This is a genomic window from Lelliottia jeotgali (assembly GCF_977070485.1).
This window is the reverse complement of record NZ_CDRVFO010000006.1, coordinates 1-56,678: the sequence shown is the minus strand read 5'-3', so window position 1 is coordinate 56,678 and position 56,678 is coordinate 1. Positions and strand designations below refer to the sequence as shown.

Annotated in this window: 51 protein-coding genes (1 of these 51 running past the window's edge); 25 read left to right on the top strand and 26 right to left on the bottom strand. The window is 62.2% G+C overall.

The window, feature by feature from the left end:
- From ACW4TB_RS10640 to ACW4TB_RS10620, 5 genes are all read right to left on the bottom strand, one after another.
- On the bottom strand, positions 1-721 hold the 5' portion of the coding sequence (locus ACW4TB_RS10640) for a hypothetical protein (protein WP_279930203.1). The gene continues 2 nt to the left of window position 1, outside the view; only the first 721 of its 723 coding nucleotides appear in the window; the start codon lies at positions 719-721; its stop codon straddles the left edge of the window (only 1 of its three bases is visible, at position 1).
- Between the two features lie 55 nt (positions 722-776).
- Positions 777-1,157: a RidA family protein gene (locus tag ACW4TB_RS10635; RefSeq protein ID WP_012312121.1), complete on the bottom strand. Its 381-nt coding sequence runs from the start codon at positions 1,155-1,157 to the stop codon at positions 777-779.
- 23 nt (positions 1,158-1,180) lie between these two features.
- Positions 1,181-3,289, bottom strand: coding sequence for a bifunctional GTP diphosphokinase/guanosine-3',5'-bis pyrophosphate 3'-pyrophosphohydrolase (gene spoT / locus ACW4TB_RS10630; RefSeq protein ID WP_012312122.1), 2,109 nt, complete (start codon positions 3,287-3,289; stop codon positions 1,181-1,183).
- A gap of 59 nt (positions 3,290-3,348) precedes the next feature.
- Complete coding sequence (gene rpoZ / locus ACW4TB_RS10625; RefSeq protein WP_012312123.1) at positions 3,349-3,612, bottom strand: DNA-directed RNA polymerase subunit omega; 264 nt, start codon at positions 3,610-3,612, stop codon at positions 3,349-3,351.
- Between the two features lie 203 nt (positions 3,613-3,815).
- Positions 3,816-4,688: a LysR family transcriptional regulator gene (locus ACW4TB_RS10620; protein ID WP_254466933.1), complete on the bottom strand. Its 873-nt coding sequence runs from the start codon at positions 4,686-4,688 to the stop codon at positions 3,816-3,818.
- 205 nt (positions 4,689-4,893) lie between these two features.
- Here ACW4TB_RS10620 and ACW4TB_RS10615 point away from each other — a divergent pair, with 205 nt between their 5' ends.
- From ACW4TB_RS10615 to ACW4TB_RS10605, 3 genes are all read left to right on the top strand, one after another.
- Positions 4,894-6,276: a glutamine synthetase family protein gene (locus tag ACW4TB_RS10615; RefSeq protein ID WP_012312125.1), complete on the top strand. Its 1,383-nt coding sequence runs from the start codon at positions 4,894-4,896 to the stop codon at positions 6,274-6,276.
- 4 nt (positions 6,277-6,280) lie between these two features.
- Positions 6,281-7,030, top strand: coding sequence for a gamma-glutamyl-gamma-aminobutyrate hydrolase family protein (locus ACW4TB_RS10610; RefSeq protein ID WP_012312126.1), 750 nt, complete (start codon positions 6,281-6,283; stop codon positions 7,028-7,030).
- Positions 7,031-7,144: 114 nt separating this feature from the next.
- Positions 7,145-8,683, top strand: coding sequence for an APC family permease (locus ACW4TB_RS10605; RefSeq protein ID WP_279930202.1), 1,539 nt, complete (start codon positions 7,145-7,147; stop codon positions 8,681-8,683).
- Positions 8,684-8,770: 87 nt separating this feature from the next.
- Here the strand turns inward: ACW4TB_RS10605 and gmk are convergent, their stop codons facing one another.
- Together gmk and ACW4TB_RS10595 are read right to left on the bottom strand one after the other, a co-directional pair.
- Positions 8,771-9,391 carry a guanylate kinase gene (gene gmk / locus ACW4TB_RS10600; protein WP_254466935.1) on the bottom strand — a complete coding sequence of 207 codons (621 nt, stop codon included), beginning with the start codon at positions 9,389-9,391 and terminating at the stop codon, positions 8,771-8,773.
- A gap of 13 nt (positions 9,392-9,404) precedes the next feature.
- Positions 9,405-10,256, bottom strand: coding sequence for a YicC/YloC family endoribonuclease (locus tag ACW4TB_RS10595; protein ID WP_455842969.1), 852 nt, complete (start codon positions 10,254-10,256; stop codon positions 9,405-9,407).
- Between the two features lie 239 nt (positions 10,257-10,495).
- On the opposite strand from ACW4TB_RS10595, the gene rph reads away from it, so the two are divergent.
- On the top strand, positions 10,496-11,218 hold the full coding sequence (rph, locus tag ACW4TB_RS10590; RefSeq protein ID WP_012312130.1) for a ribonuclease PH: 723 nt from the start codon (positions 10,496-10,498) through the stop codon (positions 11,216-11,218).
- 61 nt (positions 11,219-11,279) lie between these two features.
- On the opposite strand, the gene ACW4TB_RS10585 is transcribed toward rph, so the two are convergent.
- Positions 11,280-12,059 carry an exodeoxyribonuclease III gene (locus ACW4TB_RS10585; RefSeq protein ID WP_012312131.1) on the bottom strand — a complete coding sequence of 260 codons (780 nt, stop codon included), beginning with the start codon at positions 12,057-12,059 and terminating at the stop codon, positions 11,280-11,282.
- Positions 12,060-12,139: 80 nt separating this feature from the next.
- Here ACW4TB_RS10585 and pyrE point away from each other — a divergent pair, with 80 nt between their 5' ends.
- Positions 12,140-12,781, top strand: a complete 642-nt coding sequence (gene pyrE, locus ACW4TB_RS10580) for an orotate phosphoribosyltransferase (protein WP_455828337.1) — start codon at positions 12,140-12,142, stop codon at positions 12,779-12,781.
- 80 nt (positions 12,782-12,861) lie between these two features.
- On the opposite strand, the gene argB is transcribed toward pyrE, so the two are convergent.
- The 4 genes from argB to coaBC form a co-directional block, all read right to left on the bottom strand.
- On the bottom strand, positions 12,862-13,767 hold the full coding sequence (gene argB / locus ACW4TB_RS10575; RefSeq protein ID WP_012312132.1) for an acetylglutamate kinase: 906 nt from the start codon (positions 13,765-13,767) through the stop codon (positions 12,862-12,864).
- A 30-nt stretch (positions 13,768-13,797) separates the two neighbouring features.
- The gene (locus ACW4TB_RS10570; RefSeq protein ID WP_455842976.1) at positions 13,798-15,186 is read right to left on the bottom strand and encodes a phosphomannomutase/phosphoglucomutase; all 1,389 of its coding nucleotides are present in this window, start codon (positions 15,184-15,186) and stop codon (positions 13,798-13,800) included.
- A gap of 120 nt (positions 15,187-15,306) precedes the next feature.
- On the bottom strand, positions 15,307-15,762 hold the full coding sequence (gene dut / locus ACW4TB_RS10565; protein WP_012312134.1) for a dUTP diphosphatase: 456 nt from the start codon (positions 15,760-15,762) through the stop codon (positions 15,307-15,309).
- A gap of 5 nt (positions 15,763-15,767) precedes the next feature.
- Positions 15,768-16,979 carry a bifunctional phosphopantothenoylcysteine decarboxylase/phosphopantothenate--cysteine ligase CoaBC gene (coaBC, locus tag ACW4TB_RS10560; RefSeq protein WP_012312135.1) on the bottom strand — a complete coding sequence of 404 codons (1,212 nt, stop codon included), beginning with the start codon at positions 16,977-16,979 and terminating at the stop codon, positions 15,768-15,770.
- Positions 16,980-17,109: 130 nt separating this feature from the next.
- Here coaBC and radC point away from each other — a divergent pair, with 130 nt between their 5' ends.
- A complete protein-coding gene (gene radC, locus ACW4TB_RS10555) occupies positions 17,110-17,790 on the top strand; it encodes a RadC family protein (RefSeq protein WP_012312136.1) in 681 nt (226 codons plus the stop codon).
- Between the two features lie 70 nt (positions 17,791-17,860).
- On the opposite strand, the gene ACW4TB_RS10550 is transcribed toward radC, so the two are convergent.
- On the bottom strand, positions 17,861-19,450 hold the full coding sequence (locus tag ACW4TB_RS10550; protein ID WP_279930194.1) for an ABC transporter substrate-binding protein: 1,590 nt from the start codon (positions 19,448-19,450) through the stop codon (positions 17,861-17,863).
- A 360-nt stretch (positions 19,451-19,810) separates the two neighbouring features.
- Here ACW4TB_RS10550 and rpmB point away from each other — a divergent pair, with 360 nt between their 5' ends.
- Both rpmB and rpmG read left to right on the top strand, forming a co-directional pair.
- Positions 19,811-20,047 carry a 50S ribosomal protein L28 gene (gene rpmB, locus ACW4TB_RS10545; RefSeq protein ID WP_012312138.1) on the top strand — a complete coding sequence of 79 codons (237 nt, stop codon included), beginning with the start codon at positions 19,811-19,813 and terminating at the stop codon, positions 20,045-20,047.
- A gap of 10 nt (positions 20,048-20,057) precedes the next feature.
- Positions 20,058-20,213 (top strand): 50S ribosomal protein L33, encoded by a 156-nt coding sequence (rpmG, locus tag ACW4TB_RS10540; RefSeq protein WP_003253507.1) that lies wholly within the window; start codon positions 20,058-20,060, stop codon positions 20,211-20,213.
- 120 nt (positions 20,214-20,333) lie between these two features.
- Here rpmG and ACW4TB_RS10535 read toward each other — a convergent pair whose 3' ends face one another.
- Entirely contained in the window at positions 20,334-20,534 is a 201-nt protein-coding gene (locus ACW4TB_RS10535) for a hypothetical protein (RefSeq protein WP_254466958.1), read from the bottom strand.
- A gap of 96 nt (positions 20,535-20,630) precedes the next feature.
- A complete protein-coding gene (locus ACW4TB_RS10530) occupies positions 20,631-20,990 on the bottom strand; it encodes a cupin domain-containing protein (RefSeq protein WP_012312140.1) in 360 nt (119 codons plus the stop codon).
- A 196-nt stretch (positions 20,991-21,186) separates the two neighbouring features.
- On the opposite strand from ACW4TB_RS10530, the gene ACW4TB_RS10525 reads away from it, so the two are divergent.
- Together ACW4TB_RS10525 and ACW4TB_RS10520 are read left to right on the top strand one after the other, a co-directional pair.
- Complete coding sequence (locus tag ACW4TB_RS10525; RefSeq protein ID WP_012312141.1) at positions 21,187-22,680, top strand: aldehyde dehydrogenase; 1,494 nt, start codon at positions 21,187-21,189, stop codon at positions 22,678-22,680.
- Between the two features lie 102 nt (positions 22,681-22,782).
- Complete coding sequence (locus tag ACW4TB_RS10520) at positions 22,783-23,922, top strand: MFS transporter (RefSeq protein ID WP_012312142.1); 1,140 nt, start codon at positions 22,783-22,785, stop codon at positions 23,920-23,922.
- 9 nt (positions 23,923-23,931) lie between these two features.
- Here the strand turns inward: ACW4TB_RS10520 and ACW4TB_RS10515 are convergent, their stop codons facing one another.
- On the bottom strand, positions 23,932-25,488 hold the full coding sequence (locus ACW4TB_RS10515) for a phospholipase D family protein (protein ID WP_279930147.1): 1,557 nt from the start codon (positions 25,486-25,488) through the stop codon (positions 23,932-23,934).
- 60 nt (positions 25,489-25,548) lie between these two features.
- On the bottom strand, positions 25,549-26,979 hold the full coding sequence (locus ACW4TB_RS10510) for an aminotransferase-like domain-containing protein (RefSeq protein ID WP_012312144.1): 1,431 nt from the start codon (positions 26,977-26,979) through the stop codon (positions 25,549-25,551).
- 187 nt (positions 26,980-27,166) lie between these two features.
- On the opposite strand from ACW4TB_RS10510, the gene ACW4TB_RS10505 reads away from it, so the two are divergent.
- Positions 27,167-27,388: a DUF1127 domain-containing protein gene (locus ACW4TB_RS10505; protein ID WP_455842968.1), complete on the top strand. Its 222-nt coding sequence runs from the start codon at positions 27,167-27,169 to the stop codon at positions 27,386-27,388.
- 41 nt (positions 27,389-27,429) lie between these two features.
- On the opposite strand, the gene ACW4TB_RS10500 is transcribed toward ACW4TB_RS10505, so the two are convergent.
- Complete coding sequence (locus tag ACW4TB_RS10500; protein WP_254466960.1) at positions 27,430-28,722, bottom strand: NAD(P)/FAD-dependent oxidoreductase; 1,293 nt, start codon at positions 28,720-28,722, stop codon at positions 27,430-27,432.
- A 132-nt stretch (positions 28,723-28,854) separates the two neighbouring features.
- Between ACW4TB_RS10500 and ACW4TB_RS10495 the strand changes: the two genes are divergently transcribed.
- A complete protein-coding gene (locus tag ACW4TB_RS10495) occupies positions 28,855-29,208 on the top strand; it encodes a YkgJ family cysteine cluster protein (protein ID WP_279930140.1) in 354 nt (117 codons plus the stop codon).
- A gap of 2 nt (positions 29,209-29,210) precedes the next feature.
- On the opposite strand, the gene dadR is transcribed toward ACW4TB_RS10495, so the two are convergent.
- Positions 29,211-29,699 carry a transcriptional regulator DadR gene (gene dadR, locus ACW4TB_RS10490; RefSeq protein ID WP_003258963.1) on the bottom strand — a complete coding sequence of 163 codons (489 nt, stop codon included), beginning with the start codon at positions 29,697-29,699 and terminating at the stop codon, positions 29,211-29,213.
- Positions 29,700-29,852: 153 nt separating this feature from the next.
- Between dadR and dadA the strand changes: the two genes are divergently transcribed.
- The 5 genes from dadA to ACW4TB_RS10465 all read left to right on the top strand — a co-directional run bounded on the left by dadA (position 29,853) and on the right by ACW4TB_RS10465 (position 35,545).
- A complete protein-coding gene (gene dadA / locus ACW4TB_RS10485) occupies positions 29,853-31,154 on the top strand; it encodes a D-amino acid dehydrogenase (RefSeq protein WP_012312148.1) in 1,302 nt (433 codons plus the stop codon).
- A gap of 121 nt (positions 31,155-31,275) precedes the next feature.
- The gene (alr, locus tag ACW4TB_RS10480; RefSeq protein WP_012312149.1) at positions 31,276-32,349 is read left to right on the top strand and encodes an alanine racemase; all 1,074 of its coding nucleotides are present in this window, start codon (positions 31,276-31,278) and stop codon (positions 32,347-32,349) included.
- Positions 32,350-32,459: 110 nt separating this feature from the next.
- Positions 32,460-33,008 carry a cupin domain-containing protein gene (locus ACW4TB_RS10475; RefSeq protein ID WP_012312150.1) on the top strand — a complete coding sequence of 183 codons (549 nt, stop codon included), beginning with the start codon at positions 32,460-32,462 and terminating at the stop codon, positions 33,006-33,008.
- 136 nt (positions 33,009-33,144) lie between these two features.
- Positions 33,145-33,567 carry a c-type cytochrome gene (locus ACW4TB_RS10470; RefSeq protein ID WP_012312151.1) on the top strand — a complete coding sequence of 141 codons (423 nt, stop codon included), beginning with the start codon at positions 33,145-33,147 and terminating at the stop codon, positions 33,565-33,567.
- 118 nt (positions 33,568-33,685) lie between these two features.
- On the top strand, positions 33,686-35,545 hold the full coding sequence (locus tag ACW4TB_RS10465) for an acetyl-CoA hydrolase/transferase C-terminal domain-containing protein (RefSeq protein WP_279930133.1): 1,860 nt from the start codon (positions 33,686-33,688) through the stop codon (positions 35,543-35,545).
- A gap of 114 nt (positions 35,546-35,659) precedes the next feature.
- Here the strand turns inward: ACW4TB_RS10465 and ACW4TB_RS10460 are convergent, their stop codons facing one another.
- Both ACW4TB_RS10460 and rep read right to left on the bottom strand, forming a co-directional pair.
- The gene (locus ACW4TB_RS10460; RefSeq protein ID WP_012312153.1) at positions 35,660-36,232 is read right to left on the bottom strand and encodes a xanthine phosphoribosyltransferase; all 573 of its coding nucleotides are present in this window, start codon (positions 36,230-36,232) and stop codon (positions 35,660-35,662) included.
- Between the two features lie 63 nt (positions 36,233-36,295).
- Positions 36,296-38,305, bottom strand: a complete 2,010-nt coding sequence (rep, locus tag ACW4TB_RS10455; protein WP_012312154.1) for a DNA helicase Rep — start codon at positions 38,303-38,305, stop codon at positions 36,296-36,298.
- 297 nt (positions 38,306-38,602) lie between these two features.
- On the opposite strand from rep, the gene ACW4TB_RS10450 reads away from it, so the two are divergent.
- Complete coding sequence (locus ACW4TB_RS10450) at positions 38,603-40,267, top strand: putative bifunctional diguanylate cyclase/phosphodiesterase (RefSeq protein ID WP_012312155.1); 1,665 nt, start codon at positions 38,603-38,605, stop codon at positions 40,265-40,267.
- A gap of 76 nt (positions 40,268-40,343) precedes the next feature.
- Here the strand turns inward: ACW4TB_RS10450 and ACW4TB_RS10445 are convergent, their stop codons facing one another.
- Positions 40,344-41,732, bottom strand: coding sequence for a NorM family multidrug efflux MATE transporter (locus ACW4TB_RS10445; protein WP_455828339.1), 1,389 nt, complete (start codon positions 41,730-41,732; stop codon positions 40,344-40,346).
- 150 nt (positions 41,733-41,882) lie between these two features.
- Between ACW4TB_RS10445 and ACW4TB_RS10440 the strand changes: the two genes are divergently transcribed.
- Positions 41,883-42,809 (top strand): LysR substrate-binding domain-containing protein, encoded by a 927-nt coding sequence (locus ACW4TB_RS10440; RefSeq protein ID WP_012312157.1) that lies wholly within the window; start codon positions 41,883-41,885, stop codon positions 42,807-42,809.
- A 218-nt stretch (positions 42,810-43,027) separates the two neighbouring features.
- On the top strand, positions 43,028-44,926 hold the full coding sequence (locus tag ACW4TB_RS10435; protein ID WP_012312158.1) for a methyl-accepting chemotaxis protein: 1,899 nt from the start codon (positions 43,028-43,030) through the stop codon (positions 44,924-44,926).
- An 88-nt stretch (positions 44,927-45,014) separates the two neighbouring features.
- On the opposite strand, the gene hglS is transcribed toward ACW4TB_RS10435, so the two are convergent.
- Positions 45,015-46,409: a 2-oxoadipate dioxygenase/decarboxylase HglS gene (gene hglS / locus ACW4TB_RS10430; protein ID WP_279930126.1), complete on the bottom strand. Its 1,395-nt coding sequence runs from the start codon at positions 46,407-46,409 to the stop codon at positions 45,015-45,017.
- Between the two features lie 191 nt (positions 46,410-46,600).
- Entirely contained in the window at positions 46,601-47,491 is an 891-nt protein-coding gene (locus ACW4TB_RS10425; RefSeq protein ID WP_279930125.1) for a LysR family transcriptional regulator, read from the bottom strand.
- A 135-nt stretch (positions 47,492-47,626) separates the two neighbouring features.
- On the opposite strand from ACW4TB_RS10425, the gene amaB reads away from it, so the two are divergent.
- Positions 47,627-49,117, top strand: coding sequence for an L-piperidine-6-carboxylate dehydrogenase (amaB, locus tag ACW4TB_RS10420; protein ID WP_279930124.1), 1,491 nt, complete (start codon positions 47,627-47,629; stop codon positions 49,115-49,117).
- Between the two features lie 141 nt (positions 49,118-49,258).
- A complete protein-coding gene (gene amaA / locus ACW4TB_RS10415; RefSeq protein ID WP_279930122.1) occupies positions 49,259-50,545 on the top strand; it encodes an L-pipecolate oxidase in 1,287 nt (428 codons plus the stop codon).
- Positions 50,546-50,706: 161 nt separating this feature from the next.
- On the opposite strand, the gene ACW4TB_RS10410 is transcribed toward amaA, so the two are convergent.
- Together ACW4TB_RS10410 and ACW4TB_RS10405 are read right to left on the bottom strand one after the other, a co-directional pair.
- On the bottom strand, positions 50,707-52,134 hold the full coding sequence (locus ACW4TB_RS10410) for a mechanosensitive ion channel family protein (protein WP_174141065.1): 1,428 nt from the start codon (positions 52,132-52,134) through the stop codon (positions 50,707-50,709).
- A 525-nt stretch (positions 52,135-52,659) separates the two neighbouring features.
- Entirely contained in the window at positions 52,660-54,057 is a 1,398-nt protein-coding gene (locus ACW4TB_RS10405; protein ID WP_279930118.1) for a PAAR domain-containing protein, read from the bottom strand.
- A 304-nt stretch (positions 54,058-54,361) separates the two neighbouring features.
- Between ACW4TB_RS10405 and ycaC the strand changes: the two genes are divergently transcribed.
- The 3 genes from ycaC (at position 54,362) to ACW4TB_RS10390 (ending at position 56,530) form a co-directional block, all read left to right on the top strand.
- Entirely contained in the window at positions 54,362-54,991 is a 630-nt protein-coding gene (gene ycaC / locus ACW4TB_RS10400; protein WP_012312166.1) for an isochorismate family cysteine hydrolase YcaC, read from the top strand.
- 115 nt (positions 54,992-55,106) lie between these two features.
- Positions 55,107-55,673, top strand: a complete 567-nt coding sequence (locus ACW4TB_RS10395; RefSeq protein WP_012312167.1) for an antibiotic biosynthesis monooxygenase — start codon at positions 55,107-55,109, stop codon at positions 55,671-55,673.
- Positions 55,674-55,711: 38 nt separating this feature from the next.
- Positions 55,712-56,530, top strand: coding sequence for an alpha/beta fold hydrolase (locus tag ACW4TB_RS10390; RefSeq protein WP_279930112.1), 819 nt, complete (start codon positions 55,712-55,714; stop codon positions 56,528-56,530).
- Positions 56,531-56,678 lie beyond the last annotated feature (148 nt).

Sequence of the window (56,678 nt, the reverse complement as noted above, 5' to 3'; positions counted from 1 at the left end):
AGTCCTTCTCCAGCACCCACTGGCGAGTACCGGCTGCCAGTTGAGGGATTTCATCGGGCTGGGCACGGTTGAGCGCCTGGAAGATCTCCAGCTTGTCGCCATCGCGCTTGAAGATGAATGGCGCGCCACGTTGGTTGCGCTCAAGCCAAAGGCTGTCGTTGCTGCCCCCCATGCTGGCGCAATCGCCGGCCAGGCACAGCGCATAGCGGTCCGGGCCGGGCAGGCCGGTTACGCCGCCGTTATCAGCGAAACGGACGACGCCACCTTTGCCCTGGCCTTCGACAATCTTCCAGTCCCCGCCCAGATATGCCTGGTACAGTGCTTTCTCGAAGCTGCTACCCAAGGGTGCACCGGGCTGTGTGGCGCGGACGAAACTGCGTTCGGCACCGGATGTGTCCGTGGCTTTCAGCTCGGCGCCGTCCAGCGCCAGCTGTTCGGTCTGGCCGCCCGGGAAGTTGGCTTGCCATTGCTTGTCGGTGGCGCTCAATTGACCGTCGGCGGCCTCGAAACCATTGCTGTAGCTGGCCTGCTGGCTGGCTACATCGAGTTTCCACTCGAAGATGGGGCCGTGTTCATTGAGGGCCTGACGCAGGCTGCCACCTTTGACGGCGGCGTTGATGGCGTCCTGGTTGATCCAGGTACCATTGAAGTCTTCGGGTTTGTGGCTGGCGCAGCCGCTCAGAAGCAGGGCTGCCAGCGCGAGGGGCAGTGCTTGACGCATGGTAGGTTAACCTTGAACTGAAAGGTGACGGGCAAGGCGCCCGTCACCTGCGGCATCAATCGATGACCAGGATGGCGTCCATTTCTACCTGGGCGCCTTTTGGCAGCGCGGCAACGCCAATGGCTGCACGGGCTGGATACGGCTGCTCGAAGTAGCGGCCCATGACTTCGTTGACCTTGGCGAAGTGGCTCAGGTCGGTGAGGAAGATGTTCAGCTTGACGATGTCCTTGAACGAACCGCCCGCGGCTTCGGCAACGGCCTTGAGGTTCTCGAAGACCTGTACGGTCTGGGCTTCGAAGCCCTCAACCAGTTCCATGGTGTTCGGGTCCAGCGGGATCTGGCCCGACATGTAAACGGTGTTGCCGGCCTTGATCGCTTGCGAGTAGGTACCGATGGCGGCAGGGGCCTTGTCGCTGTTGATGACGGTCTTGCTCATGATGACTCCTTGCGGTTGGCGGACTACGCACGCATGCGGGTGATGCGGACCACGCCGGTCAGCGTACGCAGCTTCTTGATCACACGAGCCAGGTGCACGCGGTCGTGCACGCTGACCACCAGTTGGACAACGCTGATGCGGCCGTCGCGTTCGTCCATGCTGATCTTCTCGATGTTGCCGTCTGCGGCATTGACGCTGCTGGCCAGCAGGGCAATCAGGCCGCGCTGGTGTTCCAGCTCGACACGCAACTCGACATTGAATTCGCCGGTGATGTCCTTGGCCCAGGAAAGCTGTACGCACTTCTCCGGGTTATGGCGGATTTCACTGATGTTGCGGCAGTTCTCCAGGTGCACGACCATGCCCTTGCCTGCCGACAGGTGGCCGACAATCGGGTCGCCCGGAATGGGCGTGCAGCACTTGGCGTAGCTCAATACCAGGCCTTCGGTGCCGCGGATCGCCAGTGGGCCCTCCGGTGCTGGCAGCGGTTCGCCTTCGGCTGACAGCAGGCGGCGGGCCACCACATAGGCCATGCGGTTGCCCAGGCCAATGTCTTCGAGCAGGTCCTCGATCAGCTCCAGGCGGTACTCGGCGAGAATTGCGTTGATACGCTCCTGAGGGATTTGCTCCAGGCTGCTGTCGAAACCGGTCAGCACCTTGTTCAGCAGGCGCTCGCCAAGGTTGATCGACTCGGAACGTCGCTGCTGCTTGAGTGCGTGGCGGATGTGCGTACGGGCCTTGCCGGTGACCACGAAGTTGAGCCAGGCCGGGTTGGGCCGCGCGCCCGGGGCGCTGACGATCTCGACCGTCGAACCGCTCTGCAGCGGCTCGGACAGTGGCGCCAGGCGCCGGTTGATGCGGCAGGCGATGCAGCTATTGCCCACATCGGTATGCACTGCATAGGCGAAATCGACGGCGGTGGAGCCTTTGGGCAGCTCCATGATCCTGCCTTTGGGCGTGAAGACATAGACCTCGTCAGGGAACAGGTCGATCTTCACGCTCTCGATGAATTCCAGCGAGTTGCCGGCACGCTGCTGCAGTTCGAGGATGCCCTTGACCCACTGGCGAGCGCGCGCATGGTTGCCTTTGGGCTGCTCGTCGTCGTTGGACTTGTACAGCCAGTGTGCGGCGATGCCATTGTTGGCCATCTCTTCCATTTCGCGGGTGCGGATCTGGATTTCGATGGGCACGCCGTGCATGCCGAACAGCGTGGTGTGCAACGACTGATAGCCGTTGGCCTTGGGGATCGCAATGTAGTCCTTGAAGCGCCCGGGCAGCGGCTTGTACAGGTTGTGCACGGCGCCGAGCACGCGGTAGCAGGTGTCGACCTTGTCGACGATGATGCGGAAGGCGTACACGTCCATGATCTCGGTGAAGGCGCGGCGCTTGCCGCGCATCTTCTTGTAGATGCCATAGAGGTGTTTCTGCCGGCCGCTGACCTCGCCTTGAATACCATCGGCAGCCAGGCAGTTGGCCAGCGAGTGTTCGATCTTGGCGACGATCTCTTTGCGGTTGCCGCGTGCGCTCTTGACCGCCCGGTGGATCAGCGACGAGCGCATCGGGTGCATGGCCTTGAAGCCGAGGTCTTCAAACTCTACGCGCACAGTGTGCATGCCCAGCCGGTTGGCGATGGGCGCGTAGATTTCCAGGGTTTCCTTGGCGATGCGTCGGCGTTTTTCGCCAGACAGCACTTCCAGGGTGCGCATGTTGTGCAGGCGGTCAGCCAGCTTGACCAGGATCACGCGGATATCGCGGGCCATGGCCATGGCCATCTTCTGGAAGTTTTCAGCCTGCGCTTCGGCCTTGGTCTCGAAGTTCATCTGGGTCAGTTTGCTGACCCCATCGACCAGCTCGGCAACCGTTTCGCCAAACTGCTGGCTGAGGGCTTCCTTGGCGATGCCGGTGTCTTCGATCACATCGTGCAGCATGGCCGCCATCAGGCTCTGATGGTCCATGTGCATGTCGGCGAGGATGCTGGCCACGGCCAACGGATGGGTCACATAGGGCTCGCCGCTGCGGCGGCGTTGCCCATCGTGTGCCTGTTCGGCGTAGAAATAGGCCCGGCGAACCAGGTTGACCTGTTCGGGGCCCAGGTAGGTCGACAGCCGTTCGGCTAAGGCTTCTATGCCCGGCATGGTTTCACCTCTTGCCGAGGAAGAGGGCCTTGTGCCGCGCGACGTCGACCAGGCATGGATCAGACAGCCTCGTTGGACTCGTCCTCGAACGCGGCGAAGACCGGATCCTCGGTGACGATCTCTTCAGCGGCAATGAATTCGTTGGTGACGATGCCTTCTGCGATTTCACGCAGGGCAACGACGGTTGGCTTGTCGTTTTCCCACGCTACGCGTGGCTCTTTGCCGCCGGTAGCCAGCTGACGGGCGCGCTTGGTCGAGAGCATGACCAGCTCAAAACGGTTATCCACGTGTTCCAGGCAGTCTTCAACAGTTACGCGGGCCATGGTCTTCCTCAGTAGCAAATGCGATGGGCGTGCAGCCCAATATGGGCAGGCGGACTCGATAGTTTAAAAAATCACCAGCCAATAGGGAAGCGCTGTTTTGCCGTATACCCCATCAGGCCTGCATCCCTCACCCTGTGGACGCGGGCTTGCCGGGGTGCCGAACCGCTGCGAAAGGGCCGCGACAGACGCCTTCATCTTGTATCTCACAACATCGCGCCGCGCAACCTTGGGGTCAGCTCTTCGAACAATGTCTGCACCGAGCGCAAGGCCCGGCAATCGGGCCGGGTCAGCAGCCACAGTTGGGTGTCGCAACCGGCCAGCGGTCCGCTCAGCGCCTCGACGCCAGGTAGCGCATGGACCATGTAGTCGGGCAGCGCCGCAACACCCAGCCCCGTGCTTACCAGCTGTGCAATGGTCGACATGCTGCTGCACTGGTAGCGCGGGCTCAGCCCGGGGTACTGCTGATTACGCCAGACCACCGTGGGGTGGTCCTGCATGGAGTCGTCCGGTGCTATCCATGGCACGCTGTTGTGGGACTCGCTCAGGCGCTCGCGCCATTGCGGCTGGCCGCAGATCACATAGGACGTCGAACCCAGGCAACGGCCGACCAGATGCTCGGGCGGGGTATTGGTCAGGCGCAGGGCGATGTCGGCATCGCGCCTGCTGAGGTTGGCGAAGGTGTTGGACGTGCCCATCTCCAGCGACAGTGCCGGGTAATTGGGCATGAACTCGGCCAGTGCCGGCAGTAGCAGGCTGTGCATCACCGCCTCTGTGCACGTCAGACGAACGGTACCGCTCACCACTTGCTCGCCACTGGTCATGGCGATGCGCGCAGCATCCAGAGCCTGCTCGGCACGTTCGGCCTGCTCGGCCAGGGCCTGGGCGGTGTCGGTCGGCAGGTAGCCTTTGCGGCTCTTGACGAACAGTGCGGTGCCCAGTGCCGACTCAAGCCGGCGAATCGAACGGAACACGGTCGAAACATCGACCTTGAGCAGTTCGGCGGCCTTGGCCAGTGAGCGCCCGCGCTCCAGGGCCAGCACCAGGGAGAGGTCGGCGTGGGTGATCTGATATTGCATTGGTGCACGCTCTACTTGCCGAAATGCCAATGTCTGTTGCGTTGAGGCCATTTTATAGTGGAACTGCCCCCGGGAATCAATGCGCCCGGTCGGGTAACCAATCCCCACGATGGGAAAGTTAAAAAAACAACAGCTGCAACCATCGTCGCCCGTGAGGCGCCAGCCGTATCCCCACATCGCCGCAGCACATCAAAGGATGTACACCATGACGTCGGTCACCCCGTGCGCCAGTTCTTCCAGCGAGATGAAAGACTTCCTCCAGGCCCATCCGGACACTCAGTACGTCGATCTGCTGATCTCCGACATGAATGGCGTGGTACGCGGCAAGCGCATCGAGCGGTCCAGCCTGCACAAGGTGTACGAAAAGGGGATCAACCTGCCGGCATCGTTGTTCGCCCTGGATATCAATGGCTCGACCGTTGAAAGCACAGGGCTTGGGCTGGACATCGGCGATGCCGACCGGATCTGCTACCCGATCCCCGGCACGCTCTGCAACGAACCCTGGCAGAAGCGCCCGACTGCCCAGTTGCTGATGACCATGCACGAGCTCGAGGGCGAGCCGTTCTTCGCCGACCCGCGCGAAGTGCTGCGCCAGGTGGTGAGCAAGTTCGATGACCTGGGCCTGGACATCTGTGCCGCGTTCGAGCTGGAGTTCTACCTGATCGACCAGGACAACCTCAACGGTCGTCCGCAGCCGCCGCGCTCACCCACTTCGGGTAAGCGTCCGCAGTCGACACAGGTCTACCTCATCGACGATCTCGACGAATATGTCGACTGCCTGCAGGACATGCTGGAAGCAGCCAAGGAGCAGGGCCTGCCGGCCGATGCCATCGTCAAGGAAAGCGCGCCGGCGCAGTTCGAAGTCAACCTGCACCACGTTGCCGATCCACTGAAGGCATGCGACTACGCGATCCTGCTCAAGCGCCTGGTCAAGAACGTCGCCTACGACCATGAAATGGACACCACGTTCATGGCCAAGCCTTACCCGGGCCAGGCGGGCAACGGTCTGCACGTGCACATTTCGCTGCTCGACAAGAAAACCGGCAAGAACATCTTTGCCCATGAAGACCCATTGCACAGCGACGCTCTGCGCCATGCCATTGGTGGCGTGCTTGAGACCATGCCGGCGTCGATGGCCTTCCTGTGCCCGAACGTCAACTCCTACCGCCGGTTCGGCGCGCAGTTCTACGTGCCGAACGCGCCGAGCTGGGGCCTGGACAACCGTACCGTGGCTGTCCGCGTACCGACTGACAGCAGCGAAAACGTGCGCATCGAACACCGCGTGGCCGGTGCCGATGCCAACCCCTACCTGATGCTCGCGGCGATCCTCGCTGGTATCCACCACGGCTTGACCAGCAAGGTTGAGCCTGGTGCGCCGATCGAGGGCAATTCGTACGAGCAGCTGGAGCAAAGCCTGCCGAACAACCTGCGTGATGCCCTGCGCGCGCTGGATGACAGCGAAGTCCTCAACCAATACATAAGCCCGGACTACATCGATATCTTCGTGGCCTGCAAGGAAAGTGAGCTGGCCGAGTTCGAAGTATCGATCTCCGACCTCGAGTACAACTGGTACCTGCACACGGTGTAAGCCCATGAGCGCATTTGCGGTCCCCTTGATCGGTGTCAGCGCCTGCCGTCAGCAGGTAGGGAAGAACTCGTCGCACACGGTGGGCGACAAGTATGTCGAGGCGGCCGGCTTTGCCGGGCTCCCGCTGATCCTGCCGGCCCGCGACGGAGGCAGCGACACGCAGGCGTTACTGGCACGGCTCGATGGCATTCTTTTTACCGGTTCGCCTTCAAATGTCGAGCCGCATCATTACAATGGCGCCCCCAGCGCGGAAGGTACCCGGCACGATCTTGCACGTGACCGCCTGACCTTGCCGCTGTTGCAGGCGGCCATTGCCGCCGGCGTGCCGGTGTTCTGTATCTGTCGTGGTTTCCAGGAATTGAACGTGGCCCTCGGCGGCAGCTTGCACCAGCGCGTGCACGAGCTGCCGGGCTACCTGGACCACCGTGAACCTGAGGACGCACCCCTGGAGGTGCAATACGGCCCTCGTCATCCTGTCGGCATTACGCCTGGCGGGGTATTCGAGCGCCTGGGCCTGGCCGCGCAGTTCGAGGTCAACTCGCTGCACAGTCAGGGCATCGACCGCCTGGCCCCGGGCCTGCGCGTCGAGGCACAGGCCCCGGATGGCCTGATCGAAGCGGTGTCGATGCCTGACGCGCCTGGCTTTGTGCTTGGCGTGCAGTGGCACCCGGAATGGCGTTTTGCCGAAAACCCGGTCTCCAGGCGCCTGTTCCAGGCGTTCCGCGAGGCCTGCATTGCCCATGCTGCACGGTAGGGTCGTTACCCGAAGGTCTTGGATGACTGATACCGATACGCAAGCTTTCAATGAGTGAAAGCGCCTTGTTCGCAGGGCCTGTGACAACAATTCCAATAGTTACGGCAAATACTCATGAGCAATTACACAGAAGCTGGCCGCCCACCCGATGTTGCCGATTCAGGCAGCACTCAGCGCAGCAAAGGCTTGGCAAAAGGCCGTCTTGGCCTGTTGGCCAGCGTGGTGCTGGGCATTTCCACAATCGCCCCGGTCTATACCCTGACTGGGGCACTTGGCCCCACCGTGCGGGAGGTCGGCGAGCACCTTCCGGCCGTCTTCATCGTCGGCTTCCTGCCCATGCTGCTGGTCGCCCTTGGCTACCGTGAGCTGAACGCGGCGGAGCCCGACAGCGGTACTTCCTTTACCTGGTCGGCCCGTGCCTTCGGCCCGATGATCGGCTGGATCGGTGGCTGGGGGCTGGTCGTTGCCACCACCATCGTGTTGTCCAACCTGGCCGGGGTGGCCGTTGATTTCTTTTATCTGTTCCTGGCTCAGGTCACCGGTAACCAGGCGTTGGCTGCCTTGGCGGATAACCTGCTGATCAACATCACTACCTGTTGCGTGTTCATCGCCATGGCGGTGTGGATCTGTTGTCGCGGCATGGCCACCACCATGACCGTGCAATATGGTTTGGTGGCCTTGCAACTGCTGGTGCTGATCGGCTTTGCCTTCGCCGCCTTCAGTGAGACCACCGCGCCAGCGCCGCTGGAGTTCGACCTGGCCTGGTTCAACCCCTTCGGCGTGGAGTCGTTCTCGGCCTTTGCTGCTGGCCTGTCGTTGTCGATCTTCATCTTTTGGGGGTGGGACGTGTGCCTGACCGTAAGTGAAGAATCGATCGGCAGCGACGAGGTGCCGGGCAAAGCGGCGACCTGGACCGTGCTGCTGATTCTTGGTCTGTACCTGCTCACCGCCATCGCCACCCTGCAATTCGCGGGTATCAGCGAGCAAGGACTGGGGCTGAACAACCCGCGTATCCAGGAGAACGTCTTTGCCCACCTGGCTGGGCCAGTCATGGGGCCGCTGGCTATCCTGATGTCCATCGCCGTGCTGGCCAGCACCGCCGCTTCGCTGCAGTCGACCTTCGTCTCGCCGGCGCGCACGCTGCTTGCCATGGGTTACTACGGTGCGGTGCCAGAGCGCTTCGCCAAGGTTTGCCCGCGTTCGCAGACGCCACGTTACGCAACCATCTGTGCCGGCGTTGCCGCGGGCCTGTTCTATGTGACCATGCGTACCCTAAGCGAAAACGTGCTGGCGGACACCATCACCGCCCTGGGCATGATGATCTGCTTCTACTATTCGCTGACCGCGTTTGCCTGCGTGTGGTATTTCCGCCACAGCCTGTTCGACAGCCTGCGCCACTTCTGCATGCGTGGCCTGTGCCCCCTGCTGGGTGGTGTGATCCTGTCGGTGATCTTCGTGCGCACCGCCATCGACAGCGCGTCGCCGGATTTCGGCAGTGGCTCGCATGTGGCTGGCGTGGGGTTGGTGTTCGTGATTGCGGCGATCATTTCGGCACTGGGGATAGTGCTGATGATGCTGTCGCGGATGCGCGCGCCGGCTTACTTCCTGGGCGCTACCCTGCGACAGCAGGCGACCCTGCAGCTGCAGGAATAATGCTGGGGGGGCGCTTTGCGCCCCAACCCCGCCGGAGCGGCCTTGTGTCGCGAAAGGGCCGCAAAGCGGCCCCAACTATCTCTATCTTCAGCCGATCAACTGCTTGAGCAATACCCCGTGCCGCTCCTGCTGCTTGCTCAGCAGCAAACGGTTCGAGCGGAACACGGCCTTCAACTCCTCCAGCGCCACATCGAAGTCATCGTTGATGATGACGTACTCGTACTCGTCGTAATGCTGCATCTCGCTGACGGCCTCTTTCATGCGGCCGGCAATGATCTCATCGCTGTCCTGCCCGCGCCCGTCCAGGCGCTGGCGCAGCGCCTCCAGGTTCGGCGGCAGGATGAAGATCGAACGGGCTTCGGGCATCAGCTCGCGCACCTGACGGGCGCCTTGCCAGTCGATTTCCAGAATCAGGTCATCGCCCCGGTCCAGCACTTGCTGCAGCGTGCTACGCGAGGTGCCGTAGAAGTTGCCGAACACTTCGGCGTGTTCAAGGAAGTCGTTCTTGTCGATCAGCGCCTTGAATTCGTCATGGCTGACGAAGTGGTAGTTGACGCCGTGCTCCTCGCCCGGGCGCTTGCCGCGCGTGGTGTGCGAGACAGAAACGCTGACGCGTTGGTCGTCCTTGATCAGGGCGTTGACCAGGCTGGTCTTGCCGGCACCTGACGGGGCCGAGACGATATATAGGGTGCCGCTGCTGTGGTTCATGGTAGGGGTGGCCTTACTCGATGTTCTGTACTTGTTCACGCATCTGTTCGATCAGTACCTTCAAGTTGACCGCCGCTTGCGTGCTACGCGGGTCGAAGGCCTTGGAGCCCAGGGTATTGGCCTCGCGGTTGAGCTCCTGCATGAGGAAGTCCAGGCGCCGGCCGGCGGCCCCCCCGGACTTGAGCACCCGGCGTACTTCAGTAACGTGTGTGCTGAGGCGGTCCAGCTCCTCTGCAACGTCGCTCTTTTGTGCCAGCAACACCATCTCCTGCTCAAGCCGTTGCGGGTCTAGCTCAGCCTTGAGGTCGCCGAAGCGGTCGATGATCTTTTGCCTTTGTGCTGCCAGCATCTGCGGTACAAGGGCACGCAGGGTGGTGACCTCGGTAGCCATGCTGTCCAGCCGCTCGTTGATCAGGCGTGCCAGCTCCTGGCCTTCGCGCAGGCGCCCGGCCTTCAGTTCGGCCAGGGCCTCATCGAACAGTGCCACGGCTTCGGCATTGAGCGCCTGAGGATCGCTGGCGTCGGCCACCAGCACACCCGGCCAGGACAACACTTCCAGCGGGTTGAGCGGTGCCGGCTGTTTGATCAGGCCGGCCACTTCTTCGGCGGCCGCAACCAGTTGCGCCGCACGCTCGCGGTCGACCTTCAGTGGTTTGCCGTTGCTGTCTTCGTGCAGGCGCAAGGTGCATTCTACCTTGCCGCGTGACAGCCCTTGGCGCAGCCCCTCACGCACAGCCCCTTCCAGGTCGCGCAGAGCGTCGGGCAGGCGCAGGTGAGGTTCAAGGTAGCGGTGGTTGACCGAGCGCAGTTCCCAGACCAGGGTGCCTTGGCTGCCTGCGCGCTCGACACGAGCAAAAGCGGTCATGCTGTGCACCATGGGGAGTACCTCGCGTAGATGATGTGAACGGGAAAGCCTTTCGGCTGCAAGGCGCAGGATTGTAGCGCAGTGCGCCCTTGGCGCCCAATCCGCCCATGTTACAGAGCCCTCATCGGCCGGTGGGAAAAGGCGACAGGCTGTGCGCGGCGCGACGATAAGCATGTCCTCACTGGGCTACGGGCTTTATAATGCCGGGCAGATTCAAAGTCCCAGTACAGGTATCCCAGATGAAACGTCCAAGTGGTCGCGCCGCCGATCAGCTCCGCTCGATCCGCATCACCCGCAACTACACCAAGCACGCCGAAGGGTCGGTACTGGTCGAGTTCGGTGACACCAAGGTCATCTGCACGGTCAGCGTTGAAAACGGTGTGCCGCGCTTCCTCAAAGGCCAGGGCCAAGGCTGGCTGACCGCCGAGTACGGCATGCTGCCGCGCTCCACCGGTGAGCGTAACCAGCGTGAAGCCAGCCGTGGCAAGCAGGGTGGTCGCACCCTGGAAATCCAGCGCCTGATCGGCCGCTCGCTGCGCGCAGCGCTGGACATGAGCAAGCTGGGTGACATCACTTTGTACGTCGACTGCGATGTGATCCAGGCCGATGGCGGCACCCGCACCGCGTCGATCACCGGCGCCATGGTCGCCTTGGTCGATGCCTTGGCAGTGATCAAGAAACGTGGTGGCCTGAAGGCCGGCAATCCGCTCAAGCACATGATCGCCGCCGTGTCGGTTGGTATGTACCAGGGCGAAGCCGTACTCGACCTGGACTATCTGGAAGACTCCGCTGCCGAGACCGACCTGAACGTGGTCATGACCAGTGCCGGTGGTTTCATCGAAGTGCAGGGCACTGCAGAGGGTGCGCCGTTCCAGCCCGAAGACTTCAACGCCATGCTGGCGCTGGCGCAAAAGGGCATGAACGAGATCTTCGAACTGCAGCAGGTCGCTCTGGCCGACTGATTGATCCTGCAGGTACGAAAAAGCCGACATCGATGTCGGCTTTTTCGTATCTGAACAGTGCTCAGATGGTCAACGTCCAGTCATAGTCGACGATCAGCGGCGCATGCTGCGAGAAGCGCGGCTGACGCGGCAGGCGGGCATTGCGCACGAAGCGGCGCAGGCCCGGGGTGAGGATCTGGTAGTCGAACCGGTAGCCCAGGTTGAGCATCTCGGCCTGCTCGTTGTCCGGCCACCAGCTGTACTGGTCACCTTCACGGCTGACTTCGCGCAGGGCATCCACGTAGCCCATGTCGCCAGTGATCGCATCCATCCAGGCACGCTCAGGCGGCAGGAAGCCTGGCGACTGCTGGCTGTCACGCCAGTTCTTGATGTCGAGCTTCTGCTGCGCCACGTAGAACGAGCCGCAATAGATGTACTCACGACGCTTGCGCCGCTGCTTGTCCAGGTACTTGGCGAAGTCGTCCATCAACTTGAACTTCTGGTTCAAGTCGTCGTCGCCGTTCATGCCCGAAGGCAAGAGCAGGCTGGCAATACTGACTTTGTCGAAATCTGCTTGCAGATAACGCCCGTAGCGGTCGGCTGTCTCGAAGCCCAGGCCGGTGATGACTGCCTTGGGCTGCATGCGCGAGTACAGTGCCACGCCACCTTGGGCGGGTACCTCCGCGTCGCAGGCATAAAGGAAATAGCCATCGAGCTGGAAAGCTGGGTCGTCGAGTTCAAAGGCCGAGGCGCGGGTATCCTGAAGGCAGATGACGTCGGCATTCTGGGCTTGCAACCAGCTGAGCAATCCACGCTCGGCTGCAGCCTGAATGCCATTTACGTTCACACTGATGATCCGCATAAATGGCCCCAAAAATCTCGTGCGTGTATGATACCCGAGCTCAACCCATTTAGCTAAATCCGTGGTGTCCGGGACTTTCCATGCAGCCGTATCAGCGCGACTTCATCCGTTTTGCCATCGATCGCGGCGTTCTGCGCTTCGGTGAATTCACCCTGAAATCGAGGCGTACCAGCCCGTATTTCTTCAATGCCGGCCTGTTCAACACAGGTTCTGCCCTGGCTCAGTTGGGGCGTTGCTATGCGGCGGCCATCGTCGACAGCAAGATCCCGTTCGACGTACTGTTCGGCCCGGCCTACAAGGGTATCCCCCTGGCAGCGGCCACCGCCGTGGCCCTGGCCGAGCAACATCAGCTGGACGTGCCGTGGTGCTTCAACCGCAAGGAAGCCAAGGATCACGGCGAAGGCGGCAGCCTGGTCGGCGCGCCACTGGCCGGTGACGTCCTGATCATCGATGACGTGATCACCGCTGGCACTGCCATCCGCGAGGTCATGCAGATCATCAATGCCCAGCAGGCCAAGGCCGCTGGCGTGCTGATCGCGCTCAACCGCGAAGAGCGCGGCAATGGCGAACTGTCGGCGATCCAGGAAGTGGAGCGTGACTTCGGTATCCCAGTAGTCAGCATCGTTTCGCTGACCCAGGTGCTGGAGTTCCTGGCCGATGATCCGCAGCTCAAGCAGCATCTGCCGGCGGTCGAAGCCTATCGGGCGCAGTACGGGATCTGATTGCGGGTCGGTAATGAAAAAGGCGACCTTTGCGGGTCGCCTTTTTTATCTGCTGCCTTTTACGGCCCTATCGCCAGCGATCAGCGTGGCTTGCGGTTGGTGATCAAGGTGCCCACGCCGCTGTCGGTGAAGATCTCCAGCAGCACCGCATTCGGCACGCGGCCATCGATGATGTGCGAGCTGTTCACGCCACCCTGGACGGCTTCCAGCGCGCACTTGATCTTCGGCAGCATGCCGCCGTAGATGGTGCCGTCGGCGATCAGTTCGTTCACCTGCTCGGTAGTCAGGCCGGTCAGGACCTGGCCTTGCTTGTCCATCAGGCCAGCGATGTTGGTCAGCAGCATCAGCTTCTCGGCTTTCAGTGCTTCGGCCACCTTGCCGGCCACCAGGTCGGCGTTGATGTTGTACGACTCACCGTTGGCGCCCACGCCGATTGGCGCGATCACCGGAATGAAGTCGCCTTTGACCAGCATGTTCAACAGGTCGGTGTTGACGCTGACCACTTCGCCGACGTGGCCGATGTCGATGATTTCCGGTTGGGTCATCTCCGGCGTCTGGCGGCTCACGGTGAGCTTCTTGGCGCGGATCAGCTCTGCGTCCTTGCCGGTCAGGCCGATGGCGCTGCCGCCGTGGCGGTTGATCAGGTTGACGATGTCCTTGTTGACCTGGCCGCCAAGTACCATTTCAACCACGTCCATGGTGGCCGCGTCGGTGACGCGCATGCCGTCGATGAAGTGGCTTTCGATCGACAGGCGCTTGAGCAGGTCGCCGATCTGAGGGCCGCCGCCGTGCACGACCACCGGGTTGATGCCCACGGCCTTCATCAGCACGATGTCACGGGCAAACCCGGTCTTGAGCTCTTCGCTCTCCATCGCGTTGCCGCCGTACTTGATCACCAGGGTCTTGCCGACAAAACGGCGAATGTAAGGCAGTGCTTCGGACAAAACCTCGGCTACATGGGAAGCGGCATCGCGATCGAGGGTCATGCAGGGCTCCTGTAAGGAACAGATAGTCGGTCAGAACGGCAGTTGCAGCTCAGGGGCAACCCGCAGCAACTGGGCGCGGAAAACATCCTTGATACGTTGCAACTCGGCGTCGCTTTCGGCCTCGAAGCGCAGCACCAGCACCGGAGTGGTGTTGGAGGCGCGAACCAGGCCCCAGCCCTGGGCATAGTCGACCCGCACACCGTCGATGGTGGTCAGGCAGGCTTGGCCCCAGTCGGCGTCGCGTTGCAGTGCATCAATGATGCTGAATTTACCCTCGTCGGTCACATCAATATTGATTTCAGGCGTGGAAATATCGTTCGGGAATGCGGCAAACAGGCTTTCGGCGTCCTGGTCGGCCTTGCTGAGGATCTCCAGCAGGCGTGCCGCGCTGTAGATACCGTCGTCGAAACCGTACCAGCGCTCCTTGATGAAGATGTGCCCGCTCATTTCGCCGGCCAGCAAAGAGCCAGTCTGCTTCATCTTCTTCTTGATCAAAGAGTGACCAGTCTTCCACATCAGGGCGCGGCCGCCGTGTTGCTCGATCAGCGGTGTCAGGCGGCGGGTGCATTTTACGTCGAAGATGATCTCAGCCCCCGGGTTACGCGCCAACACGTCCTGAGCGAACAGCATCAGCAGGCGGTCGGGGTAAACGATGCTGCCGGTGTTGGTAACTACCCCAACGCGGTCACCGTCGCCGTCGAAGGCCAGGCCGATATCGGCACCGGTTTCCTTGACCTTGGCGATCAGGTCTTCCAGGTTTTCAGGCTTGCCCGGGTCCGGGTGGTGGTTGGGGAAGTTGCCATCCACCTCGCAGAACAGCGGGATGACTTCGCAGCCCAAGGCTTCGATCAGCTGCGGCGCGATAACGCCGGCAGCGCCGTTGCCGCAGTCCACCACCACCTTGAGCTTTTTCGCCAGCTTCACGTCAGCGACGATCTGCTGGAAGTAGCGCTCGAGGATCCCGACTTTCTCCACACTGCCTTCGCCACGGGTCAGGTCGTTGGTTTTCAGGCGAGTCAGCAGGGCTTGGATCTGTTCGTTGGCCAAGGTATCGCCAGCGATGACGATCTTGAAACCGTTGTAATCCGAAGGGTTGTGGCTGCCGGTGAGCATCACGCCGGACTTGCCGGCAAGGACGTTGGCGGCAAAATACAGTGCTGGGGTCGGCACCAGGCCAACATCGCTGACCTGGCAACCGGCATCGGCCAGGCCTTTGATCAGCTGCTCGACCAGCATCGGGCCGGACAGGCGGCCGTCGCGGCCAACAGAAATCTGCGGCTCGCCTTGGGCGAGCGTCTGCGCGCCAATGGCGCGGCCGATCCAGTAAGCGGTTTCGGCGTGCAGGGTCTTGCCGACCACCCCGCGGATGTCATAGGCGCGGAAAATGCTGTCGGGCAGTGCGGGGACCAGGTGGGCCATGTCGTTCATCTCTGGAAGCTCCATTAGTCAAAGGCTTTCTGGGCAGGCGCAAACTGAACGCTTGGACGGTGGTTTCATCAGAGAGTTCGCCATCCATGGCCTGAACGGTCGCCGGTCTGCTCAGTGGCTGCCGGAATGGCCGAAACCGCCGGTGCCGCGCTGGCTTTCATCGAAGGCCTCGACGACTTCAAAATGCGCTTGCACCACCGGTACCAGCACCAGCTGGGCGATGCGCTCGCCAACGGCGATGGTGAATGGCGTGTTACCACGGTTCCAGCACGACACCATCAGCTCGCCCTGGTAATCCGAGTCGATCAGGCCGACCAGGTTACCCAGCACGATGCCGTGCTTATGGCCCAGGCCCGAGCGTGGCAGGATCATCGCGGCCAGGCCCGGGTCGCCGATGTAGATCGACAGGCCGGTAGGAATCAGCAGGGTCTGGCCCGGCTCCAGGACGGTGTCCTCTTTGAGCAGGGCGCGCAGGTCCAGGCCGGCGGAGCCAGGGGTGGCGTATTGCGGCAGCGGAAATTCACTGCCCAGGCGTGGGTCGAGGATCTTGGCTTGAAGAGCGTGCATGTAACTTATTGAACCTGGTTGAGCCGTTCGGCGATGAAGGCGACCAGTTGCCGGGCAATCTTGCCTTTGCTGGTCTGCGCGAAGAGGGTTTGATGCTGCTGGCGGTCGATCACGGTCAGGGCATTTTCCTCGCTGTTGAAGCCGATGCTGGGGTTGGCCACATCATTGGCGACGATCAGATCGAGGTTCTTGTCCTTGAGCTTGCGCGTGGCGTAATCGAGCAAATGTTCGGTCTCGGCGGCGAAGCCGACGCTGAACGGGCGGTCGGTGCGGCCAGCGATGGTGGCAAGGATATCGGGATTGCGCACCATCTGCAGCAGCATGCCGTCGCCGGTCGTAGGATCTTTCTTGAGTTTCTGTGTGGCAACGACCTCCGGGCGGTAGTCCGCGACCGCTGCCGAGGCGATGAAAAGGTCGCACGGCATGGCCGCCTCGCAGGCTGCGAGCATGTCCCGCGCGCTGACCACGTCGATACGGTTGACCCGATCGGGAGTCTGCAGGTGCACAGGTCCCGTGACGAGGGTCACCCGGGCACCGGCTTCTGCGGCGGCCTCGGCCAGCGCGAAGCCCATCTTCCCGGAGCTATGATTGGTGATGTAACGCACCGGGTCGATGTTTTCCTGGGTGGGGCCGGCGGTGATCAGCACATGCTTACCGGTGAGCGCCTGGCGCTTGAAGCTCTCGGCGGCGCACCAGGCCAGGTCGGTAGCTTCGAGCATGCGGCCGAGGCCCACGTCGCCGCAGGCCTGGCTGCCGGAAGCCGGCCCGAACACCTGGATGCCACGGGTCTTGAGCAGGTCGAGATTGGCCTGGGTCGCCGGGTCGCGCCACATGGCCTGGTTCATGGCCGGAGCCACGGCCACGGTGGCGTCGGTGGCCAGTACCAGGGTGGTCAGCAAGTCGTCGGCCATGCCTTGGGCCATGCGCGCCATGAGGTCGGCTGTGGCGGGGGCGATCAGTACCAGGTCGGCCCATTTGGCCAGTTCGATGTGGCCCATGGCCGCTTCGGCTGCAGGGTCGAGCAGATCCATGTGTACCGGGTGGCCGGAAAGCGCCTGCAGGGTCAGCGGGGTGATGAATTCAGCACCACCACGGGTCATGACGACGCGCACTTGCGCGCCGTGCTCCAGGAGTCGGCGAATCAGCTCGGCGCTCTTGTAGGCGGCAATGCCGCCCCCGACGCCGAGAACGATGCGCTTGCGATACAGCCGCTGCATAGGCTTGCCTTTTTCCAGAGAGAGCGGGCAGCGACGAACAGGATTGCCTGCGGCAGAACGTCGCATGTACGAGGCGAAATAGATTAACACAGGGCCTAAACGTGTCGCAGCAGAGCGCAAAGGAGATGCAATGAAGATAAGCGAGTGGCCAGCCGAGGAGCGGCCCAGGGAAAAGTTGATGCAGCGAGGGGTGGGCAGCCTTTCGGATGCCGAATTGCTGGCTGTGTTTCTCGGCTCTGGCGTGCGCGGCCGCAACGTCGTGGAGCTGGCGCGAGGGCTGCTCGTCAAGTTCGGCGGCTTGCGCCAGTTGCTTGAAGCTGACAGGGACGCATTCGTGGGTGAGCTCGGGCTTGGGCCGGTGCGGTATGGCCAATTGCAGGCACTGCTGGAGATCGGGCGGCGCAACCTTGCCACCTCGATCGAGCGCGACTGCGCCCTGGAGAGCCCCTCTGCGGTGCGCAGATACCTGAAAGCCATGCTGCGTCATGAGCCTAGCGAAGTATTTGGCTGTCTGTTTCTGGATAGCAAACACCGGCCGTTGGCTTTCGAAATCCTGTTCAGAGGGACGATCGACAGGGCCAGCATCTATCCGCGGGAAGTGGTGCGCCGTTCGTTGATGCATAACGCTGCGGCATTGATTCTCTGCCACAACCATCCTTCGGGTAATAGTGAGCCGAGCCAGGACGATGTGCACATGACGCTTGCATTGAAGCGGGGGTTGGCGCTGATCGATGTGCGGGTGCTCGATCACATTATCGTGGGTGATGGGGAGCCGCTGTCGATGGTGGAGCAGGGGTGGATTGTCGCTTAGTGGCTGGCTGTTTGCAGGCTCGACCAGTCGCCGGCAAGCCGGCGATTGGTCGAGCCTGCAAAGCCAGGGTTCAGCGCTTCACCGAAACCTTGCTGAAATCCAACCGCCCGAACGGGCTTACCTGGTAACCCTCGACTCCCTCGCGCAACAGCGCTGCCGCCATCGGGTGCGCCAGCGGCACCCACAGCGCCTGCTGCTGAATCAGCGTCTGCGCCTGCTGGTACAACCGGCTGCGCACGCTCTGGTCGTTGGTGGTACGCCCTGCACTGATCAACTGGTCCAGCCGGCTGTCGCAGAACCGCGCGAAGTTGGTCCCCGACTTGACCGCCGCACAAGAAAACTGCGGGCTTAGGAAGTTGTCCGGGTCGCCGTTGTCGCCGGCCCAGCCCATGAACAGCAGGTCATGCTCGCCAGCCTTGGCTCGACGGATCAGCTCACCCCATTCGATGACGCGGATTTCGGCCTTGATGCCGATCTTGGCCAGGTCTGCCTGCAGCATCTGCGCGCCCAGGCTTGGGTTGGGGTTGAGCAGGCTGCCCGACGGGCGGGTCCAGATCGTGGTGCTGAACCCCTCTGGGTAACCGGCCTTGCTCAGCAGCGCTTTGGCTCGCTTGAGATCCAGCGGGTAGCCGGGCAGGTCCTTGGCATAGCTCCAGGTGTTGGGCGGGTAAGGGCCGTTGGCGGCAGTGGCGGTGCCTTCGAAAACGGCCTTGAGGTAGGCCTGCTTGTCGAAGGCCAGGTTGATCGCTTGGCGTACCTCGGGTTTGTCCAGCGGCGGGTGCTCGCTGTTGATGACAACGAAGGCCGTCATGAAGGCCGGCGTCGTGGCGACCTTGAGGTTACCGTCCTTGCCCGCTTCGGTAACGTCCAGGGGCTTGGGCGACAGGGCCACCTGGCATTCACCACGCTTGAGCTTCTGCAGGCGTACGTTGGCATCGGTGGTGATGGCGAAGATCAGCGGATCGACTGCAGGCTTGCCATCGAAGTAGTCAGGGTTGGCGCGGTAGCGCACCACGGCGTCCTTCTGGTAGCGCTGGAAGACGAACGGGCCGGTGCCGATCGGCTGGCTATTGAGCTTCTGCGGGGTGCCTGCCTTGAGCAGTTTGTCGGCGTACTCGGCGGAGTAGATCGAAGCAAAGCCCATGCTCAAGGTGGCCAGGAAAGTGGCGTCGGCGTGGGTCAGGGTGAAGCGTACGCTGTTCGGCTCCGGCGCCTCGATCGACTTGATCAGGCTGCCCAGTTGCAGTGATTGGGCGTGCGGGTAGCCACCCGGTGCGGTCTTGTGCCAGGCGTGGGCGGGGTAGAGCATACGCTGGAAGCTGAACAGCACATCGTCGGCATCGAGCGCGCGGGTTGGCTTGAAATAAGGCGTGGAGTGGAATTTGACCCCTTCACGCAGCTTGAAGTCGTACACCAGGCCGTCAGCCGACACTGTCCAGCTCTGCGCCAGGCTGGGGATGACCTTGCCTTGGCCTGCGTCGAACTCGACCAGGCGGTTCATCAGTACGTCGGCCGAGGCGTTGGTGGTGGTCAGCGAGTTGTACTGGACCACGTCGAAGCCCTCGGGGCTGGCTTCGCTGCAGACACTCAGTGGTGCGGCCTGGGCGATGCCGGCAGCAAACAGGGAGGTGAGCATTAAGGAAAGGGCGGCGGCACGCATCGTGACTCCTTGGCTGTCAGTGGCCCATCTGCCAGTGCAGTCTGGAAACGTTCTACCCTAGTGCGCGCATCAGGAAATGACCACCCTCTTTTTCTACCGGCTGGCGACGAGTGGTCGACAGTTCGCCGGGCTAGCCGCTATGCTGCTCGCGCACGATTTGTCTCCGGCAGATGCTCATCAGCAGTTGTTGCAATGCAGTCTTTCTGGTATAAAGCAGCGCTCTTTTCTAGGGGCTCGGCCTGTCGCATCAGCGGATCCGGTCGGTAAGACCTCCAGAATCACGGCGCCTGGCGCCAAAGACTGAGAGATTAAGCGGCCAACCCATGCCGGGTTGGGCATGTGGTTTTAGAGGGCTGAGTCATGTCGAGAGTCTGTCAAGTTACTGGTAAGGGTCCAGTAACCGGGAACAACATTTCCCACGCAAACAACAAAACCCGTCGTCGTTTCCTGCCGAACCTGCAGCACCACCGTTTCTGGGTTGAATCCGAGAACCGTTTCGTGCGTCTGCGCGTATCTGCCAAAGGCATGCGCGTCATTGACAAGCGTGGTATCGACGTAGTGCTGGCCGAGCTGCGTGCTCGCGGCGAAAAGTTCTAAGGAGAACGTCATGCGTGAATTGATCCGTCTGGTTTCGAGTGCTGGCACTGGCCACTTCTACACCACCGACAAGAACAAGCGCACCACCCCGGACAAAATCGAGATCAAGAAATACGATCCCGTTGTTCGCAAGCACGTGGTGTACAAGGAAGCCAAGATCAAGTAATTGATCGGCGACCTGAAAAAACCCGCATCCGGAAGGACGCGGGTTTTTTTTTGACGTGAATGCCAAAAAGAAAGGGGGCTCCGTCGGAGCCCCCTTTCTTTTAGCGATCAGCAGTGGATATCAGCTGATGCGCAGGCCGTCGATGGTGCCGGCGTTATCGACGTTGATCAGCACCCTGTCGGAGCGTATATCCATGGTGGTGATGTCGCGTGGGCCGGCGGCGGTCATCAGGCCAGTGAGCTCGAGGATGTAGGGCTTGACGCTTTCTACATACTGCGAGCCAATCACGTGACGAGCAGGGCTTAGGATATCGGTAGTCATGATGATTTTCCTTGAGTTGTCCCGGATTGGACCCATCAAGGATTACGCTTTTGGCTTGCCGGGCTGTGGTACTTAATCACCACGCTGGCGTCGCAATCATTTCTGCTCGAACATTACATAAATCTTGCGGCACGGCTCCAGCACTTCCCAGGTGCCCTTGAAGCCAGCCGGGATGACAAACCGATCACCGGCACGCAGGGTCTTGGCGCCGCCATCCGAGTCGCGCAGTACCGAAACGCCCTGCACGATCTCGCAGTATTCATGCTCGGTGTAGTTCACTGTCCACTGCCCGACCTCACCTTCCCAGACTCCTGCGGCGAACTGTCCGCACGGGCTGGAATAATGGTTGTAGACAGCCTGGTCCGGCTCGCCCTTGAGGATTTTTTCTGCAGCCGGGCGATAGCGTTCAGCTTCGGTGAGGACCTGAGCGAAGTCGATGATGCTGGCGATGTTCATGGTACAGCTCCTATTTTTGTTTAATAAAATGCACATCAGTAGGCTTTTAGGCCTCATGTGTCAAATATATTGATAGTTTGCACTGGCTGGTTTAGGGTATCGCTTGCCAGTGTGCGCTTGTCGCCCGGCCAGAATTCTGACAACGCCTGTGAGTCCTCAGTGCGGCGTTGCACCTAAACAAGAGGAGGAGTTTCGTATGACCACCCTGACTCGTGCAGACTGGGAGCAACGTGCCCAGCAACTGAAGATCGAAGGACGTGCCTTCATCAACGGCGAATACACCGACGCCGCATCCGGTGAAACCTTCGACTGCCTGAGCCCGGTCGACGGACGCTTCCTGGCAAAGGTTGCCAGCTGCGACCTGGCCGATGCCAACCGCGCGGTGGAAAACGCCCGCGCAACGTTCAATTCCGGCGTCTGGTCGCAGCTGGCCCCCGCCAAGCGCAAGGCCAAGCTGATCCGCTTCGCCGACTTGCTGCGCAAGAACGTCGAAGAGCTGGCGCTGCTGGAAACCCTGGACATGGGCAAGCCGATCGGCGACTCCTCCAGCATCGATGTGCCGGGCGCAGCGAATGCCATCCACTGGACCGCCGAAGCCATTGATAAGGTCTACGACGAAGTCGCGCCCACCCCTAATGATCAGCTGGGCCTGGTCACCCGCGAAGCAGTGGGCGTGGTCGGTGCAATCGTACCGTGGAACTTCCCGCTGCTGATGGCCTGCTGGAAGATCGCACCAGCCCTGGCCACCGGTAACTCGCTGGTACTCAAGCCATCCGAGAAGTCACCGCTGACCGCCATCCGCATCGCCCAGCTGGCCATCGAAGCCGGCATCCCGGCCGGTGTGCTGAACGTGCTGCCAGGCTATGGCCATACCGTCGGCAAGGCCCTGGCCCTGCACATGGACGTAGACACCCTGGTGTTCACCGGCTCGACCAAGATCGCCAAGCAGTTGATGGTTTATGCGGGCGAGTCGAACATGAAGCGTATCTGGCTGGAAGCCGGTGGCAAGAGCCCGAACATCGTCTTTGCCGACGCTCCGGACCTGCAAGCCGCCGCCGAAGCCGCTGCCAGCGCCATCGCCTTCAACCAGGGCGAAGTTTGCACTGCAGGTTCGCGCCTGCTGGTCGAGCGTTCGATCAAGGACAAGTTCCTGCCTATGGTGGTTGAAGCGCTCAAGGGCTGGAAGCCAGGTAATCCGTTGGATCCGCAGACTACCGTCGGTGCGCTGGTCGACACCCAGCAGATGAATACCGTGCTGTCGTACATCGACGCCGGCCACAAGGACGGCGCCAAGTTGCTGGCCGGTGGCAAGCGCACCCTGGAAGAAACGGGCGGCACCTATGTCGAGCCGACCATCTTCGACGGCGTGACCAACGCCATGAAGATCGCCCAGGAAGAAATCTTCGGCCCGGTGCTGTCGGTCATCGCCTTCGATACCGCCGAAGAAGCCATCGCCATTGCCAACGACACACCATATGGCCTGGCCGCTGGCATTTGGACCTCGGATATTTCCAAGGCCCACAAGACTGCCCGTGCCGTGCGTGCCGGCAGCGTCTGGGTCAACCAGTACGATGGCGGCGACATGACCGCTCCGTTCGGTGGTTTCAAGCAGTCGGGCAACGGCCGTGACAAGTCGCTGCATGCGCTGGAGAAGTACACCGAGCTGAAAGCGACCTGGATCAAGCTGTAAATCCAGAGGGGCTGCACTGGAGCCCCAACAACAGCCGGGCCGGTTCTTACCGTCCCGGCTGTGTCGTTTCTGCCATTCAAGAATTCTGCCTGGGAGGCTGCTATGCGCTGGGGAAGCTACTTTGCCGTGCTGGCATCGGTGCTGAGCGTCGGGCTCGCGCTCGGCGTGAGCATGCCGCTGGTGTCCCTGCGCCTGGAGGCCTGGGGCTACGGCAGCTTCGCCATCGGCGTGATGGCTGCGATGCCGGCGCTGGGTGTGCTGCTCGGTGCAAGCTTGGCCAGCCGTCTGGCCGGTTGGGTCGGCGTGCCTGCGGCCATGCGCTTGTGCCTGTGGGGCGGGGCGTTGTCGATTGGCCTGCTGGCGGTGTTGCCGAGCTACCCGCTGTGGCTGGCGCTGCGCTTGCTGATCGGCATGTCGCTGACCGTGGTGTTCATCCTTGGCGAGAGCTGGATCAACCAGTTGGTGGTCGAGCAGTGGCGTGGGCGCCTGGTGGCGCTGTATGGCAGCAGCTATGCGTTGAGCCAGCTGGCCGGGCCGCTGGTGCTGGGTTTTCTCGGCTCCGACGATGACTTTGGCTTCTGGGCTGCGACCGGCCTGCTGCTGCTATCGCCCTTGCTGCTGTTGGGCCGTGGCGGCGCGCCGAGTACCGAGGCCTGCAGCGTTACCTTCAGCGACCTGTTCGCCTTCTGTCGCCGGCTGCCGGTGATCGCCTGGGCCATCGCGCTGTTCGCTTCCTTCGAGGCGATGATCCTCACCCTGTTGCCGGTGTATTGCCTGCAGCAGGGCTTCTCCACCGAGCTGGCGCTGTTCATGGTCAGTACTGTGGTGGTTGGCGACGCGGTGCTGCAGTTGCCGATCGGCGCCTTGGCCGACCACATGTCGCGGCGCGCACTGTTCACCGCTTGTGCCGTGACCTTGCTGTGTTCCAGCCTGGCGATTCCGTTGCTTCTGCACACGCCGATGATCTGGCCATTGTGGGTGCTGTTCGGGGCCAGTGCCGGTGGCCTGTTCACTTTGTCGCTGATACTGATCGGCGAGCGTTATCGGGATGATGCGCTTGTGCGGGCCAATGCCCATGTGGCGCAGCTGTGGGGTATCGGCTGCCTGCTTGGGCCGTTGCTGGCCGGTGCGGGTAGCCAGTGGCTCAGTGGTCATGCGTTGCCGCTGCTGATGGCAGTTGGGGCGGCCGGGTTGGTGGTGTTGACCCGGCGGCGCGGTGCCTTCGAGCCTGCCGCCGCCTGAGGCCCTGCACTACAGCATTTTCTCCAGCCCGACGGCTTTGCTGATCCACGCATTGAACCGCCGCCAGAGCCCACCGGGCTCTGCCGTCAAGGTGTGCAGTTGGCCGTTGTCCTCGGTCACCCAGGCTAGCTTGTCATTCTCTAGCCTGACCTGATAACTCAGCGCAGGCGCCATACCCTGAACGGCCAGCTCGCGGGTGTATTCGGCCAGCTCCGGGCTGTCCACCAGCACCCCGACCTCGGTATTCCACAACACCGAACGCGGGTCGAAATTGAACGAGCCGATGAAAGTCTTGCGCCGGTCGAACACGATCGCCTTGCTGTGCAGGCTGGAATCCGAACCGCCATGGAAACTCAGACGCCCGGCACTGGGGTCGCCCGGCTGGCGGCGTAACTCGAACAGCTGCACGCCGTGTTCGAGCAGCGCCCGGCGGTAGGGCGCATACCCACCATGCACGGCCGGTACATCGGTGGCCTCCAGCGAGTTGGTCAACAGCTTGACCGACGTTCCGGCGTCCGCACGGCCGGTCAGGTACAGCAGCCCCGGCTCGCCAGGGACGAAATAGGCCGAAACCAGGATCAACTCGTGGTGCACGTTTGCCAGGTCAGGGGCCAACTGCTGGCTCATCAGCAGGTGCGGGTCTGGCTCGTCGTCTGCCAGCACCTTGCTCGGAGCATCCCACAAGGCCTGGCTGTGGGCCCAGATCAGCTCATTACGCCAAACATCCAGACGTGGCTCTGACTGATAGGCCATCAGGCGGTCATACAGCGCCTTGCGCTGCACCCGCGCCTCGGCCAGGGATACCTCCAGGCGGTGGCGGCTGGCGCGCAGGTCGGCGGCATCCGGCAGTTGCCAGAGGAAGTCAGTAACGGGCCGGCTCAGGGCACTGTTCCAGTACTGGTCGAAGCTGTGCCCGAGCTGCTCGGCCACCGGGCCCACGCCGAGCATGTCGATGTCAGTGAAATTCAGGTTGGGCTCAGCATCGAAGTACTCATCGCCCAGGTTGCGCCCGCCGACGATGGCCATGCTGTTGTCCACCAGGAACAGCTTGTTGTGCATGCGCCGATGCTGGCGCGACAAGTTGAACAGGCGCCCAACCGCCCGCGTTACCCCTGTGCTGCGGCCCAGATGCAGCGGGTTGAATACGCGGATCTGGATGTTCGGATGGGCGTCGAGTGTGCCCATGATGGTGTCCAGGCCATCGCTGGTGGTGTCGTCGAGCAGGATGCGCACGCGTACGCCTCGATCGGCTGCGCGCAGCAGTTCATGGACCAGGGCCCGGGTGCTCAGGCCGTCGTGAACGATGTAGTACTGCAAGTCGATGCTGGCCTGGGCGTTACGGATCAGTTCGGCGCGGGCACGGAAGGCCTCGTTGCTGTTGGGCAGCAGACGGAAACCGGACCGTCCTTCATAGGGTGCGGCCTGACGCATTACCGAGCGGCCGAAGGCTGAATCTTTGGCCGGCAGTGCCTGGCTGATCTCGCGGGGTGTACCGACGCTGGCGCAGCCTGCAAGGCCTAGCAGCACCAGCACCAGCAGCAGGGGCAGAGCTCGCTGGAGTCTCAAGAGTGGATCGTCCTGTGCGGCAAAGGCTTGAGAGGTTGGACCGTATAGGGCGGCGCAAAGTTACCCGTCGGCGTTACTTTGATCCAGTAGACGAAGGGCGGTTTCTCCCACTTTGCGCACCGCGTCCTCGATTGGCGGGGTTGGCCGCGCGGCGAAATTCATCCGCAGGCAGTGGCGGAACTTGCCTGAGGCCGAAAAGATGCTGCCCACGGCAACCTGTACGCCCTGTTCCAGTAAAGCGCGGTTCAGCCGCAGCGTGTCGAAATGTTCCGGCAGCTCCACCCACAGCATGAAGCCGCCCTGAGGCCGGCTGACGCGCGTGCCAGGCGGGAAGTAACGGTTTACCCAGTCGCTCATCAGGTCGCGGCCGCGCTGGTACTGGCTGCGCATGCGCCGCACATGGGGGTGGTAGTGGCCGCTGGCGATGAAATCGGCAATCGCCAGCTGCGGCTGGGTGGCCGTGCTTCCGGTGCTGATGTACTTCATGTGCAGCACCCGCTCCAGATAGCGCCCTGGCGCCACCCAGCCGATGCGCAGGCCCGGAGCGAGCGTCTTGGAAAACGAACTGCACAGCAGCACGCGACCGTCATCGTCGAACGATTTGAGGGTGCGCGGACGGGGGTAGGTGTAGGCCAGGTCGCCATACACATCGTCTTCGAGGATGGCCACGTCATAGCGCTGGGCCAGATTCAGCAGGGCCTTCTTGCGTGCTTCGGGCATGATGTAGCCAAGCGGGTTATTACAGCTTGGCGTGATCTGGATGAGCTTGATCGGCCACTGCTCAAGCGCCAGTTCCAGGGCTTCCAGGCTGATGCCGGTGATCGGGTCGGTGGGGATCTCCAGCGCCTTCATGCCCAGGCCTTTGAGGGTTTGCATGGCACCGTGAAAACTCGGCGAATCGACCGCGACAATGTCGCCCGGTTGGCACACCGCGCGGATGCTGCACGACAACGCCTCGTGGCAGCCGGTTGTCACCACCAGGTCTGCCGGGCCAAGGCGGCAGCCAGAGTCCAGCATCAGGCGGGCAACCTGCTCACGCAAAGCGAGGTTGCCATGGATGTTGTCGTAATACAGCCCTGGCATGTCCTGGCGCCGGCTAAGCTGGGCGAGGCTGCGCAGCAAGGGCTTCAGGCTCGGGCTGTCGATGTCGGGCATGCCGCGGCCAAGCTGTATGACGTCTTGACGAGGCGTGCTGCGTACCAGCTCCAGTACCTGTTCCCACTGCGAAATGTCCACTGGTCGCTGGGCAGGGCGGCTGACGGCGGGCAGTGCGGCGAGGCGGCGATGGTCGTTGACGAAGTAGCCGGACTTGGGGCGTGGCGAAACCATGCCGTTGTCTTCCAGCAGGCGGTAAGCCTGCTGCACCGTACTCAGGCTGACCCCATGCTCCACGCTCAGGGCGCGCACCGATGGCAGGCGCTGGCCGGGGCGGTACAGGCCCTGCTCGATACGGGTGCCGAGCAGCTCGGCGAGGTTCAGGTAGAGCGTCACGGCATACTCCTGTGCAAGATTGCAAGCACGACCAGTACAGTTGCGTAGAAAATACAGCATTCAGCCGGATAATCTCCAATTCTGTATGGGAATAATAACCCTGTATTGAATCTGTATTGCCGCTACTGGCAGCGCGCATGCTTTCTCCACAGTAACCACTGAATGGGAGAACGCAGCGATGGGTGGCATGAGCGATGTGCGCTTGCAACTGTTGGCCAGGGAAATGGAAGCCGGGCAGCAGGCCAGGGTGTTCAACGCCCCGCAAGGGATGGGGCGTTGGGGCCTGATGCTGCATCGCTGGCACACCCGCAGGGCGTTGCTGCAGCTGACTGATGAGCAGTTGCGCGATGTCGGGCTTAGCTGGGAGCAGGCCTTGATCGAGGGGCGTAAACCCTTCTGGAAAGACTGATCTACATGACACTGCGCGGTCCGTGCAGGACCATTCAGGTTTCAGGTCAATTCTTTGAGCCTGTGCCACAACATCCCCAACGCCAGCAGCGGCGAGCGCAGGTGTTTGCCGCCAGGGAAGGTGATGTGTGGCACCTTGGCGAACAGATCGAAGCGCCCGCTTTGCTGGCCGCTGATGGCTTCACCCAGCAGGCGCGCTGCCAGGTGGGTGGCGTTGAGCCCATGGCCAGAGTAGGCCTGGGCGTAGTAAACATTCGGCTGGCTGGCCAGGCGGCCGATCTGTGGCAGGCGGTTGGCGCCGATGCCGATCATCCCACCCCACTGATAATCGATGCGCACATCGGCCAGTTGCGGGAACACCTTGAGCATCTTCGGCCGCATATAGGCGGCAATGTCCTGTGGGTCGCGGCCGGAGTAATGGCAGGCACCGCCGAACAGCAGACGGTGGTCGGCGGACAGGCGGTAGTAGTCCAGCGCCACGCGCTGGTCGCACACCGCCATGTTCTGCGGCAGCAGTTGGCGCGCGCGTTCCTCACCCAGCGGTTCGGTGGCGATGATGTAGCTACCTGCTGGCAGCACTTTGCCGCCCAATTCGCGGTTGAGGCCGTTGTGATAGGCGTTGCAGCACAGCACCAGGGTTTTGGCGCGCACCCGGCCTTGGCCGGTGTGCACCTTCACTTCGGGGCCGTACTCGATGCGGCTGACTTCCGATTGCTCGTATAGTTGCACACCGAGACGGCTGGCCACGGCCGCTTCGCCGAGCGCCAGGTTGAGTGGGTGCAGGTGCCCTGAGCCCATATCGATCAGGCCGCCGACATAACGGTCGGAGCCGACCACGCTGTGGATATCGTCTTTGTGCACCAGGCGCAGTTCGTGACGGTAGCCAAGGCTGCGCAGTTCTTCGGCATCTTCGGCGAAGCCTTGCAGCTCGCCGGGCTTGTTGGCCAGGTCGCAGTAACCCCAGGTCAGGTCGCAGGCGATGGCGTGGCGCTCGACCCGCTCACGGACGATGTCCACGGCTTCCAGGCCCATCAGCTTCATGCTGCGTACGCCTTCTTCACCGATCACCGCAAGGAACTGCTCCAGGCCGTGGCCGACGCCCCGGATAAGCTGGCCGCCATTGCGCCCGCTGGCCCCCCAGCCGAGCTTGCGCGCTTCCAGCAGGATCACCGACAGGCCGCGTTCGGCCAGCTCGATGGCGGTGTTCAGGCCCGAGTAGCCGCCGCCAACGATGCACACGTCGGCGCTGTGCTCGCCTTGCAGGAACGGGTGATCGGGGTGTGGCGCGCTGCTGGCGGCGTAGTAGGAGGCGGCGTGCTGCGCGCTGTGGATCATTGGCGGGTCCTGGGTATCGAGACAGAGGTGGGAGGATAAGCCGGGTTTTCGGGGACGGGCAACTGGCCTCACTCCCGGCAAGCCGGCGATGGGGCCTATAATCCAGTCTCAATCTTCAATGTGTTCCTCACCATGTCCTGCAACCGCCACAAGATCCAGTTCCTGCGTGAACTCATCCCTTCCTTCGAGTGCGAGCCCGGTTGCCACGACTGTTGTGGCCCGGTTACCACGTCAGCCGAAGAGATGGCCCGCCTGCCGCGCAAGTCGCAGGCTGAGCAGGATGCGGCGCTGCAGCGCCTGGACTGTGTGCACCTGGGGCCCAATGGCTGCACCGTATACGAAGAAAGGCCGATGATCTGCCGCCTGTTCGGCACCACCCCGCGCATGGCCTGCCCACGCGGCCGTGGCCCGGAACAGATGATCGAGCCGCAAGCCGAGCTGCTCGTCCACCGGTTCATCGCCACCACCCGGCAGGTGCTGGTTTAGCGTCAGTCCGGGATCGGCAGGCAGAGGCTTTCCTTCACCTCCTCCATCACGATGTAGCTCTTGGACTCGCGCACGTGCGGCAGCTTGAGCAGGATGTCGCCCAGCAGCTTGCGGTACGAGGCCATCTCTGAAATGCGTGCTTTCACCAGGTAATCGAAATCGCCCGACACCAAGTGGCATTCCAGCACGTGTGGCAGCTTGAGCACCGCGCGGCGGAACTCCTCGAACGTGTCGCCCGACTTGTAGTCCAGGCTGATTTCCACGAACACCAGCAGGCTGCCCTTCAGGTGCTGAGGGTTGAGCCGGGCGTTGTAGCCCATGATGATGCCCTCACGCTCCAGGCGGCGCACGCGCTCGGTGCAAGGGGTGGTGGAAAGCCCAACTTTCTCGCCCAGTTCGGTGAAGGAAATGCGCCCGTCATTCTGCAGGATCCGCAGGATGTTGCGGTCGATCTTGTCCAGTTCACGCTTGCTCTGGTGCTGGGTTCTCATAGGGGATGCCCCTCCGTGAAAGGCGATTTTGCCGAGAATTCTCGCCAAATATAGGCTTTTATATAGTGAATTGCACTGGGCTGTAATTTTTATACTGCGCGCATCCATGCCATATCAACAAAAATGCGGTGCGCCGCGTGCGAGGGATCAACGATGCGAGTTCTGGTACTTGGTAGCGGTGTAATCGGAACCGCCAGTGCCTATTACCTGGCCCGGCAAGGTTTTGAAGTGACTGTGGTCGATCGCCAACCGGCGGTGGCGATGGAAACCAGCTTCGCCAACGCAGGCCAGATCTCGCCCGGCTACGCCTCGCCGTGGGCTGCTCCAGGCGTGCCGCTCAAAGCCATCAAGTGGCTGCTGGAGCGCCACGCGCCATTGGCCATCAAGCTGACCGGCGACGTCGACCAGTACCTGTGGATGGCACAGATGCTGCGCAACTGCACCGCCAGCCGGTATGCAGTGAACAAGGAGCGCATGGTGCGCCTGTCTGAGTACAGCCGCGATTGCCTCGACGAACTGCGCGCCGAAACCGGTATCGCCTACGAAAGCCGTACTCTGGGCACTACTCAGCTGTTCCGTACCCAGGCTCAGCTTGATGCTGCTGCCAAGGACATCGCAGTGCTCGAGCAGTCGGGCGTGCCCTATGAACTGCTGGACCGCGATGGCATTGCTCGCGTCGAACCTGCCTTGGCTGGGGTCAAGGACATTCTTGCCGGCGCCCTGCGCCTGCCCAACGACCAGACCGGCGATTGCCAGCTGTTCACCACCAAGCTTGCTGAAATGGCCCTCAAGCTGGGTGTCGAATTCCGCTTTGGCCAGGACATCCAGCGCCTGGACTTCGCCGGTGACCGAATCAACGGCGTATGGGTCGACGGCAAGCTGGAAACCGCCGACCGCTACGTGCTGGCGCTGGGCAGCTACTCGCCGCAGATGCTCAAACCGCTGGGTATCAAGGCGCCGGTGTACCCGCTCAAGGGTTATTCGCTGACCGTGCCGATCACCAACGCCGACATGGCGCCGACCTCGACCATTCTCGATGAGACCTACAAGGTCGCCATCACCCGCTTCGACAACCGTATCCGTGTCGGTGGAATGGCTGAGATAGCCGGTTTTGACCTGTCGCTCAACCCACGCCGGCGCGAAACACTGGAGATGATCGTCAACGACCTTTATCCTCGCGGCGGTGACCTGAGCCAGGCCAGTTTCTGGACCGGTCTGCGTCCGGCGACCCCGGATGGAACCCCGATTGTGGGTGCCACCGCATTCCGTAACCTGTTCCTCAACACCGGCCACGGAACTCTGGGTTGGACCATGGCCTGTGGTTCCGGGCGCCTGCTGGCTGACCTGATTGCGCGCAAAAAGCCGCAAATCAGCGCTGAAGGGCTGGATATTTCACGGTATGGCAAAACCCGGGAAGTCGCCAAGCAAGGCCATACAGCGCCCGTGCATCAGTAATCGGCCTGCTATACCGGCCTCATCGCTGGCACGCCGGCTCCTACACTGACCCTGTGGGAACCGGCTTGCCGGCGATGAATCCAACACTGTTTTCAACCTGAACCACCATAAGGCTGCCGCCATGCGTCCCGCCCGTGCCCTGATCGACCTCCAAGCCCTGCGTCACAACTACCGCCTTGCCCGGGAACTGACCGGCGCCAAGGCCCTCGCCGTGATCAAGGCCGACGCCTACGGCCACGGTGCCGTGCGTTGCGCTCTTGCGCTGGAAGCCGAAGCCGATGGCTTTGCCGTTGCGTGTATCGAAGAGGCGCTGGAGTTGCGAGCGGCGGGTATCAAGGCTCCGATGCTGCTGCTTGAAGGCTTTTTCGAAGCCAGCGAGCTTTCGCTGATCGCCGAGCACGACCTGTGGTGCGTAGTGCATTCGTTGTGGCAGCTGGAGGCCATCGAAAAGACGCCCGTGCACAAGCCATTGACCCTCTGGCTCAAGCTCGACAGCGGCATGCACCGTGTCGGCCTGCACCCCAAGGACTATCACGAGGCTTACCAGCGCCTGCTGGCCAGCGGCAAGGTTGCGCGCATCGTGCTGATGAGCCATTTCGCCCGTGCCGACGAGCTGGATGCCGATGCCACTGAGCAACAGATTGCCGTATTCGAGGCCGCCCGCCAGGGCTTGGCTGCCGAATGCAGCCTGCGTAACTCGCCCGGCGTGCTTGCCTGGCCTCATGCCCCCAGCGATTGGGTGCGCCCTGGCATCATGCTGTATGGCGCAACACCGTTCGAGGTAGCGCAAGCCCAGGCCGAGCGCCTGCAGCCGGTGATGACCCTGCAATCACGGGTGATCAGCGTGCGTGAGTTGCCTGCTGGCGAGCCGGTGGGCTATGGCGCCAAGTTCATCAGCCCACGCCCCACCCGAGTGGGCGTGGTTGCCATGGGCTACGCCGACGGCTACCCCCGGCAAGCCCCCACCGGCACGCCGGTGATGGTCGCCGGCAAGCGCAGCCAGCTGATTGGCCGCGTTTCCATGGACATGCTGTGCATCGACCTGACCGACGTGCCCGAAGCGACCATCGGCAGCCCGGTCGAGCTATGGGGCAAGCACGTGTTGGCCAGTGAAGTCGCCATGCACGCAGGGACCATCCCCTACCAGATCTTCTGTAACCTCAAACGCGTGCCGCTGGACTATTTCGGCGAATGACACGCTGAAGCGGACAGCCTGAGGGGCGGTGTGTTGTAAATACTGAACGGCATTGCCATGATATCGTTCACATTCACCCCGCCATCTCACCGTTTCAGGAGGCTCCAGCTTTGGACGTCGGCGAACGACTGCAAGCCATCCGCAAGCTCAAGGGCCTGTCCCAGCGTGAACTCGCCAAGCGTGCGGGCGTGACCAACAGCACCATCTCGATGATCGAGAAGAACAGTGTGAGCCCCTCTATCAGCTCGCTGCGCAAGGTGCTAAGCGGCATTCCAATGTCCATGGTCGAGTTTTTCTCCGTGGAACTGGAAGCGGAAAGCCACGCCCAGATTGTGTACAAGGCCCATGAACTGATCGACATTTCCGACGGTGCGGTGACCATGAAGCTGGTGGGCAAGTCGCATCCCAACCGTGCCATTGCCTTCCTTACCGAGGTCTATCCGCCGGGTGCCGACACCGGAGCGGAGATGCTCACCCACGATGGCGAAGAGACCGGCATCCTCCTTGAAGGCCGCCTGGAACTGGTGGTTGGCACCGAGACCTTCGTCCTCGAAGAAGGTGACAGCTACTATTTCGAGAGCACCCGCCCGCACCGTTTCCGCAACCCTTTCGATGAGCCGGCCCGGCTGATCAGCGCTGCAACGCCGTCGAACTTTTGATCCAGCGCAGTGCATTGATTCGGCAATACCCCTTTCCCGAGTAGGGTCGTTTCACGGCTTCCGGGTTCCCGCTATACTTTTCAACGCTCGCATTACCGTGGCCGCGGGCGTGATTAGCCACCATGAGGGTGTTCGCGTGAACCAAATCAAGAAGATGCTGGCCGTACCAGCAGCCGTATTCGCCCTTTGGGCAATGAGCGCAACCGCTGCGACCAACGATGACATTGCCAAACGCCTGGAGCCGGTTGGCCAAGTGTGCGTCCAGGGCCAGGAATGCAAGGGCATGGAGGTGGCCGCTTCGGCTGGCGGTGGCGGTGCCAAGACACCGGATGAAATCATCGCCAAGCATTGCAACGCCTGCCATGGCAGCGGCCTGCTCGGCGCGCCGAAAATTGGCGACACCGCTGCGTGGAAAGAGCGCGCCGATCACCAGGGCGGCCTTGACGGCATCCTGGCCAAGGCCATCACCGGGATCAACGCCATGCCCCCCAAGGGCACCTGCGCCGATTGCTCGGATGATGACCTCAAAGCGGCCATCCAGAAAATGTCCGGGCTTTGAGCCTGGGTTGAATTGCCAATAGCCCGCCTTCCATGGCGGGCTTTGTCTTTGCGCAGGCAACGAACCCGCGCCGGTTCATGTCCAACCCCTGAACCCACGGAAGATTCAGGAGGCCAAGATGCACCTCTGCTCCATCGACCAGGCAGTCGAGCAGGTCTTGTCACGCCTACCCGCGCATATCCACATGGGCCTGCCGCTGGGTCTTGGCAAACCCAATGCCTTCGTCAATGCGTTGTACGCCCGGGTGCGTGACCTGCCAGAGCGCCGCTTGACGATCTACACGGCCTTGTCGCTTGGCCGCCCACCTTTGGGCGACGGCCTGCAACGGCGCTTCCTCGAGCCCTTCATCGAACGTGTGTTCGCCGATTATCAGGAGCTCACCTATCTCGCCGACCTGCGCAACGACCAACTGCCGCCGAACATCCGCGTCGAGCAGTTTTTCATGCAGCCCGGCGGCCTGTTGCACAGTGATTGCGCGCAGCAGGAGTACGTCAGCAGCAACTACAGCCATGCAGCCCGCGACATCAACGCCAAGGGTCTTAACCTGATCGCGCAACTGGTAGCCGCCACACCGGAAAGGCCAGTGCACTTGAGCCTGGCCTGCAACCCCGACATCACCCTCGACCTGCTGCCGATGATCGCCAAGCGCCGCGAGGCCGGTGAAACCATCCTCATGCTCGGACAGGTGCATGCCGAGCTGCCCTACATGCCCGGCGATTCGGAGTTGGGCATGGAGGCGTTCGACCTGCTGATCGATCAGGTGGAACAACGTCGGCTGTTCTCCACCCCGAACATGCCGGTTACCACCCAGGACCATTGCATCGGCCTGCACGCCAGTACCCTGGTGTGCGATGGCGGCACCCTGCAGATCGGCATCGGCGCCATGGGTGATGCCGTGGCCGCTGCGTTGCTGGCGCGCCAAGGCGACAATTCTGGTTACCGAGCACTGATGGGCGAGCTGGATGTAGGGCCGTGGCAAACCCTGATCGAGCGGGAAGGGGGGCTCGATGCTTTCGGCCAAGGCCTCTACGGTTGCAGTGAGATGTTCGTCAACGGCCTGCTGGCTCTCGCCGAAGCCGGGGTGGTGCGGCGCCCTGCTGACGAGCAAGGCGTACTGGTTCACGGCGGCTTCTTCCTCGGCCCGCAGGCGTTCTATCAGCGCTTGCGGGAGATGCCGCTGGAGCAGCGCGCTCAGTTTGCCATGACGCGCATCAGCTTCATCAACGAGCTGTATGGCCAGGAAGAACTGAAGCGCCGCCAGCGGCGTGATGCCCGCTTCATAAACACAGTGTTCACCATGACGCTGCTCGGCGCGGGGGTAGCCGACCAGCTGGAGGATGGCCGCGTGCTCAGCGGCGTGGGCGGGCAATACAACTTCGTCGCACAGGGGCACGCGCTGGAGGGCGGGCGATCCATCCTGTTGCTGCGCAGTTGGCGCGAGGCCGGCGGCGAGGTCAGCTCAAACCTGCTCTGGGCCTACGGCCATTGCACCATCCCCCGGCACTTGCGCGACATCGTCGTGACCGAGTACGGCATCGCCGATTTGCGTGGGCAGACTGACAGCGAAGTGATCGCACGGCTGCTGGCGATCAGTGATTCGAGGTTCCAGGGCGATCTGATCGAGCAGGCCAAGCAGGCCGGCAAGCTCGCAAAAGACTTTCAGCTGGATGCGCGGTTTACCGACAACACGCCTGAGCGACTTGAGCAAATCAGGGCGCGGCATTCGCGGCTGTTCCCGGAGTATCCGTTGGGGACTGATTTCACGGCCGAGGAACGGGACTTGTTGCGGGCTTTGAGCTGGCTCAAAAGCAAGTTCAGGTTGAGCGAGGTGCTGGAGCTGGGCAAGGCAGCGCTGGATGCACCGGGGCCGGAGGGGTATGCGGCGCAGTTGGCGCGCATGCAACTGGATGAGCCACGAGGGCTCAAAGAAGAGCTGTATCAGCGGTTGCTATTGGCAGGATTGGCGGCGACGCGGTGATTGCCGGCGCTGCTTTGCAGCCCATCGCGACACAAGGCCGCTCCTACAGAAGCTCGGCGGTCCTGTAGGAGCGGCCTTGCGTCGCGAAGGGCCGCATAGCGGCCCCAATGGCCGTCACTCGATGAAGCTGACCACACCACCTTCCAGCGACTTTACCCGGGCCAGCGATTCTACGCGATAACCCTGGCCGTCCAGCTCTGCACGGCCACCCTGGAACGACTTCTCGATGACGATACCCAGGCCGGCCACGGTGGCACCGGCCTGCTTGATGATCGAGATCAGTGCCTGCGAGGCTTTGCCGTTGGCCAGGAAGTCATCGATCACCAGTACGCGATCGCTGCTGTTGAGGTGGCGCGGCGAGATCGCCACGGTGTTCTCGGTCTGCTTGGTGAAGGAATACACCGAGGCAGTCAGCAGGTTCTCGGTCAGGGTCAGGGACTGATGCTTGCGCGCGAAGATCACCGGAACGCCCAGCTTCAGGCCAGTCATCACCGCCGGCGCAATACCCGAGGCTTCGATGGTGACGATCTTGGTCACACCGGCATCGGCGTAAAGGCGGGCGAACTCGTCACCGATCAGCTGCATCAGCGCAGGGTCGATCTGGTGATTGAGAAACGCATCGACTTTGAGAACCTGATCGGAAAGCACGATGCCTTCGTCGCGAATCTTCTGCTGCAGTGCTTCCACTGTGTATCTCCGATGTAGCAAAGGTGGCCGCAAAGAGCGGCAGAGTTAAAGAGTAATGGTTGATCAGCGTTTGAGCATTGCCCGGATATCGGCCAGTGCGTTGTTGCCACGCGCGGCTTTGACTTCCACTGGCGCATCGTCCAGGCCTTCCCAGGCCAGGTCGTCCGGCGGCAGTTCGTCGAGGAACCGGCTGGGCGTGCAGTCGATGATTTCGCCGTACTGCTTGCGTTTGGCAGCGAAGGTGAAGGCCAGGGTCTGGCGGGCGCGGGTAATGCCCACGTAGGCCAGGCGGCGTTCCTCTTCGATGGTGTCGGCTTCGATGCTCGAGCGGTGGGGGAGGATTTCCTCCTCCATGCCCATGATGAACACGTAAGGGAATTCCAGGCCTTTGGACGCGTGCAGGGTCATCATTTGCACCCCCTCGGCGTTTTCTTCCTCTTCCTGCTGGCGCTCGAGCATGTCGCGCAGCACCAGCTTGCCGATGGCGTCCTCGATGGTCATGTCACCCTCTTCGTCCTTCTCGAGGGTGTTCTTCAGCGCTTCGACCAGGAACCAGACGTTGCTGATGCGAAATTCCGCAGCCTTGTCGCTGGCCGTCTGCTGGCGGATCCAGTTTTCGTAGTCGATGTCGCGGATCATCTCGTGCAGCGCGGCAATCGGGTCTTCCAGGGCGACTTTGTGGCGCACGCCGTCGAGCCAGTGCTTGAAACGCTGCAGACGCTCGGTATAACGCGCGTCCAGATGCTCGCCCAGGCCCAGCTCCTCGCTGGCGGCATACATCGAGACGCCCCGTTCGGTGGCGTAGTTGCCGAGCTTTTCCAGGGTGGTCGAGCCGATCTCGCGGCGCGGTACGTTGATCACCCGCAGGTAGGCGTTATCGTCGTCCGGGTTCACCAGCAAGCGCAGGTAGGCCATCAGGTCCTTGACCTCCTGACGGCCGAAGAAGCTGTTGCCGCCCGACAGGCGATACGGTACCTGGTGATGCTGCAGTTTCAGCTCGATCAGCTTGGCCTGGTAGTTGCCGCGGTAGAGGATGGCGAAGTCGCTGTAAGGGCGGTTGGTGCGCAGGTGCAAGGTGAGGATTTCCATGGCCACACGCTCGGCCTCGGCTTCCTCGTTCTTGCAGCGGATCACACGGATTTCGTCGCCCACGCCCATCTCGCTCCACAGCTGCTTCTCGAACGCATGCGGATTGTTGGCGATCAGCACGTTGGCGCAGCGCAGGATGCGGCTGGTGGAGCGGTAGTTCTGTTCGAGCATGACGATTTTCAGGGAAGGGTAATCTTCCTTGAGCAGCATCAGGTTCTCGGGGCGCGCACCACGCCAGGCGTAGATCGACTGGTCATCGTCACCCACTACTGTGAACTGGTTGCGCATGCCGATCAGCATTTTCACCAGCAGGTACTGGCTGGCGTTGGTGTCCTGGTATTCGTCCACCAGCAGGTAGCGCACGCGGTTCTGCCAGCGCTCCAGCACTTCGGGGTGCTCCTGGAACAGCTTGACCGGCTGCAGGATCAGGTCGTCGAAGTCCACCGCGTTGAACGCCTTGAGCGTGCGCTGGTAGTGGGTATAGACAATGGCGGCGGTCTGCTCGCGCGGGTTGCGCGCTTTTTCCAGGGCTTCGGCGGGCAGGATCAGGTCGTTCTTCCAGGCACCGATCATGTTCTTGATCTCGTCGATGCCGTCGTCGCCGGAATATTCTTTCTGCATGATGTCCGACAGCAGCGCCTTGATGTCGGATTCGTCGAAGATCGAAAAGCCCGGCTTGTAGCCCAGCTTGTCGTGCTCCTTGCGGATGATGTTCAGGCCCAGGTTGTGGAAGGTACATACCGTCAGGCCCCGGCCTTCCCCCGGGCGCAGCAGGGTGGCGACCCGTTCCTTCATCTCGCGCGCGGCCTTGTTGGTGAAGGTCATCGCGACGATGTACTGGGCACGGATGCCGCAGTTCTGGATCAGGTGGGCAATCTTGCGCGTAATCACGCTGGTCTTGCCGGAGCCTGCACCGGCGAGCACCAAAAGAGGGCCGCCGACGTAGTCACGGGCTTCCTGTTGCCTGGGATTGAGTCGGGACATGCTAGAAACCGGGGGTCGCCAGAAAATAGCCGCGCATTCTAACAGGCATGGGGCCATTGTGGCGCGACCGTCTGACGTCTGAGTCAGACTTTGTATCGCGCATAGCATTAGTCAGGCTCATGCTATTCATGGAAAAAATCGTATTTGCTGGTTTATCCACTTTCGAGCAGGATGCACGTCAAAATGTGTCGGGACGCGCTGTGGGCAAGGATATGTCTAAAAGTGAAAATCATTTTCATTTATCCAGTAGCATACCCGGCCTCCCTCGTGCCACCGTCCCCGCTTTAAGGAGCCCGCTTGTCCACGCCTGTCGAACCTTTGCGTTTGCTGTTGTTGGCTGATGAGCCGGAATGGGCCGCCTTGTTGCGCGAATGCCTGCTGCCGCTGAACGGTGCAGCGGTACTGCTGACTGCGCCCAACTGGGCTGCAGTCGACAGCCTTTTCAGCCAAGACCGCCAGGCCGTCATCCTGGCGACCCAGGCCCTGCAACCCGCGCCGGGGCGCTGCGAGCTGCCAACTATCCTGTTGCTTGACGATGAGCCGGTGGCCCCACCCACAGGCGTCAGCGACTGGCTGGTGCGCAGCCAGCTCAATGCCGATGCGCTTCGCCGTTCGTTGCGCCACGTGCGCGAACGTGGCGTGCTGGTGGCCACCTTGCAGCGCCTGGCCGAGCAGGACCCGCTGACCGGCATCGCCAACCGCCAGGGTTTTCAGGCCCTGCTGACGGCACGGCTGGCGGAGAACGACGGGCGCGGGGTGGCCCTTGGGCACCTGGACCTGGACAACTTTCGTCACGTCAACGATGCTCTCGGCCACCAGGGTGGCGACCGGCTGATCCTGCAGGTGGTGTCACGCCTGAAGCAGCAACTGGAGGCCGGCGACCAGCTGGCGCGCCTGGGCAGTGATGAATTTGCCCTGCTGATCGACACCCGTCGCGACACCGGCCGCGCCGAGCGCATCGCCGAACGCATCGTCGAAGCCCTCGCCGAGCCTTATTGGATCGACGGCGAAAGCCTGTTGCTTGGCTGCAGCCTGGGCCTGGCCCACGCCCGCGCGCAAAGTGGCGCCGACCCATTGATGTGGCATGCGCACATCGCCATGCGCCAGGCCAAGAGCAGCCAGGGCTGTACCTTTCATGTGTTCAATGAGCGGATCAACCGCAACGCCCGCAGCCTCGCCGACCTGGAAGGCGAACTGCGCAGGGCCCTGCGCCGTGATGAACTGGAGCTGCACTACCAGCCGCGACTGAACCTGGCCGATGGCAGCATCGTCGGCCTTGAGGCGCTGGTGCGCTGGCGTCATGCCGAGCGCGGCCTGTTGCCGCCGAGCGAGTTCGTGCCGCTGGCCGAGCAGAGCGGGCTGATCGTACCGTTGGGCTACTGGGTTATATCCCGTGCCCTGCGTGACATGCAGGCCTTGCGCGAGAGCGGCCTGGCACCACTGCACATGGCGGTCAACCTGAGCTTTCGCCAGTTCCAGGACAGCCAGCTGCTGGCCACCCTGAGCCGGCTGATCATCGAGCATGGCGTCGATGCCCGCTGGCTGGAGTTCGAGCTGACCGAGACGGCGGTGATGCGCCGCAATGAGCTGGTCCGCCAGACCATGGATGCCCTGGGGCGCCTGGGCGTGCGCTTCTCGCTCGACGACTTCGGAACCGGCTTCTCATCCTTCGTGCACCTGAACAGCCTGCCGATCACCTTGCTGAAGGTCGATCGCAGCTTTGTCGCCGAAATGGAGATGCGCGAGGAAAACCGCAAGCTGGTGCACGCGATGATCAACCTGGCGCACAACCTCAACCTCGAGGTGGTGGCCGAGGGCGTTGAGAGCCCTGAGCAGATGGCCCTGCTACGCGAGTTTGGCTGTGACCAGGTGCAGGGGTTTCTGGTCAGCAAGCCACTGCCGGTGGATGAGCTGGTGGAATATCTGTCGGGAAGCGTCCCGCCTCAGGTGGTGAGTCTTTGAGGCTGTAGGGGAGGGCTTTGCCCTCCTTTCGCGACGCAAGGCCGCTCCTGCAAGCAGTGCAAGACAGCCCCGGCAATCATGCAGGTATCACCGCTTTTGCAGTCACCCCTGCTTTCCCCAGCATCCGCTTCATCCGCCATTCAAAGGCCAGGGTCAGCGCCACCGAAGCACACGCCAGCCCCAACGCCAGCCCCCACCACACACCGACCGCGCCGCCACCCAGGTTGAAGGTCAGCAACCACGCACTCGGCGCTCCGACCAGCCAGTAGCAGCAAAGCCCTATCAGGAAGGTGGTCTTGGCATCCTTCAACCCACGGATCGAGCCCATGGCAATGGTCTGCACGCCATCGAACAGCTCGAACCAGGCCGCCACCATCAGCAAGCTCACTGCCAACTGGTAGATCGCTGCAAACGCCGGATCATTGCCATCGATGAACAGGCTCACCAGCATCTCCGGGCGCAGCCAGAACAGTGCCGCGAAGGCGAACATGATCAGCGCGCCAAAGCTGATACCGACCCGCCCGGCGCTGCGCGCCGCCAGCAGGTTGCCGGCACCGTAATACAGCCCTACCCGCATGGTCACCGCATACGAGAGCCCGGTCGGCACCATGAACGCGGTCGAAACGATCTGCAGGGCAATCTGGTGGGCCGCAAGCTCGGTGCTGCCAAGCACACCCATGCACAGGGCGGCAAAGGCGAACAGGCCGACCTCCACCATGTAGGTGCCCCCGATCGGCAAGCCCAGGCGCCACAGCTCGCGCAAGGCCGGCAGCGAAGGACGCGACAGGCCCTTGCGCAGCGGATAGGCGGCGTAAGCCGGGTGCCAGCGGATGTATAAGGCCAGCGCGATGGCCATGCCCATCGACACCACGGCGGTGACCAGGCCGATGCCCATCAGGCCAAGCTTGGGCAGGCCAAACATGCCTTCGATCAGCGCGACGTTGAACAGGTAGTTGAGCACCGTGCCGACCAGGCTGATGACCATCACCGGGGTCGAGCGGCCCAAGGCGCTGGTGAAGCCGCGCAGGGCCATGAAAGTCAGGTAGCCCGGCAACGCCAGTGGCAACAGGGTAAGGAACTCGGTGGCCGCAGCAACGTTTTCAGGCTGTTGGCCGAACAGCAGCAACACCGGTTTCAGGTTCCACAGCGCCAGTGCGGCCAGCAGCGCCAGCCCCCAGGCCAGCCACAAACCGTTTTGCGCCAGCCGGGTGGCGCCCACGATGTCATTGACACCCTTGCGGATCGCCACCAAGGTGCCGACCGCGGCGATTACCCCCAGGCAGAAGATCGAAACGAACGAATAGCTCGCCGCTCCCAGCCCGCCGCCGGCCAACGCCTGAGGGCTGATGCGGGCCATCATCAAGGTGTCGGTCAGCACCATCAGCATGTGCGCCAACTGCGAGGCAACCAGCGGCCCGGCCAGGCGCAGCAAAGCCTTGAGTTCTGTGGTGGGCGCAACGTGCATGGGATGGTCCTTCTGACTCTGTGAGCGAGGGACGATTCTGAGGCTTCGGTCAACTTTGCACAAAAGGATAAAAACGATGATTGGCATGAGTTGAACTCATGCATATATGATTCTACGCATTCCTTCTCTGCCCCCGTAAGCAGGTGCCATATGTCCCGTCAGCTGCCTGCGCTGTATGCGCTGCGCGCATTCGAAGCCGCCGCGCGGCTCAGCTCGTTCACCCGTGCCGGCCAGGAACTGTCGATCACCCAGAGTGCGGTCAGCCGACACATCCGCACCCTGGAAGAGCACTTTGCCTGCCGCCTGTTCATCCGCAGCGGCCGCAGCCTGCAATTGACCGAGGCCGCACGGGTGCTGCTGCCCGGCGTGCGTGAGGGCTTTGCCGCGCTGGAGCGCGCATGCGACACCTTGCGCGGTGAGGACGACATACTGCGCATGAAGGCGCCGTCGACACTGACCATGCGCTGGCTGCTGGCGCGCCTGAGCCAGTTCCGGCACTTGCAGCCGGGCAACGAAGTGCAATTGACCAGCGCCTGGATGGATGTCGACCACGTGGACTTCAACCAGGAACCCTTCGACTGCGCGGTATTGCTCAGTGACGGCGTTTTTCCGCCGGACTGGGAGGTGCGCCGGCTGTTTTCCGAGCTACTGATCCCGGTGGGCGCACCCGAGCTGCTCAATGAAGGCCCTTTGGACGAACGCCGGCTGGCCGGGATCGAACTGTTGCACCCGACCCCCGACAAGCGTGACTGGCGCGAATGGCTGGAGCGCATGGGGCTGGCAGACACTGTTTCACTCAAGGGTGGGCAGGTGTTCGACACGCTGGAACTGGGGATGATCGCGGCGGCGCGTGGTTACGGGATATCCATGGGTGACCTGCTGATGGTCGCCGAGGATGTCGCTCATGGTCGTTTGAGCCTGCCATGGCCGACGGCGGTGCCCAGCGGCATGGATTATTACCTGGTGTGGCCGCGGACCCGGCCGGGTGGTGAGCGGTTGCGGCGGTTGAGCGTGTTTCTGCAGGAAGAGGCGGCGGCGGTGAATTTGCCGGCTGTGCAGATCCTGCCGGCTATTTGATTGCCTGCACTGGCCTTATCGCCGGCAAGCCGGCTCCTACAGGTGTGGCGGTGCAGGCGAAGAAAACGTTTGCGAATATCCCGGTCCGACACTCAAGTATTCGCTGGCGACGCCGATTAAGTTGCACCAGCGTCCCGGAAGAGGGCGCGATTCTCCGTTGACAACAGCGGTCGGTCGGGGGGATCAGGATGATCCGGGCCGCCTGCCAGGAGCTTCCCATGTCTCAACCGCGTGCCCGAATCGCCTCGCAGCTGGGTATCGCCCTCGCCATCGTGCTGGCGCTGGTGATCACCGGCAGTACTCTGTTCGCCCTGCGTTCCCTGGACGACGCCAACCTCATCACGCGCCAGGAACACTTGGCCAGTGAAGCGCGACTGTTGGCCGATCAGCTTGAAACCTTCCACGGTTCGCTCAAGGACAACACCCAGCGCCTGAGCGGCCTGTTCGAGCGTCGCTTCGCTTCGGGGCTGTCGCTGCATGCCGGCGAAACCGTCCAGGTGGCCGGCCAGGCCACGCCGGCGCTGTACCTGGGGGATCACCTGCTCAACAACGACTTCCAGCAGGTCGATGAATTTCAGCAGATGACCGCAGGTGTAGCGACCCTGTTCGTGCGCAGCGGCGACGACTTTGTACGCATCAGCACCAACCTGAAGAAGCAGGATGGCAGCCGGGCCATCGGCACCCAGCTCGACCGCCAGCACCCGGCCTACGCGAAACTGATGGCTGGGCAGACCTACGTTGGCCGTGCCCTGCTGTTCGAGCGCAATTACATGACCCGTTATGTGCCGGTGACCGATGGCAGCGGCCGGGTGATCGCGGTGCTGTTCGTTGGCTTCGACTATACCGACGCGCAGAACGCGCAGTTCGCCAACCTCAAGCGCTTCCGTATTGGCGATACCGGTTCGCTGGCCTTGCGCGACGAGCAGGGCAAATGGCTGGTGCCCCCGGCCAATGCCGACCAGCCGCTGTACAGCGCTTCTGCGCCCTTTGCCGAAGGCCCCTGGACGGTAGTCGCCAGCATGCCCTTGGAAGAAATCCGCGCGGTGACCTGGGATGTTGGCTTGCGCCTGGCCATCGGCAGTTTGCTGGCGATGTTGCTGGCAGTGGCCGCCACGCTGTGGCTGCTGCGCCGCAAGTTGCGCCCGCTAGATGACCTGGTGCGCCAGGCCGAGGCGCTGGGCGCAGGCGACCTGAGCGCCCGCCTGGCCGTGACCAGCCATGACGAGATCGGCCAGCTGGCACGCAGCTTCAACAAGATGGGCGAAGCCTTGGCGACCATGGTTGAACACATTCGTGGGGCCTCTGAGCAGGTCAGTAGCCGCGCCCGCTCGCTCTCTGGCCTGTCGGCCGGTGCCTGTGAAGGCATGGACCAGCAGTCCGGCGAAATCACCAGCATGGCCGGCGCGGTGGAGGAGTTCAGCGCCACGTCGATGAACATCGCCGACAACATGGCGGGCACCGAGCGTATGGCCCGTGACAACGCCCAGCAAACCCGGATTGGCCGCAGCGCGATGGACGAAGCGTCCAGTTCGTTGCGCCAGATCGCCGAGGCATTAGGTGGCACTGCAACCGTGATGGACACATTGGGTGCACGCTCGCAGGAAATCGGCGGCATTGTCGGGGTGATTACCGCCATTGCCGAACAGACCAACCTGCTGGCGCTCAACGCGGCCATCGAAGCAGCGCGCGCGGGGGAGCAGGGCCGTGGATTTGCCGTAGTGGCTGACGAGGTACGTGGCCTGGCAGCGCGTACGCGTCAAGCGACCGATGAAATCTCCGGGATGATCGCCAGTATCCAGCAGCAGACCGGCCATGCCATCAGCACCCTGGAACAGGGCAATCAGTTGATGCAGGAAGGCCTGGCACGCAACGACAAGGTGGCCGAGTCGCTTGCGCGTATTGACGAGCAAAGCCGCGTCGCGGGTGAGCAGTTTACCGTGATCAGCACTGCCACCCAGGAACAAAGCAGCACGGCAACCGTGCTCAGCCGCAACCTGCAGAGCATTGCCCAGGCCAACAGCGAACAGCGTGACGTGGCCAATGAGCTGGCCTTTACCGCCAAGGAGCTGGAAGGGCTGGCGGCGCAGTTGCGCCAGGAAGTCGATCGGTTTCGTTGAAACCCCTGGGGCCGCTGCTACAACCCCCCCCGTAGGAGCGGCCTCGTGTCGCGAAAGGGGCGCAAAGCGCCCCCAACAATCCTCACCCTTACCCCAGCCTCAGGTTCAAAGCCTGCGCACAAGCCTGCAACGAGCGTTTCTCACTCTGCGCATACAACGCCAGCTCATCCTGCACCGGCAGCCCCAACGCCGCCTCGAAGGCCTCGCGGTTGGCGTTGCTGCCATACTCCGCCTGGGCATCGTCACCCAGGTTGGACTGGAAGATCCCCGCCGCACTCACCGGCAGGAAGTCCTCGTAGACCAGCGCCTCGAAGTGCACATGGCCAGCCTCGATCAAGCCCTCCAGAGTCGTCGGGCGGTCAGCCTGCTCGCGTGCGGCCAAGCCCTTCTCGGTAGCGAAATAGCGGAAGTACGCCAGCCCTTGCTCACGCATCTGTGCCAGGTCATCCGGGAACTCGGCAAACTGCTCTTTTAGCAGTGCCATGTAGCGCTCGGCATTGGCCTCCGCCGGTGCACCGCCCAAGGCTGCACGGGTAGCGTCGAGCAGCTTGTCATACAGCTGCCGGCCTTTGGGCGTGAGTGCCGCACCGCGTTGCTCGATCTCGCCGAAACGTGCGGTGTGGCTGCCTTCGCTACCGTGCTGGTCACTGAACGCAACCTTTTCCTGCAGTGCCTTGAAGCTGGTCTGGCGCAGCAGGATCGGGTGGCGGCGAGTGGGCGGGCCTTCGACAACGGCTTTGGGCGGGATACCCTTGGCCGGCATACCCAACTGGATCGCATCGATGTCCAGGGTGCGCGGGGTCAGGTGATTGATGTGCGGGCCCTTGAATGCCACCACGTCAGCGATCAGGCGGTGCTGGTCGTGCAACTGCTGGTATTGCTCGGCGGTGACCGTGGCATCCTGGTGCCAGCGGAATGTATGCAGGGCTTGCTGCACGAATGCCTCGGCGTCGGCCGCGTTCAGGCCGCCATCGCGCTCGCACTGGGTGATCAGCTCAAGGGCGCGGGCGGTGAAGATCTTGCGCTTGGCCAGGAGGGTCTCTGCCAACTCACGCAGTGCGGGATTGTCGATCAGTTCCAGGCGCAGCAGCGAGGTGAATACGCGGAACGGGCTGATGTGCAGGGCCTGTTCGTGTACTGCGCGAAACGCAGTGGAGTGCACAGGCACGCCGGCGCTGCTGAGGTCGTAATACCCGACCGGCTGCATGCCCATGACCGCGAACAACCGGGCGATGGTGGCCAGCTCTTGTGCTGTGCCGACGCGGATGGCGCCGTGGCGCTCCTGGTCCAGGCGCTCGACCTCGCCGGTCCAGCGCAGGGCCTGGGCCACCTCAGGCTGCTGGGCCATGACCTGCTGGTTGATTTCGCTCACCAGCTCCAGCAGCGTGCCATACAGCGGCACTTCCTGTTTGTACATGAGCGACATGGCGGCAGAGAACTGCGCGCGGATGCTGTCGGGGCTGACGAAATCGTGGGCGGGCATCGCTAGCTTCCTGGTTGGGTTCGGACGCTTACATGAAAGCTGGGAATGCACTATGGCCACAAGCGAAAAAAAGTGGCTGTGTCATTCCTTTTTTGATCGATCTTCAGGGCCAGTCGCGACACAAGGCCGCTCCTGCTGTTTGTAGGAGCGGCCTTGTGTCGCGAATGGGCCGCAAAGCGGCCCCGGCAATCTCAAGCCTGAAGCTGCTCATGAATCCATTCCACCAATGCCCGCACCTTGGGCACCTCCGCCGCATGCTCGGCATACGCCAGGTAATGCGCCCCGGCACTGCGCATCGCATGGTTCCACGGCACCACCAGGCTCCCTTCCGCCAGTTCCTTGGCCGCCAGGTAACGCGGCACCAGCGCTACCCCACAACCCGCTTGCGCCGCACTTAGCGCCATGTAGAAGGTATCGAACCGCGGCCCGTGGTAGGCGCTGACGCTGTGCAGCCCCAGCTCCAGGAACCACTCGTGCCAGGCTTCGGGCCGCGAAGTGCTTTGCAGCAGCACCAGGTCGGCCAGTTCTGCAGCATCGCCCAGCGTGCGCCCGGCCAGCAGCTCCGGCGCACACACCGGCACCACTTCCTCACGGAACAGCTCCACGCAGGTCGCCCCCGGCCAGGTGCCTTGCCCATAGAAAAACACCACATCCGCCGAGCCCTGCAGCAAGGCAAACGGCTCCATCTCGTTACGGATGTCCAGGTGGATGTTCGTGTGGCGCTTGCCGAAGCCCTTGAGGTGCGGGATCAACCAGCGCACGCCAAAACTCGGTTGAGTGGCTACCTTCAATATCTCGGTCTGCTCGCCATAGGTCAGGACATAGCGGCTGGACATGTCCACCTGCGTGAGGATCTTGTTGACCTCGGCCAGGTACAGGCTGCCGGCGGGGGTCAATTGCAAGCGCCGGCGGATACGCAGGAACAGGTGGTGGCGCAGCATCTCTTCGAGCTGTGCGACCTGCTTGCTGACCGCGCTTTGGGTCAGGTGCAGCTCTTCGGCGGCACGGGTAAAACTCAAATGGCGGGCTGCAGCTTCGAAGCACTGCAGGGCGGTCATGGAAGGCACCAGGCGTTTGGACATAGCGGTCTCTGCGGCTCAAATCATTACCTGACGGAATGATATGCGGAATAAAGGTCGTTTGTTGCACTGGTGTGATCGGATTAATACTGATCCACATCATTTTTCCACCCCATCACCCGATGTAGGAGAAGCACAATGGTTGCTGGATTGCTCGAGCGCCTTGGCGTTGCCGCCACGGCTTACACCCAGGGCGACTACCCTGTTCACACCCCGATCGACGGTAGCCAGATCGCCTCGGTGAAACTGCTTGGCAAGGCCGAGACCACCGCCTGCATCGACCAGGCGCAGAGTGCCTTCGAAGCCTGGCGCAGCGTGCCGGCCCCGCGCCGTGGCGAACTGGTGCGCCTGTTTGGTGAAGTGCTGCGTGAACACAAGGCCGACCTGGGCGAACTGGTGTCTATCGAAGCTGGCAAGATCACTCAGGAAGGCCTGGGGGAAGTCCAGGAAATGATCGACATCTGCGATTTCGCCGTTGGCCTGTCACGTCAGCTGTACGGCCTGACCATCGCGTCCGAGCGCCCTGGCCACCACATGCGTGAAAGCTGGCACCCGCTGGGCGTGGTCGGCGTGATCAGCGCCTTCAACTTCCCGGTTGCCGTATGGGCCTGGAACACCGCGCTGGCCCTGGTGGCCGGTAACTCGGTGGTGTGGAAGCCTTCCGAGAAGACCCCGCTGACCGCGCTGGCATGCCAGGCGCTGTTCGAAAAAGCCCTCAAAGCCTTTGGCGATGCCCCGGCTGGCCTGGCGCAACTGGTCATCGGTGGCCGCGAAGCCGGCGAAGCCCTGGTGGATGACCCGCGCGTGCCGCTGGTCAGCGCTACTGGCAGCACCCGCATGGGCCGTGAAGTCGGCCCGCGCGTTGCTGCCCGTTTCGGCCGCAGCATCCTGGAACTGGGCGGCAATAACGCCATGATCCTTGCGCCGAGCGCCGACCTGGACCTGGCCGTGCGTGGCATCTTGTTCTCCGCTGTTGGCACCGCCGGCCAGCGCTGCACCACCCTGCGCCGCCTTATCGTGCACCGCTCGATCAAGGACGAAGTGGTTGCCCGCATCAAAGCGGCTTACGGCAAAGTGCGCATCGGTGACCCACGCAAAGACAACCTGGTGGGCCCGCTGATCGACAAGCTGTCGTTCGATGCCATGCAGGGCGCGCTGGCCAAGGCCCGCGACGAGGGTGGCCAGGTATTCGGTGGTGAGCGTCAGCTGGCCGACCAGTTCCCGAACGCCTACTACGTTTCGCCGGCCATCGCCGAGATGCCTGCGCAGAGCGACGTGGTTCGCCATGAAACCTTCGCGCCGATCCTCTACGTGCTGGCCTACGATGACTTCGAAGAGGCCCTGCGCTTGAATAACGAAGTGCCACAAGGCCTGTCGTCGTGCATCTTCACCACTGACATCCGTGAGGCCGAGCGCTTCCAGAGCGCCTCGGGTAGCGACTGCGGCATCGCCAACGTCAACATCGGCACCAGCGGTGCCGAGATCGGCGGTGCGTTCGGTGGCGAGAAGGAAACCGGCGGTGGTCGTGAGTCGGGTTCCGATGCCTGGAAAGGCTACATGCGTCGCCAGACCAACACCGTGAACTACTCGCGCGAGCTGCCGCTGGCGCAGGGTATCGTGTTCGACTGATGCTGCATGGCCGGGGGCTTTGCCCCCGGTTCGCCGGCAAGCCGGCTCCCACAGGGTTCGGTGCGATCCTTGTGGGAGCCGGCTTGCCGGCGACAGGGCTGCGCAGCAGCCCCAACAAGAACAATATCGCTGGAGCCGGCCATGTCCGAACTGCGTCAACAATGCTTGTGGGAACACGTCAGCCAACCGACCGTCGCCGCCCAGGCCCTGGCCGGTGAGCACAAGGCCGACGTCTGCGTCATCGGCGGCGGCATTACCGGCCTGTCGGCGGCCATCCACCTGCTCGAACAGGGCAAGTCGGTGATCCTGCTGGAGGCCTGGAAGATCGGCCACGGCGGCTCCGGGCGCAACGTTGGCTTGGTCAATGCCGGCACCTGGATCCGCCCAGACGATGTCGAGGCGACTTTGGGCCAGAAGCGGGGCAGCCGCCTGAACAAGGTGCTCGGTGAGGCCCCTGGCGAAGTGTTCGCCATGATCGAGCGCCTTGGCATCGACTGCCAGGCACAGCACAAAGGCACCCTGCACATGGCGCACAACGCCACCGGCATCGCTGACCTCGAAGCACGCCATGAACAGTGGCGCCGTCGCGGTGCCGATGTGGAGTTGCTGACTGGCGCCCAGTGCCAGGAATACTGCGGCACTGACAAGATTTCCGCCGCGCTGCTAGACCGCCGCGCCGGCACCATCAACCCCATGGGTTACACACAGGGCCTGGCCGCTGCGGTTGCGCGCCTGGGAGGCAAACTGTTCCAGCAATCGGCCGTCGAAGGCCTGGAGCGCGACGGCGATGCCTGGCGGGTCAAGACTGCACGCGGTTCGGTGCGCGCCGACAAGGTAGTGATCTCCACCGGCGCGTACACCGAGGGCGACTGGAGCAACCTGCAGAAGCAGTTTTTCCGCGGTTACTACTATCAGGTGGCCTCCAAACCGCTGCACGGCGCTGCAGCCGACAAGGTCCTGCCCCATGGCCAGGGTTCGTGGGACACCCGCACGGTGCTCAGCAGCATCCGCCGCGACGATCAAGGCCGCCTGCTGCTCGGCAGCCTTGGACGGGTCGACAACAAGCCTGCATGGTTCGTGCGCAGCTGGGCTGACCGTATACAGAGCCATTACTACCCGGAGCTGGGCAAGGTCGAGTGGGAGATGCACTGGACCGGCTGCATCGACTTCACCCCCGACCACCTGATGCGCCTGTTCGAGCCGGCGCCCGGGTTGGTCGCGGTGACGGGCTACAACGGGCGGGGCAATACCACGGGCACCGTGATTGGTCGGGCGTTCGCCGAGTTTCTGCTCAAAGGTGAGGCGGACAGCCTGCCGATCCCGTTCTCGCCGATGACCGGGGTGAGTGCGCCGTCGTTGCGCACGGCGTTCTACGAGTCCGGGTTCTCCCTGTACCACGCGGGGCAGTGTTTGCGGGTAGTGCTGTAAGGTTGTCCCACGACACTGACTGTAGGAGCGGCCTTGCGTCGCGAAAGGGGCGCGCAGCGGCCCCAGGTATTCAGCGGCGCTGCAGCAATTGCCCGGGCTGCTATGCAGCCCTTTCGCGACGCAAGGCCGCTCCTACAAATAAGGCCGTGCGGGAAATCAGTTTATCTGTGCAACCAGCTGAGGAAGCCACCTTTCTTGATCAAGGTCGGCTTCTGCAGCAACAAAGACTCCCGGCTCTGCCGCCGGAACCGTTGCAATTTGGTCAACGCCGTCTGCACCTCGCCGCGCTGTACCAGGCAGCTACGCACCTGCTCCTTTTCGATGCGATACAGCACGCAGCTGGTCAGGGTACGGAATTCGGCAAACGAGTCATCCTCATCGATGATGCCCTCGATCCCCAGCACTTCCCCCGGCCCCATGCGCCCGGCTTCCAGCAACTTGTCGCCATCGCGTATCGCCGCCGAAACCACGCCGCTACCGATCACCAGCAAGTGATCGGAATGCTCGCCAACGCCCAGAATCACTTGATCTGCCAGGTATTCGACGGCAGTCATGCGCTGGCTCAAGGCATCGCGCTCCTCGTCAGTCAGCGAACGGAACACCCGTACCTCGTCCAGCACTTCACGCTGACGGCTGCGCGGCGGCATGGCCAGGTCAACGTTCCACATCACGCCACTGGCCTCCAGGTGCCGATGTGCAAGGTCAAACAGCTGGTTGCGCGCCTCGGTCTTGCCGCCCATGTCGGCGACAAAGCCGCTGGCTTCGTATTCCACCGACTCCAGGGTGGAGACCTTCACCGTCACCTTCGGCTTGGGTGAGGCAAGAATGGCGCTGGTGCCCTGCAACGCCTTTTCCAGCGCATCGAACACCCGTTTAGGCCGCACTTTGGCCGGCACCACCACACTGACCGACACCCCATGCACATCGGCCGGGCGGCTGTGGTTGAGCAACTTGGCCTTGGCCGCCACCGAGTTGGGGATCACCGCCAGGCTGCCTGAGCCGGTGAGCAGGCGCGTTGCTCGCCAGTCGATGTCCAGCACCTTGCCTTCGGTACCGTCGATGGAGATCGAGTCGCCGATCTGGTAGGGCCGCGTGGTATTCAACACGATGCCACTGAACACGTCGGCCAAGGTGCTTTGCAGCGCCAGGCCGATGACGATGGCCATGACCCCCGAGGTGGCCAACAGGCCCTTCACCGGCAGCTGCATCACATAGCCCGCAGCGGCCACCACGGCCGCGAGGAAGATCAACGCCCCCAGCACATCCTGCAGCAACCGCCCGCCATGGCTGCCGCGCGCCACCAGCAGCAGGCCGAACACCACCGTCACCGTACGCGCGCCAAACAGCCACCAGCCGATCGCCAGTACCGTGGCCATCAGGTTGCGCGACACATCGTCGACCCAGGGCGGCGGCTGCAGCGGGCTCATGCCGGCGGCCACCAGTACCCAGCTGAACAGCACGAACGTCAACAACCGCGTGCCGATGCGCCAGGCCCGGCGCTGTGGGGGGATCAGTTGCCAGAGCACGAGGTCGAGCAGGATCAGGATTGTGCCGAGCAACAACGGGGACGACTGGATGAACGCCAGCATGGATGTCTCGGGGGGTGAGGAGAGTTGTGCGTAGTAATAGAGCAGGTTGAGGTGGCAGGCAATGGGGCGATCTCGGTTCGAAGTGCCAGGCCGTTGACCGATCTCGACAACGGCTTGCCTTGTTCTCGATATTTTTCACTCCCAATTTATACAGGTTACAGGATGAAGCCATTTACAATCAGCCAAGTGAAGCCAACTATATTAAACCAAGCGGCGATGACCATCCTTGTTCTCAGGCCTTTGGGGAACTCTAGATAGTCCTGAGCATCTAGTGATCCTCGGCGAATTCTGGCGTTAGGGAACATGAGTTCGCTCGATATCGCGGAGACGATGAGAACTCTGGATTTTAAGCCTTGCTGTCCACATAGGCCTTTCGCAAAGGGTAGACAATCACTCCTTTGAAGTGCTGAAGTCATTACTTTGAAGTCCCGGCCGCAAGCAATATAGAGGTCTAATGAAAGCCCGATCAAGCCGAGACAGAATGGAGATGCCAGTAAAAAGAGCCTAACGTTGACGTCGAGTGTGTCAGTCATCGTGGAAAGTCTCGAAGATCAGGTCCGCAAGTTCCTCGCCATACTTCATCCCTTTAGTGCTGCCGTAGTAAGCTCCAGCTCCGGTCATGGCTATGCCGCATATGAATACGCCTTTAGGATGTCCGACTCTCCAGCAAACTTTTAAAGCAGCTCTAATTCCCGCCTGGCCTCCAGCCCAGCCCCCGGCTAAACCGCCGGAAAAATTCCCTGCCTCAGTGACTTTGACTTTTTCGCAGGCCCTGGCATCGCCCGCTCGGCATACATCGGAAACTTTCACTATCGAGCCAACACCTCCAATAGCAACGCCTATATGTCCCCCTGCCTTCAAATACTTGGAAATGCTCGCCAATTTATCCAGGTGTGTTGAATATCCGGGGATCTGGCCAGGTATCCCTGCTTTGCTCCAATGATGAACCAGGCTTTTTGATGAGATGCCCAAGTCCCGACGCAGTCTTTCATAGTTGCCAAGGTTCAGGCGCTTATTCAGAACAGTCGCTTTCAGGGTCGTATCTAATTGCTTGAGAAGTTTCATACGTTCAGCGAAAAACTCACGACTGCGCAGGTGCCCGTGTTTGGCAAATTGTTGCTGATGCAATTCTTCGATCTTTCGCAAGATGTGGTTTATGTCACTCAACGACTTTGCCATCATCGCTTCGCTCACTCCGACTGAGAGGCTCACTTCACTGAGCCATCCTGCAATTTCAGCCTGATGCCGCACCATGAAATCCGCCTCTTCCGGCGTCAGGCTTGCCAACGCCTCCCGCGCCTGTTTCGCCGCGCTCATCGCATGCAGCTCTTCGCGCGTACAGACCGGTCGGCTGAGGCCGTCGCCAATGATGAATAGTTCGCCCGCTTTGAAACCCTGTTGATAGGTAGGATTCAGGCGCTCCAGGAGGGAGCGCGGCAGATTGGCCTGCGGAGCGCCGAGTTCAACCAGGACTTCCTGGTAGGTCATGCAGCGCGGGACGATGAAGAAACCTGGCTCTAAGGTATCCACCGGGGAGCTTGCAACATTTCGTCTGAAGCGAGTAGGCAGTGAATCCGCTTCATGTGGTGTTGGGCTTGCTTCAGCAGACCTGGCCACGGATGTTGGCTTGGACGGGGAGGAATCCCCCAAGGGCGCGATTACCCGGCATCCATCCGGACAACCGCAGGCTACTCGAGCTCCATCCATTGCGGCCAGCCGGCCAGCAACCACGAACCCTGGCATCCCTTCCACGATGGTGCCGCTCTTGTCGCAGGCCGGACAAGGGGTAGTCACGTCGCCTTCGCGCAGTACCCGGCGACCACCAACGCGGAAGCTGCCGATGCTGGCAAGGCAGGTAGCGCCCGTCGTGGTGCGATCACCCTCCAGTGCTTGGCCTCTGCCATTCATCTTGATGCGACTCATATCCAGGTCCTAGGCAAACCTGGAAGCTAGCACCCCGCAATAGGCCTTGAGGTCACTTGAAGATGCTTTGGGAAACGTCCTACGCAAACTAGAGAAAACTCTCCGGCTTCGGCTCTCGGGGAGTCCTGCGAGAGCTTGCCCGTCTTCAATGTGCCGGCAAATCCACGGCTAGATCATCGTTCATAAAATAGAACGCTAAAGCCAAAAACCACTATCTACCGCTCCAAAGGTGATGGTTTTAATCTTCTCCCATCAACGCGAAACACCCAACTTACTGAACATCAAAACCCTTAGGAGCACGACCATGACCAACTTCAAATACAACCGCCTGAACAAAGACGACGCCGCTGTTCTGCTGGTCGACCACCAGGCTGGTCTGCTGTCCCTGGTCCGCGACATCGAGCCGGATGCGTTCAAGAACAACGTGCTGGCCCTGGCTGACCTGGCCAAGTTCTTCAACCTGCCGACCATCCTCACCACCAGCTTCGAACAAGGCCCTAACGGCCCGTTGGTACCAGAACTCAAAGCACTGTTCCCGGACGCCCCGTACATCGCCCGCCCTGGCCAGATCAACGCCTGGGACAACGAAGACTTCGTCAAGGCAGTGAAGGCCACCGGCAAGAAGCAGCTGATCATCGCCGGTGTAGTGACCGAGGTGTGTGTGGCGTTCCCGGCGCTGTCGGCACTGGAAGAAGAGTTCGAGGTGTTCGTGGTGACCGATGCCTCCGGCACCTTCAATGCCATGACCCGCGACGCCGCCCACGACCGCATGAGCCAGGCTGGCGCACAGTTGATGACCTGGTTCGGCGTGGCATGTGAGCTGCACCGCGACTGGCGCAACGACGTCGAAGGCCTGGCCGCGCTGTGCTCCAACCACATCCCGGATTACCGCAACCTGATGACCAGCTACAACGCCTTCAACGCCGGCAAGTAAGCCGACCGCCCCGGGCACCGACAGCGGTGCCCGCGCAGGGCAGCACACCCATCCAATCCTCCGCCCGTCCGCCGTTGCACAGTGGATGCGGGCAAGCTCATCCCAAGGAACGCCGATGAACACCGCACTCCAAGACAACCGCAACGTGGTGACCCTGGTCATCCAGCACAAGGTCCGCGCCCAGGCGCTGGCCAGCTACGAGGCTTGGCTCAAGCGTACGGTCAGCACCGCACGGCGTCAGCCGGGGCACCTTGATGTCAATGTGATCCGCCCGGACGACGGCGGGCTGCACTTCACCACCGTGGTGCGCTTCGCAGATGCCAGCCTGCTGCAGGCCTGGGTCAACTCCAGCGAGCGCCAGACGCTGGTCAACGAAGTACTGCCGCTGCTCGAAGGCGGCGACCACACCCAGGTGCACGAAGACCCGGAGTTCTGGTTCACACCGCCCAGCACTACCTCCGCGCAACCGCCGCGCTGGAAGCAGGCGCTGCTGACCTACCTGGTGATCTGCCCGATGACCATGATCATCCCGCAGCTGCTGGCGCCTTTTTTCGCACGCTTTCCACAACTGGGCGGGGTGATCACCGGCAACCTGATCGTCAACCTGTTCGTCATCCTGCCCGTGGTGTTTTTCATCATGCCGTGGGTAACCCGTCGCTGCGCCAACTGGCTGCGCAGCTGATCAGTTTTTGACCTCGACACTTTCAAGGAGATACCGACATGACTACGCTCGTTACCCGCGATGGCACTTCGATCTATTACAAGGACTGGGGCAGCGGCAAGCCCGTGTTGTTCAGCCATGGCTGGCCGTTGGATGCCGACATGTGGGACTCGCAGATGGAGTACCTGGCTAGCCGCGGCTACCGCGCCATTGCCTTCGACCGTCGTGGTTTCGGCCGTTCGAGCCAGCCCTGGAACGGCTATGACTACGACACGTTCGCTGACGACATCGCCCAGCTGATCGAGCACCTCGACCTGCGCGACGTGACCCTGGTGGGCTTCTCCATGGGTGGCGGCGATGTCAGCCGCTACATTGCCCGCCACGGCAGCGAACGCGTTGCCGGCTTGGTGCTGCTGGGCGCGGTGACGCCGGTGTTCGGCAAGCGTGACGACAACCCGGACGGTGTCGACACCTCGGTATTCGACAGCATCAAGGCTGGACTGCGGGCGGATCGGGCGCAGTTCATCGCCGATTTCGCGACGCCGTTCTATGGTCTGAACCATGGGCAGCAGGTGTCTCAGGGTGTGCAGACGCAGACTCTGAACATTGCCCTGATGGCTTCGATCAAGGGCACGCTGGATTGTGTGAGTGCGTTCTCCGAAACCGACTTCCGCCCGGACATGGCCAAGATCGATGTGCCGACCTTGGTGATCCACGGTGACGACGATCAGATCGTACCGTTCGAGACCACCGGCAAGCGGGCCGCGGAGTTGATTCGTGGGGCTGAGCTGAAGGTATACAGCGGGGCGCCGCACGGGTTTGCAGTGACCCATGCGCAGCAGCTCAATGAAGACCTGTTGGCGTTCCTGAGCCGCTGAATAAGCGGGGGCCGCGTTGCGGCCCATCGCCGGCAAGCCGGCTCCCACGGTGATTGATGTACACAGCACCCTGTGGGAGATTCTATGGTTGAAAACAACGGTCTTTAGGCCGTTCTGCTTACGTATTCCTCCTTCTTCTTCATCAGGG

Bases quoted from the DNA above. Each gene is read 5' to 3' on its own strand.
- ACW4TB_RS10635 (WP_012312121.1), bottom strand. From the start codon at position 1,157: ATGAGCAAGACCGTCATCAACAGCGACAAGGCCCCTGCCGCCATCGGT.
- spoT (WP_012312122.1), bottom strand. From the start codon at position 3,289: ATGCCGGGCATAGAAGCCTTAGCCGAACGGCTGTCGACCTACCTGGGC.
- rpoZ (WP_012312123.1), bottom strand. From the start codon at position 3,612: ATGGCCCGCGTAACTGTTGAAGACTGCCTGGAACACGTGGATAACCGT.
- ACW4TB_RS10620 (WP_254466933.1), bottom strand. From the start codon at position 4,688: ATGCAATATCAGATCACCCACGCCGACCTCTCCCTGGTGCTGGCCCTG.
- ACW4TB_RS10615 (WP_012312125.1), top strand. From the start codon at position 4,894: ATGACGTCGGTCACCCCGTGCGCCAGTTCTTCCAGCGAGATGAAAGAC.
- ACW4TB_RS10610 (WP_012312126.1), top strand. From the start codon at position 6,281: ATGAGCGCATTTGCGGTCCCCTTGATCGGTGTCAGCGCCTGCCGTCAG.
- ACW4TB_RS10605 (WP_279930202.1), top strand. From the start codon at position 7,145: ATGAGCAATTACACAGAAGCTGGCCGCCCACCCGATGTTGCCGATTCA.
- gmk (WP_254466935.1), bottom strand. From the start codon at position 9,391: ATGAACCACAGCAGCGGCACCCTATATATCGTCTCGGCCCCGTCAGGT.
- ACW4TB_RS10595 (WP_455842969.1), bottom strand. From the start codon at position 10,256: ATGACCGCTTTTGCTCGTGTCGAGCGCGCAGGCAGCCAAGGCACCCTG.
- rph (WP_012312130.1), top strand. From the start codon at position 10,496: ATGAAACGTCCAAGTGGTCGCGCCGCCGATCAGCTCCGCTCGATCCGC.
- ACW4TB_RS10585 (WP_012312131.1), bottom strand. From the start codon at position 12,059: ATGCGGATCATCAGTGTGAACGTAAATGGCATTCAGGCTGCAGCCGAG.
- pyrE (WP_455828337.1), top strand. From the start codon at position 12,140: ATGCAGCCGTATCAGCGCGACTTCATCCGTTTTGCCATCGATCGCGGC.
- argB (WP_012312132.1), bottom strand. From the start codon at position 13,767: ATGACCCTCGATCGCGATGCCGCTTCCCATGTAGCCGAGGTTTTGTCC.
- ACW4TB_RS10570 (WP_455842976.1), bottom strand. From the start codon at position 15,186: ATGGCCCACCTGGTCCCCGCACTGCCCGACAGCATTTTCCGCGCCTAT.
- dut (WP_012312134.1), bottom strand. From the start codon at position 15,762: ATGCACGCTCTTCAAGCCAAGATCCTCGACCCACGCCTGGGCAGTGAA.
- coaBC (WP_012312135.1), bottom strand. From the start codon at position 16,979: ATGCAGCGGCTGTATCGCAAGCGCATCGTTCTCGGCGTCGGGGGCGGC.
- radC (WP_012312136.1), top strand. From the start codon at position 17,110: ATGAAGATAAGCGAGTGGCCAGCCGAGGAGCGGCCCAGGGAAAAGTTG.
- ACW4TB_RS10550 (WP_279930194.1), bottom strand. From the start codon at position 19,450: ATGCGTGCCGCCGCCCTTTCCTTAATGCTCACCTCCCTGTTTGCTGCC.
- rpmB (WP_012312138.1), top strand. From the start codon at position 19,811: ATGTCGAGAGTCTGTCAAGTTACTGGTAAGGGTCCAGTAACCGGGAAC.
- rpmG (WP_003253507.1), top strand. From the start codon at position 20,058: ATGCGTGAATTGATCCGTCTGGTTTCGAGTGCTGGCACTGGCCACTTC.
- ACW4TB_RS10535 (WP_254466958.1), bottom strand. From the start codon at position 20,534: ATGACTACCGATATCCTAAGCCCTGCTCGTCACGTGATTGGCTCGCAG.
- ACW4TB_RS10530 (WP_012312140.1), bottom strand. From the start codon at position 20,990: ATGAACATCGCCAGCATCATCGACTTCGCTCAGGTCCTCACCGAAGCT.
- ACW4TB_RS10525 (WP_012312141.1), top strand. From the start codon at position 21,187: ATGACCACCCTGACTCGTGCAGACTGGGAGCAACGTGCCCAGCAACTG.
- ACW4TB_RS10520 (WP_012312142.1), top strand. From the start codon at position 22,783: ATGCGCTGGGGAAGCTACTTTGCCGTGCTGGCATCGGTGCTGAGCGTC.
- ACW4TB_RS10505 (WP_455842968.1), top strand. From the start codon at position 27,167: ATGAGCGATGTGCGCTTGCAACTGTTGGCCAGGGAAATGGAAGCCGGG.
- ACW4TB_RS10500 (WP_254466960.1), bottom strand. From the start codon at position 28,722: ATGATCCACAGCGCGCAGCACGCCGCCTCCTACTACGCCGCCAGCAGC.
- ACW4TB_RS10495 (WP_279930140.1), top strand. From the start codon at position 28,855: ATGTCCTGCAACCGCCACAAGATCCAGTTCCTGCGTGAACTCATCCCT.
- dadR (WP_003258963.1), bottom strand. From the start codon at position 29,699: ATGAGAACCCAGCACCAGAGCAAGCGTGAACTGGACAAGATCGACCGC.
- dadA (WP_012312148.1), top strand. From the start codon at position 29,853: ATGCGAGTTCTGGTACTTGGTAGCGGTGTAATCGGAACCGCCAGTGCC.
- alr (WP_012312149.1), top strand. From the start codon at position 31,276: ATGCGTCCCGCCCGTGCCCTGATCGACCTCCAAGCCCTGCGTCACAAC.
- ACW4TB_RS10465 (WP_279930133.1), top strand. From the start codon at position 33,686: ATGCACCTCTGCTCCATCGACCAGGCAGTCGAGCAGGTCTTGTCACGC.
- rep (WP_012312154.1), bottom strand. From the start codon at position 38,305: ATGTCCCGACTCAATCCCAGGCAACAGGAAGCCCGTGACTACGTCGGC.
- ACW4TB_RS10445 (WP_455828339.1), bottom strand. From the start codon at position 41,732: ATGCACGTTGCGCCCACCACAGAACTCAAGGCTTTGCTGCGCCTGGCC.
- ACW4TB_RS10440 (WP_012312157.1), top strand. From the start codon at position 41,883: ATGTCCCGTCAGCTGCCTGCGCTGTATGCGCTGCGCGCATTCGAAGCC.
- ACW4TB_RS10435 (WP_012312158.1), top strand. From the start codon at position 43,028: ATGTCTCAACCGCGTGCCCGAATCGCCTCGCAGCTGGGTATCGCCCTC.
- hglS (WP_279930126.1), bottom strand. From the start codon at position 46,409: ATGCCCGCCCACGATTTCGTCAGCCCCGACAGCATCCGCGCGCAGTTC.
- ACW4TB_RS10425 (WP_279930125.1), bottom strand. From the start codon at position 47,491: ATGTCCAAACGCCTGGTGCCTTCCATGACCGCCCTGCAGTGCTTCGAA.
- amaB (WP_279930124.1), top strand. From the start codon at position 47,627: ATGGTTGCTGGATTGCTCGAGCGCCTTGGCGTTGCCGCCACGGCTTAC.
- amaA (WP_279930122.1), top strand. From the start codon at position 49,259: ATGTCCGAACTGCGTCAACAATGCTTGTGGGAACACGTCAGCCAACCG.
- ACW4TB_RS10410 (WP_174141065.1), bottom strand. From the start codon at position 52,134: ATGCTGGCGTTCATCCAGTCGTCCCCGTTGTTGCTCGGCACAATCCTG.
- ACW4TB_RS10405 (WP_279930118.1), bottom strand. From the start codon at position 54,057: ATGAGTCGCATCAAGATGAATGGCAGAGGCCAAGCACTGGAGGGTGAT.
- ycaC (WP_012312166.1), top strand. From the start codon at position 54,362: ATGACCAACTTCAAATACAACCGCCTGAACAAAGACGACGCCGCTGTT.
- ACW4TB_RS10395 (WP_012312167.1), top strand. From the start codon at position 55,107: ATGAACACCGCACTCCAAGACAACCGCAACGTGGTGACCCTGGTCATC.
- ACW4TB_RS10390 (WP_279930112.1), top strand. From the start codon at position 55,712: ATGACTACGCTCGTTACCCGCGATGGCACTTCGATCTATTACAAGGAC.